Source organism: Paenirhizobium daejeonense (assembly GCF_014280875.1).
Lineage (GTDB): Bacteria > Pseudomonadota > Alphaproteobacteria > Rhizobiales > Rhizobiaceae > Allorhizobium > Allorhizobium daejeonense.
In genome coordinates, this window is the sequence record NZ_JACLAL010000003.1 from 510921 (window position 1) to 568591 (window position 57671).

The window sequence follows — 57671 nt, forward strand, 5'->3', positions numbered from 1 at the left end:
CGGCCGAACCCAATGCATTGGTGACGATCGGCAAGGGTGGCCGCACCGAGCCGAATACGCGGGCGACGGTTGCGGAACTCTATCACGGGCTGGAGGCGGTGAGCCAGAACCGCTGGCCCTCGCTGAACTACGATATCGGTTCGGTCAACAGCCTGCTGTCGCCCTTCCTCGGCGCAGGCTTCTACTACAAGACCTTCATGTGGCCGAAGAGCTTCTGGGAAAAGGTCTACGAGCCGCTGATCCGCAAGGCCGCCGGCCTCGGCAAGGCGGTGATGGAGGTGGATCCGGACCGCTACGAAAAATCTTGGGCGCATTGCGACTTGCTGGTGATCGGTTCTGGTCCCACGGGCCTCACGGCTGCCCTTGCCGCCGGTCGCGCGGGGCTGCGTGTCATTCTCGCCGATGAAGGCTTCCGGTTTGGCGGTTCGCTTCTCTCTGAGAAGTTGTCGGTCGGTGGCGTTTCGTCCGCCGATTATGCCCAGAGCGTGGTGGACGAGCTCAAGAGCCTGCCGAACGTAACGCTGATGCCGCGCACCACCGTGTTCGGCTGGTATGACGATAATGTTTTCGGTGCGGTCGAGAAGGTGCAGAAGCATGTGGCGCAGCCGCTGCCGGAACTGCCGGTCGAGCGGCTCTGGCGCATCGTCGCCCGCAACGCCATCCTTGCGACGGGCGCGGAAGAGCGTCCGCTTGTGTTTGGCGGCAATGACAAGCCGGGTGTGATGACGTCGGGTGCCGTCCGTACCTATCTCAATCGATACGGCGTGGCCCCCGGCCATGAAGTGGCGGTGTTCACCAATGGCGGCGCCGGTTATCGCTCCGCTCAGGACCTGGTTGCCGCGGGTATCGGCGTTTCGGTCGTGATCGACGGTCGTGCAGCGTCTTCCGATCAGGCACCGGCCGGTGTCCGCGTCATTCGCGGCGGTTCCGTGGTCGCGACCAAGGGCGGCAAACGCATTTCCGGCCTGATCGTCGAGCGTTCCGGACATCAGGAAGAGATCGCCTGCGATGCGCTGGCGATGTCCGGCGGCTTCAGCCCGGTCATTCATCTTGCCTGCCAGCGCGGCTCCAAGCCGGTTTGGTCGGATGCGCATCAGGCCTTCCTTGCACCGGATGTTGGGGCTGGTCTCGCAATCGCCGGCTCGGCCGCAGGTCTCGCTTCCCTGTCGGAATGCCTGAAGGACGGTGCCGACAAGGCCCATGCCATCATCGGCGCGCAGGGGCGGCTGGTCGGTTCGGTAGAGCTCCCCGAGGTCGAGGGTGAATACGACGCTTCCTTCGCCCCGCTCTGGTATGTCGCTGGCGCCAAGCAAAAGGCCTTCATCGATTTCCAGAACGACGTGCACATCAAGGATCTGAGCCTTGCCCAGCGCGAGGCGATGGGTCACGTCGAGCACACCAAGCGCTATACGACGGGTGGCATGGCAACTGATCAGGGCAAGCTCGGCAACGTCAATGCGGCCGGCATCATCGCCGGCATGCGCGGTGTCTCCCCGGCCGAGATCGGGACCACGACGTTCCGGCCCTTCTATACGCCGGTATCTTTCGGCGCGATGGCCGGTGCCAGCCGGGCGGAACATTCCCGCCCCGTGCGCCAGTCTCCGCTGCATGGCTGGGCCAAGAAAAACGGTGCGGTCTTCGTCGAGACGGGGCTATGGTATCGTTCTTCATGGTTCCCGAAGGACAGCGAGAAATCGTGGCGCGAAAGCGTCGACCGCGAAGTGTTGAACGTTCGCGCCAATGCCGGCCTTTGCGATGTGTCGACGCTCGGCAAGATCGAAGTGTTTGGCAAGGACGCGGCCGAGTTCCTGAACCGGCTCTATTCCAACGCCTTCGTCAAGCTTCCCGTCGGAAAGGCCCGTTATGGCCTGATGCTAAGGGAAGACGGCATGGTCTATGACGACGGCACGACCAGCCGTCTTTCGGAAGACCATTTCTTCGTGACGACCACGACGGCCTATGCCGGCGAGATCATGACCCACATGGAATTCGCCGCCCAGACCTTCTGGCCGGACCTCGACGTGCGGTTCGTCTCTTCTTCCGACCAGTGGGCGCAGATGTCGCTTGCCGGGCCGAAGGCGCGGCTGATCCTCGAGCAGATTGTGGACGAGGATCTTTCGAACGAGGCGTTCCCGTTCCTCTCTGCCCGTGAAGTCATGCTCAAGGGCGGGCTGAAGGCGCGGCTCTTCCGCATCTCCTTCTCCGGCGAACTGGCCTATGAAATCGCCGTGCCCGCCGGTTTCGGCGAGGCGGTCGCGGATGCGATCATGGAGGCGGGCAAGCCGCATGGCATCTGCGCTTATGGCGTCGAGGCGCTGAACGTGCTGCGCATTGAAAAGGGTCACGTCACGCACAACGAACTCGACGGACGAACGACGCCTGACGATGTCGGCCTCGGCCGCATGTTTTCGACCCAGAAGCAGGATTTCATCGGCAAGCGCATGTCTAGCCGCTTCGGCCTGACTGCCGCGGACCGGCCGCAACTTGTCGGCCTGAAGCCGGTGGAGGCGGACAAGGAAATCAAGGCGGGCGCACATTTGCTGAAGGAAGGTGCGAAACCCTCCATGCTCAACGACCAGGGCCATGTTTCATCGGTCTGCTTCTCGCCGTCGCTCGGCCACTACATCGCGCTCGCCATGCTGAAATCCGGCCGCGAGCGTATCGGCGAAAAGATCGTCGTCTGGGATGGCCTGCGCGGCACGGAAGTGCTGGCGGAAGTCTGCAGCCCGGTCTTCGTCGACCCTGACAACAAGAAGCTTCACCTTTGAGGATCGCCACCGTGCCAACGAATTTCGCCTACCGGCATGCGCTCGAGGACCACATCGCAGGCTTCGAAGGAGATGCCAATCCGCATCATCTGACGGTTCTGACACGGCCGACGGTGTTTTCCGTCATGGCGCGAACGGGTCATGAGGCCGATATTGCCGGCGCGCTCGATGCGATGGAAGAGATTTCCGCTCGCTTCGTTTCTCCGTCCGAATGGCTTGTGGTATCGGAAATCCTTGGAGCTGAAGCACTGGCCCGCGATCTTGCGGCGCTGGGCTCCGAGCGGGCCTCCTTCATCGAGCAAAGCGACGGCCGCGTCGTCATGCGCATCGCAGGGCCGAAGGTTCGCCAGATACTGGCGAAATGTGTTGCCGCCGACCTGCATCCGGATGTCTTCGTGATCGGGCAGGCCGCCAACATGCTGTGCTGCCATGTGACGGCAAATGTCGCCCGCACGGGAGACGACGAATTCGAGCTTGCCGTCATGCGCTCCTATGCGGGCTATGTGTTCGACGAACTCATGGAAATGGGCCGCGAGTTCGCCATGTCGTCAGGGCTCTCCGCCGGCTGACTATGGCTTCGCGAGCGGCTGTCGTCGCTGGACAGCCTTGTGAGAAACTATAGAGCCTGCCGCAGGATGGTCTTGCGGCAGGCTTTATCCGTCTTGGTCCCACCCTCTGCCTTCACCGGGTGTTCCGCAACCGACCCCGCGCTTGGCCGCGAAGACGGGTGGCGCGGACGGGATAAAAATTATGTCCGAAGCGACATTTCGTTTCGCAGTACGGACTATTGGACGAAAAAAATAGCCACTAGGCTGACTCTGGATTTTTGACTTTCAACGCGGAATTTCAGGCCCTTCTCGGCCGTCGCAAAACCGGAGATTTTACATGAAGAGCCATGCCAGGGTCGTCGTCATCGGCGGTGGTGTCGTCGGATGTTCGGTGCTCTATCACCTGACGAAATTCGGCTGGACAGATGTCGTCCTGCTTGAGCGCTCGGAGCTGACTTCGGGCTCCACATGGCATGCCGCCGGTGGCATCCACACCATCAACGGCGATCCGAACGTCGCCAAGCTGCAGAAGTACACGGTCGAACTCTACAAGGAGATCGAGGAGTATTCCGGCCAGGATGTTGGGCTGCACCTGACTTCGGGCCTGATGTTGGCTGCGACCCAGCAGCGTTTCGAATGGCTGAAATCCGTGCTTGCAAAGGGCAAGTATGCCGGCATGGACGCCGAGCTTTTGACCGCGAAGGAAGCAGCGGACATGATGCCGCTGCTCGATCCTAGCCATTTCGTCGGTGCTGTCTATGACCCGAACGAGGGTCATGTCGATCCTTACGGCGTCACTCACGCCTATGCGAAATCGGCGAAGAAGAACGGTGCGGAAATCTACCTGCACACCCGGGTCGAGGACCTCGTCCAGCTGGAAGACGGCACCTGGCGGGTACTGACCGACAAGGGCGAAATCCGTGCCGAGCACATCGTCAATGCCGGTGGCCTGTGGGCGCGCGAGGTCGGCCGCATGGTCGGTCTGGAACTGCCGGTGCTCGCCATGGAGCACATGTACCTCATTACCGAGGATATGCCCGAGGTTATCGAATACAACCAGAAGAGCGGCAAGGAGATCCAGCACTGCGTGGACTTCGACGGCGAGATCTATCTCCGTCAGGAACGCAACGGCATGCTGATGGGGACCTATGAGAAGGCCTGCCGTCCGTGGTCGCCGCTCACCACCCCGTGGGATTTCGGCCATGAATTGCTGGCCGAGGATCTGGAACGTATCGCGCCCGAACTCGAGGTTGGCTTCCGCCACTTCCCGGCATTCAATAAGGCCGGGATCAAGAAGATCATCAATGGTCCCTTCACCTTCTCGCCGGATGGCAATCCGCTTGTCGGGCCGGTTCGCGGCATGACTAACTACTGGTCCGCCTGCGCTGTCATGGCCGGCTTCAGTCAGGGTGGTGGCGTGGGGCTTGCGCTCGCCAACTGGATGATCCACGGCGATCCGGGCTTCGACGTCTTCGCCATGGACGTCTCCCGCTATGGTGACTACGCAACGCTTGCCTATACCAACGCCAAGGTTCGCGAGAACTATACCCGCCGCTTCTCCATCCGCTTCCCGAACGAAGAGCTGCCTGCGGCGCGTCCTCTGCTGACCACGCCGATCTATGACAAGCTGAAGGCTGCCGGTGCCGTCTTCGGTGCGTCCTATGGTCTGGAAACGCCGCTGTGGTTTGCACCAGAGGGCGTGGAGGACAAGTTTTCATGGCGGCGTTCGACCGATTTCGATTCGGTCGGTGCCGAAGCCAAGGCCGTACGGGCCGGGGTGGGCCTGATGGAGACGTCCGGTTTCGCCAAATACTCCGTTTCCGGCGAGGGCGCGCGCGAGTGGCTCGATGCTCTGCTTGCCGGGCGCATTCCGCCGGCGGGTCGCATGGCGCTGTCGCCGATGCTGAACGAGGCGGGCAAGCTCATCGGCGATTTCACCGTTGCCAATCTCGATGAAGAGGAATTCCTTGTCATCGGTTCGGGCATTGCCGAAGAATATCACATGCGCTGGTTCGAGCAGCATTTACCGGATGACGGTTCCGTCGAGGTCAATCCGCTCGGGCTCGGCCTAGTTGGCCTTTCGATCGCTGGCCCCCGGGCTCGTGACGTGCTGGCGAAACTGACCCATCTCGATGTGTCGGACAGTGCGTTTCCGTTCATGGACATTCGCGAGATGGATATCGGCATGGCGCAGGCCGTCGTAGGGCGTGTCAGCTATACCGGCGATCTCGGTTACGAGATCTGGATGCGTCCGGAATACCAGCGTTATCTTTTCGATGCGATCATGGAAGCAGGCGCTGAATTCGGAATCGGCCTCTTCGGCTTGCGTGCACTTAATTCGCTCAGGCTGGAGAAGTCCTTCGGCAGCTGGTCGCGCGAATACAGGCCGCTCTACGGGCCTCTGGAGGCAGGCCTGTCGCGCTTCGTGGCACTCGGCAAGGCGGTCCACTTTATCGGCAAGGAAGCGGCGCTGAAGGAAAAGGCCGAGGGTGGAAGCCTGCGACTCAGGACCTTCGTGGTTTCCGCCAGGGACGCCGACGTCATCGGCGACGAGCCGATCTTCCTCAATGGTGAGGTGAAGGGTTGGGTGACATCCGGCGGTTTTGCGCATTCAAGCGGCGTTTCGGTGGCGATCGGCTACGTTCCGAAAGAGGTTGCAGATGTGGTTGAAGGCTGGTCGATCGAGATTCTAGGGGAGGAATTGCCGGCCAGATTGCAGCCGCAGCCCCTCTTTGACGCAAATGGTTCGCGCATGCGTTCCTGATGGCTGATGTCCATATCCCCAAAGGAATAGGAAAGGGGGCCGCAGCGATGCGGCCCCTGTCTATTTCAAAGGCATTTCATGCCGCTTTTTTGATAGAATTGATTTCGTTTGCGCCAAATTGTGAGCAAATGACAATAAAATGCGCGCTAGCCGGGTTTTAGGCTTCACATTTGCGGACAAAACGCTATGGAATTTCTTCATGTTAAGAACCCAAAAGGGCAACATACAAGAGGCACGGGAATATCGCTACCGTGCCCGGGGGATTGGTAATGGAGTACTTCATCCAGCAGCTCATCAACGGGCTGACTCTTGGATCCATCTATGGCCTCGTCGCAATCGGCTATACGATGGTTTACGGCATCATCGGCATGATCAACTTTGCCCATGGTGATATTTTCATGCTTGGCGGCTTCGCCGCTCTTATCGTCTTCCTCATCCTGACATCGTTTTTCGCAGGCATTCCGGTAGCACTCATGCTTCTGGTCATGTTGGTTGTCGCGATGCTGATGACGGGTATATGGAACTGGACCATCGAGCGTGTGGCCTACCGGCCGCTGCGCGGTTCATTCCGCCTCGCGCCGCTGATCACCGCAATCGGCATGTCGATCGCGCTTTCGAACTTCATCCAGGTCACGCAGGGCCCGCGAAACAAGCCTATCCCGGCGCTTGTCAGTGATGTCTATCACTTCGGTGGCATCACCATTTCGCTGAAGCAGCTCATCATCGTCGCCATCACCTCAGTGCTGCTCTTCGCCTTCTGGTACATCGTGAACAAGACGCCTCTCGGCCGTGCACAGCGCGCCACCGAGCAGGACCGCAAGATGGCGGCACTTCTCGGCGTCGATGTCGACCGGACGATCTCCGTAACCTTCGTTATGGGTGCGGCGCTCGCTGCGGTCGCCGGCACGATGTATCTGATGTATTATGGCGTGGCATCGTTCAACGACGGCTTCGTTCCGGGCGTCAAGGCGTTCACCGCGGCTGTTCTTGGCGGTATCGGCTCGTTGCCGGGTGCTGTTCTCGGCGGTCTCCTGATCGGTCTCATCGAGTCGCTCTGGTCCGCGTACTTCAGCATCGCCTACAAGGATGTCGCAACCTTCGGCATCCTGGCATTCGTGCTGATCTTCAAGCCCACGGGTATCCTGGGCCGACCGGAAGTCGAGAAGGTCTGACCTCATGACAAATTCTGCAAACGTGACCGGTGCACCTCAATCCGGAACCCTTGCGCGCGCGATCAAGGAAGGCATTTTTGCCGGTGTTCTCGCCCTTGGCCTGTTCATTCTCTATGTCGGCATCAAGACCGATCAGGACATCAATAATGCCCTGATCTGGTATCCGCGATGGGGCCTTCTGGCGATCTTCGTGGCGATTGCCGCGATCGGCCGCTTCCTCATCGTCGGCTTTTTCCATCCGTGGGCCCGCGCCCGCAAGGAACTTCGTGCACAGGTGCCGGTACACGAGATCGAAGCCAAGCCTTCCTTCTTCCACCAGCATTTCCTGAAGATCGCCCTTCTGGCGCTGCTTCTCTACCCGCCTGTCATCGTCGCGCTGACCGGTCTGCAAGGCTCGCTGAAATATGTCGACAACTTCGGCATTCAGATCCTGATCTATGTCATGCTGGCGTGGGGCCTGAACATCGTGGTGGGTCTCGCCGGTCTGCTCGACCTCGGCTATGTCGCCTTCTACGCGGTCGGTGCCTATTCTTACGCGCTGTTGTCGCAGCAGTTCGGCCTGTCCTTCTGGGTCCTGCTGCCGCTGTCCGGCATTCTCGCAGCCTTCTGGGGCATCATCCTCGGTTTCCCGGTCTTGCGTCTTCGCGGTGATTACCTTGCCATCGTGACGCTGGCCTTCGGTGAGATCATCCGTCTCGTCCTCATCAACTGGACGGATGTGACCAAGGGCACGTTCGGCATCTCCGGCATTCCGAAGGCAACGCTGTTCGGCATCAAGTTCGATGCGTCGGCAACCGGGTTTGCCAAGACCTTCGGTCTGCCGATGTCTTCGGTCTACTACAAGATCTTCCTCTTCTACATCATTCTCGCGCTTTGCCTGCTGACGGCCTATGTGACGATCCGTCTTCGCCGGATGCCGATCGGCCGTGCATGGGAAGCGCTGCGCGAAGACGAGATCGCCTGCCGCTCGCTCGGCATCAACACCGTGGCGACCAAGCTTACGGCCTTTGCGACCGGAGCGATGTTCGGCGGCTTCGCCGGCTCCTTCTTCGCGGCGCGCCAGGGCTTTGTTTCCCCGGAAAGCTTCGTCTTCCTGGAATCGGCCGTCATTCTCGCCATCGTCGTTCTAGGCGGCATGGGTTCGCTGACGGGTATCGCCATTGCGGCCATAGTGATGGTCGGCGGCACCGAGTTGCTGCGTGAAATGGAATTCCTGAAGGTCGTCTTCGGGCCTGACTTCACGCCGGAACTCTACCGCATGCTGTTGTTCGGTCTGGCCATGATCGTCGTGATGCTGTTCAAGCCGCGTGGCTTCGTCGGCTCGCGTCAACCGACAGCCTTCCTCAAGGAGAGCAAGGCAGTCTCGGGAAGCTTCACCAAGGAAGGTCACGGCTGATGACTTCCGGAACCACTACGATGACGAACGACACGATCCTCAAAGTCGAACATCTCTCGATGAAGTTCGGCGGCCTGATGGCCATCAACGACTTCTCCTTCGAGGCCAAGCGCGGCGATATTACCGCCCTGATCGGCCCGAACGGGGCGGGCAAAACGACGGTGTTCAACTGCATCACCGGCTTCTACAAGCCGACCATGGGCATGATCACGATGACCCAGAAATCCGGCAGGCAATTCCTTTTGGAGCGCTTGCCGGACTTCGAGATCCCCAAGAAGGCGAAGGTGGCGCGTACCTTCCAGAACATCCGTCTGTTCTCGGGCCTGACTGTTCTGGAAAATCTGCTGGTGGCCCAGCACAACGCGTTGATGAAGGCTTCGGGCTTCACCGTGCTCGGCCTTCTCGGGCTGCCGACCTACAAGCGCGCAGCGGCCGAGGCGATCGAGAAGGCCAAGTACTGGCTGGAGAAGGCGGATCTGACCGATCGCGCCGACGATCCGGCCGGCGATCTGCCCTACGGTGCGCAGCGTCGTCTGGAGATCGCGCGCGCCATGTGCACGGGTCCGGAACTGCTCTGCCTCGACGAACCGGCGGCCGGTCTGAACCCGAAGGAGTCTCTGGCGCTCAACACGCTCCTGCGTTCCATTCGTAACGAGGGAACCTCGCTGTTGCTGATCGAGCACGACATGTCTGTGGTCATGGAAATCTCCGACCATGTCGTGGTGCTCGAATACGGCCAGAAGATCTCGGACGGCACGCCGAACGAAGTAAAGAACGACCCGAAGGTGATCGCCGCCTATCTGGGTGTCGAGGATGAAGAGTTGACCGACGCAATTTCCGAGGTCGAAGCCGTTGCCGGGAGTGAAGATTGATGACCGGTGAACCGCTTCTGAAAGTACAGGGTGTCGAAACCTACTACGGCAATATCCGGGCGCTGGCCGGGGTGGATGTCGAAGTGCGCCCGGGGGAAATCGTCAGCCTGATCGGCGCCAACGGCGCCGGCAAGTCGACGCTGATGATGACGATCTGCGGCAGCCCGCAGGCCCGCACCGGCTCGATCATCTTCGACGGCACCGATATCACCAAGATGCCGACGCACATGATCGCCCGCCGGCGTATCGCCCAGTCGCCGGAAGGGCGTCGTATCTTCCCGCGCATGACAGTTCTGGAAAACCTCCAGATGGGTGCAGGTCTCGATAACCTGAAGTATTTCCATGAGGACGTGGAGAAGGTCTTCACCATGTTCCCGCGTCTCAAGGAACGTCAGAGCCAGCGCGGCGGCACGCTCTCCGGCGGCGAGCAGCAGATGCTTTCCATCGGCCGTGCGCTGATGGCGCGTCCGAAGCTGCTTCTGCTGGACGAGCCGTCGCTCGGTCTCGCACCGCTGATCGTCAAGGGCATCTTCGAGGCGATCAAGAAGCTGAACCAGGAAGAGGGCCTTACGGTCTTCCTCGTGGAGCAGAACGCCTTCGCTGCGCTGAAACTCTCCGATCGTGCCTATGTCATGGTCAACGGCAAGGTCACGATGAGTGGCACGGGTAAGGAGCTGCTTGCGGATCCTTCTGTCCGCGCGGCCTATCTCGAAGGCGGCCACCATTGAGCGGGCAGGGAGAATAGATATGCAAGGCTTGTTTTTCGAAAACGATACCGGCGTCCGCTACGTTCTGCGCTTCCTCGTACTGCTGCTCGGTTTCTGGACCGCGTGGCGGACCGGCAAGGCGGTGGCCGAGGGATGGCACGGTTACCCGACGGTCGTCGTCTATACTTTGCTGCTGGGTTTCGCCATGCGCTTCCTGCACTATGCCCTTTTTCAGGGGCCTATGGTCAGCCCGGCTCTCTATGTCATCGATGTTGTTGTTCTTCTTGTGTTTTCCATTGCCGGCTTCCAGAGCCGCCGGACGACGCAGATGGTCGACAACTACTATTGGCTCTATGAACGGACCTCTCCGTTTTCATGGAAGAAGAAAGATTGACAGCCGCGTTTTTCTCGCCTCACATTGGCGAAAATAACGTGAGCTTTCATAAGAGTGGAACAGCTTTTCCGACGCAGTCATGGTGGGTATTGCGCCGGGTTTCTGAAACCAAACCCGCTTTAAAAATTGGGAGTAACAAAATGAAGAAGTCTCTCCTTTCAGCCGTTGCGCTGACGGCTCTCGTGGCCTTCGGCGGCAACGCCTGGGCTGACGTGCTGATCGGCGTCGGCGGTCCGCTGACCGGCCCGAACGCTGCCTTCGGTGCGCAGCTGCAGAAGGGTGCCGAGCAGGCTGCTGCCGACATCAACGCGGCTGGTGGCATCAACGGCGAACAGATCAAGATCGTTCTCGGTGACGACGTGTCCGACCCGAAGCAGGGCATCTCTGTTGCCAACAAGTTCGTTGCTGATGGCGTCAAGTTCGTTGTCGGTCACTTCAACTCCGGCGTTTCCATCCCGGCTTCCGAAGTCTATGCCGAAAACGGCATTCTCGAAGTGACCCCGGCTGCTACCAACCCGGTTTTCACCGAGCGCGGCCTGTGGAACACCTTCCGTACCTGCGGCCGTGACGACCAGCAGGGCGGCATTGCCGGCGCATATCTCGCCGAGCACTTCAAGGACGCCAAGATTGCCGTCGTTCACGACAAGACCCCGTACGGTCAGGGTCTTGCTGACGAAACCAAGAAGGCCATGAACGCAGCTGGCGTGACGGAAGTCATGTATGAAGGCGTCAACACCGGTGACAAGGACTTCTCCGCTCTCATCGCGAAGATGAAGGAAGCCGGCGTTTCCATCATCTATTGGGGTGGTCTCCACACCGAAGCTGGCCTGATTATCCGTCAGGCTGCTGACCAGGGCCTCAAGGCTACGCTCGTTTCGGGTGACGGTATCGTTTCGAACGAACTGGCATCGATCGCTGGCGACGCCGTTGCCGGCACGCTGAACACTTTCGGCCCGGATCCGACGCTGCGTCCGGAAAACAAGGAACTCGTAGAAAAGTTCAAGGCAGCCGGCTTCAACCCGGAAGCTTACACTCTCTACTCCTACGCTGCCGTTCAGGTCATCGCTGAAGCCGCAAAGGCTGCCGGCTCGCTTGAATCCGAAGCTGTTGCCGAAGCCATGAAGAAGGGCAAGTTCCCGACCGCTCTCGGCGAAATCTCCTTCGACGAAAAGGGCGACCCGAAGCTTCCGGGCTACGTTATGTATGAATGGAAGAAGGGCGCCGACGGCAAGTACACCTACATCCAGCAGGGTACGTGATACGCTTCTGAAATTTGATTACGGAAGCCCGGCCTCGTGCCGGGCTTCTGCGTTTTGTGCCAAGCGTTTTGCTGTGCAGGCCACGTTCAATCGGAAATGGTTCTTAGTCCAACGGACTATATTGCGTCCGCGATCAATTGGGTAATACTCCTCCCGTCTATGAGAGTTGGGAGGCTCACGTTATGCATGGAATGACGATTCCGCACGGGGAGGGAATCTACGATCGCGAGCTGGACAAGAACGCCGCGAACTTTTCCCAGATGACTCCGCTGAGCTTTATCGAGCGCACCGCTCAGGTCTATCCTGGGCGTACCGCCGTGGTGTATGGCGATGTGCGCCGCAACTGGCTGCAGACCTATGACCGTGTTCGCCGCCTCGCCAGCGCGTTGGCCAATCGCGGCATTGGCCGGGGCGACACGGTTGCGGTGATTGCCGCCAACATTCCAGAGATGTTTGAATGCCATTTCGCCGTGCCGATGACCGGCGCGGTCCTGAATGCCGTCAATACGCGGCTAGATGCCGAGGCCATCGCGTTCATTCTGAACCATGGCGAAGCGCGCCTGCTGATCGTCGATCCCGAGTTCGCCGATGTTGCCGAGCGCGCCGTTCATATCGCGGGACGGTCGATCGAAATCATCGACATCATCGATCCTAGCTTTTCCGGCGGGCATCGCCTTGGGGAAACGACCTACGACGATCTCCTGGAGGGGGGCAATCCCAATTTCAAATGGGAGCGGCCGGTTGATGAGTGGGACGCTATCAGCCTTAACTATACCTCCGGTACCACGGGCGATCCGAAGGGTGTCGTCTATCATCATCGCGGCGCGTATCTGAACGCTGTCGGCAATATCCTGACCTGGGGCATGGCCAATCATCCGGTCTATCTCTGGACACTGCCGATGTTTCACTGCAACGGCTGGTGCTTCCCCTGGACGATTGCCGCCGCCGCGGGCACGTCGGTTTGCCTGCGATCCGTGCGTGTGGAGCCGATCTACGATCTTATACGCTCGGAAAAGGTCACGCATTTCTGCGGAGCGCCCATCGTACTCAATCTGCTGGCGCATGCACCGGATGAACTGAAAGCGGGGATCGACCACAAGGTTTCCGTCATGACCGCAGGTGCTGCACCTCCGGCTGCAGTGATCGAGGCGATGGAAGAGCTGGGCTTCGACGTCACCCATACCTATGGCCTGACCGAGACCTATGGTCCGGCCGTCGTCTGCGCATGGCACGACGAGTGGAACGATCACGACATCTCCGAAAAGGCGCGGCTGAAGGCCCGCCAGGGTGTGCGTTACTCGGTGCTCGATGGCCTGATGGTCGCCGATCCGGAAACGCTGGAGCCGGTTCCGAGCGACGGGGAAACCATGGGAGAGATCTTCTTCCGCGGCAACAACGTCATGCGCGGCTACCTGAAGAACCCGTCCTCAAGCGACAAGGCGTTCGCCGGCGGCTGGTTCCATTCCGGAGACCTCGCGGTCTGCCATGCGGATGGCTATATCGAGATCAAGGACCGTTCCAAGGACATCATCATTTCCGGCGGCGAGAACATCTCCTCGATCGAGGTCGAGGGCGTGCTTTATCGTCACCCCGCAGTCATGGAGGCCGCCATCGTTGCCCGGCCGGATGAGAAGTGGGGCGAAACCCCCTGCGCCTTCATTGGTCTGAAGCCGGGAGCGACGGCGACAGAAAGGGAACTGATCGAATTCTGCCGAGCCAACATGGCGCATTACAAGGCGCCGAAGACGGTGGTGTTCGGGCCTCTGCCGAAGACATCGACGGGCAAGATCCAGAAGTTCGTTCTGCGTGAAAAGGCGCGGGCGCTTTGAGAGTGAGATCCGCCATCGAACGGCGAGCATGATATCAAGACAAAAGCCCTTCATCCCCCTGCCGGGACCTTCTCCCCGCGGGCGGGGAGAAGGTGAAGGGCGCGCCGTTGGCACTCCCTCGCCCCGCTTGCGGGGAGAGGGGTGGGGTGAGGGCAAAGCCGATAGGCCTGTTCTCAATCCACATGCAGGACATTCGCCGCCTTGACCGCCGCGGAGGCCCGGTTTTCGACGCCGAGTTTTACGTAGATCTGCTCAAGGTGCTTGTTCACCGTGCGGGCCGAAAGACCGAGGATGTCGCCGATGTCGCGGTTGGATTTGCCTTTGGCAATCCAGAGCAGCACCTCGGATTCCCGCTGGGTGAGGGCGAAATGGCGGCGTAGCGTCTCATCGTCGCTGGTGCGATTGGAGACGGTCAGGCGAAACAGGTATTCGTCGGAACCGATGGCGCCAAGATAGCCGAGTTGCAGGGCCGCGCCGCCGCCGTGGGTAAATGTGAAGCTGCTTTCGGCCTGCGCGCCGGCACTCTCGCGCTTCGACATCCAGTCCGCGATCGCACGTGCCACGAGATCCAGACCATCGGAGCGACTGGTGGCGGTTTCGGCAAGCCGGGTCGCCTGCGGTGTCGACCAGTGGATGCTGCCGTCGCCTTTCACCGCAAGCAGGTGGCGGCCGGCGGCGTCGAGCGCCACGCGCGCGCTCTGGGCCGAGCGGGCGTTGGTGAGGTGCACCCGGATGCGGGCGCGAAGTTCATCGATATTGATCGGCTTGGTGAGATAGTCGACGCCGCCCGATTCCAGCGCATGCACGATATGCTCAGTCTCCGAGAGACCGGTCATGAAGATCACCGGTACCTGGGCGACGGCGGCGTCTTCCTTCAATCTGCGGCAGGTCTCGAAGCCGTCCATGCCGGGCATTACGGCATCGAGCAGGATGATGTCAGGACTGATGCGGGCGACGATGGAAAGCGCGACCTGTCCGGAGGTAGCGATCAGCACGGAAAAGCCCGCCTGTTCCAGCGCGTCGGTCAGAAAGCCGAGCGCTTCCGGGCTGTCGTCGACCAACAGAACGATGTCGCGGGGCCGGGCGGCATCAACCACGGGGTTCCTCCTTGCCTGGCTGGAACGTCTTAAGGAAGGCGATGTAGCCCGTCATGTCGAAACCCTGCACGAAGCTTTTCGATGTCTCGACGAAGGCCGCATTGCCATCCAGTCTGGCGAGATCCGCCAGTTTCGCCTCGATGCCGCGCACATAGCCGATTTCCCCGAGTCGCAGCAACTCTTCCAGATGGGCCGGTCCCGGCGAACGGGGTTTTGTCGGGGCGGGCATGGCGGGCGCGGGAGGCATCTCGTCGGCATAGATCCAGTCGAGCCCGAGATAAAGCGCCAGCTTGTCGCGTAGACGCTTGACGTCGACCGGCTTGGCGATGGCGTCGTTGTGGCCGTCACCGCCCGGCGCGGGGGCGTCGCCGATATTGGCCGAGAGCATGAGGACGGGGGCGGTCTGGCCGGTTTCCCGCAGCTTCTCGACGAGCTGCCAGCCGTTCATGCCGGGCATGGAAATATCGACGAGAAAGAGGTCGGGCTTGATCCCCTCGATCAGTGTCAGGCAATCGGGGCCGCTGGTCGCGGTCAGGACGACGAAGTCGAGGGGAGCCAGAACCTCGCGCATCAGGTCTCGATGGTCCTCGTTATCGTCGACCACGACGATGGTACGGCGTGGGCCGGTATAGGAGACGATCTTTCTTTCCGGGGCAGGGGCCGTGCTCGGCCGTTCGATTGCCGAGAGCATCAGCCGGACCTTGAAGGACGAGCCCTTGCCGGGCTCGCTCGTCACAGCGATTTCGCCGCCGAGCGTGTTGGTGAGCAGCTTGGTGATGGTCAGCCCCAGTCCGAGACCGGGTTGCGGTTTGACGATTTCGGCCTCGCCACGCTGGAAGGGCTCGTAGATGCGGTTGAGATCGCGTTCGGAAATGCCGCGGCCGGTATCGGAGATGGTGAAGGTTGCAACCTGGCTGCGATAACCGACGTCGAAACGCACAGTTCCTTCTTCGGTGAACTTGATCGCGTTGGAGAGCAGGTTGACGAGGATCTGGCGAAGCCGCTTCTCGTCGGTGCGGACATATTGCGGCAGTGCGCGCGAGCGATCGTGCTCGAAGATCAGGTCCTTGACGGCGGCCTGCGGCGCGAACATGTCGATGAGCTGGTCGAGAAAATCCTGAATGTTCAGTTCGTTCGAAAACACCTGCAGGCGGCCGGCCTCGATCTTGGAGATGTCCAGCAGTCCGTCGATCAGGCCGGAGAGGTGGTCGGCGGACCGCCTGATGACCTTGATCGCTGATTGCCGCGGTGCGGGGATCGTCTCGTCGTGTTCGAGGATCTGGGCATAGCCCATGACGGCGTTGAGCGGCGTGCGCAGTTCGTGGGAGAGACCGACGACGTAGCGGCTCTTAGCCCGGTTCGCGGCTTCGGCCGTCTCCTTGGCGGTCTGTAGCGCGGCATCGGTCTTGCGGTGGGCGGCGATTTCCTTCAGCAGCAGGGTGTTCTGGCGGGAGGATTCCTCCTCGGCGACGACGCGGCTGTCATGGGCGAGAACGTAGAACCAGCTGGCGATGCCGGAGATCACCGAGAATACGAAGAAGACGATCAGAACCGTACGGTTGACGACTTCGGCGGTATCGGGTGAGCGAGAGGCGACTTGATGGGCGATAAGCGCGAGGATCGCGCCGATCACGGAAATGGCGATGACGGAGGTGATGGCATATCTGCCGAGGCGCGTGGATAGCCACGCAATCATGTCCTGCGGCAGCAGGCGCGCGGCGACCGCCGCCGTCTGGGCGTTGAGCTTTGCCTGCGGCTTGCACATGTCGTGGCAGCGGCTGTCGAGCGAACAGCAGAGCGAGCAGATCGGCGCCGCATAGGCGGGACACCATGCCATATCCTCCGGCTCGAAGGGGTGTTCGCAGATCGAGCAGGTGATCGAACCCAGCGTCTTCCAGCTCTGGCGCGGCTTGCGGGCGAGATAGAATTTGCCACGCGTGCCCCATGCGATCAGCGGCGAGATCACGAAGGAAAGAAGCGTGATGTACGTGGCAAGCGATGCCATCAGCGGACCGAACAGGCCGAAATGGGCGGCGAGCGCCACGCCGGAGGAAAGAAGCAATGTACCGCAGCCGACGGGATTGATGTCGTAGAGGTGGGCGCGCTTGAATTCGATGCCGGGAGGCGCGAGACCCATAGGCTTGTTGACGAAGAGATCGGCGGAAATCGTGCAGAGCCACGCCATGGCAATGATGGAGAAGATGCCGAGCGTCTCCTCCAGCAGCCGGTATATGCCGAGTTCCATCAGCAGCAGTGCGATCGCCACGTTGAAGACCAGCCATACGACGCGGCCGGGATGGCTGTGGGTCAGCCGCGAGAAGAAGTTCGACCACGCCAGTGAGCCGGCATAGGCGTTCATGACATTGATCTTGAGCTGCGAGATCACCACGAAACAGGCCATCAGCAGCATGGCTGCGGTGTTGTTGGGGATCATGTAGCCGAAGGCGGCAAGATACATGTGCGCCGGGTCGGCCGCTTCGCGGGCGGGAACGCCGGTCGAAAGCGTCAGCACCGCGAGGAAGGAGCCTGCGAGCAGCTTCGGAACGCCGAGCACCACCCAGCCCGAACCAGCAAGGAAGACGGCGAAGCGATGGCGGAACTTTCGCCCGCCTTCGGGCGGCAGGAAGCGCAGGAAGTCCACCTGCTCGCCGATCTGCGGCATCAGCGCCAGAATGACGGCGGAGGCCGCACCGAACTCCAGGAGATCGAAGGGGGCTATGCCGCCGGTCTGGGCATTGGAATGGCCGATACCGGCGAATGCGCGCCAGAGATCGAATTTTTCCCAGTCGGCAAAGGCGATGAAGATAAAGGGCAGGATGTTGAGGACGATCCAGAAGGGCTGGGTCAGTAGCTGAAAGCGGGAGATGAGCTGCACGCCGTAGGTGACGAGGGGGATGACCACCATGGCCGAGACGATGTAGCCGATCCACAGCGGTATGCCGAAGGCAAGCTCCAGCGCGCCGGTCATGATCGATGCCTCGATCGCAAACAGCATGAAGGTGAAGCTCGCATAGATCAGCGAGGTAATGGTGGAGCCGATATAGCCGAAGCCCGCACCACGGGTCAGGAGATCGATATCGACACCGTGGCGGATAGCGTATCGGCTGATGGGCAAGCCCACGACCAGCATGGCGATGGCCGCCGCGAGAATGGCGAAGACCGCATTGGTGGTGCCGTAGGACAGCGTGATCGTGCCACCGATCGCTTCCAGGGCCAGAAAGGATATGGCGCCGATGGCTGTCTGCGAAATCCGGCTGGAGGAAAACTTGCGGGCACTCTTGGCCGTGAAACGCAACGCATAGTCTTCCAGCGTCTGATTGGCCACCCAGCGATTATATTCGCGGCGTACGGGGATGATGCGTTGGCGTGCGGCCATGCCTAAAAACTGGTGTCCGATTGAGAGTGATTGCGGATTAGGCAGTCTTTCCGGGAATGACCGGAATTGCAAGGGGCGGGGAAGGAAGGGTACTGCCTGCAACAATGTATGGAAGGGGTGGAAACAGGGCGGCAGAACGGTTTCATGACGGAAAGTGTCACAATTTATCCGCTATTCCGACAAAGATGGTCGAGATTTCGGTTCTGGCCAAGGTAAGCGTGGGGAGAGGGGCTTGCGTTGCGCCGGTTGCCGTCTGTAAACCGATAAGCATGTTTTCCAGTTTCAATCCTGAACGCCATGGAGCCTGATGTGGCTGCACCCTTTTCCGCCGATTCCAATACTCCCGAGCCGAAGCAGACCTTTGCAACCGATGGCATCGCGCCAATGGATCGGCCGAGCGCCATCACGCGTGCCTTCATGGGCATCGTCGCATGGGCGGAAGGCCTGAACCTAAAATACGCGAAGCTCGGCAATCCCCCTGTCTATGACAATGCGACCTTCCCCTGGGCGAAGGAAATCGAAAAGGCCGCGCCGGCGATCCGCGCCGAACTAGACCGCATTCTCCTGCGCAAGAACGAGCTGCCGACATTTCAGGACATTTCCACCGACGTAAAAACGATCTCGACCGACAATGGCTGGAAGACTTTCTTTCTGCTCGGCTTCGGTGTGAAGTCGGAACAGAACATCAAGGCCTGCCCGGAAACGTGGAAGGCGATGCAGAAGATCCCAGGCCTGACGACGGTGATGTTCTCGATCTTCGAGCCGGGCAAGCACCTGCCGCCGCATCGCGGTCCCTATAACGGCGTGCTGCGCCTTCATCTCGGCATGATCGTTCCGGAAAACACCGGCGACAACCTTGCCATTCGCGTCAAGGATCAGATTTGCCACTGGGAAGAGGGCAAGGTCCTGATTTTCGACGATGCCTATGAGCATGAGGCGTGGAACCACACCGACAAGACGCGCGTCGTTCTGTTTGTCGATTTCGTCAAGCCGCTCAAATTCCCGGCACGACTGGTCAACTGGCTGCTGATGAACATGGCGATCTTTACGCCCTTCATCCGCGAAGGCCTCGACAACCACAAGGAATGGGAAAAGAAGTTCTACGCCGAAGCCGAGGCGCTGCGGAACCGCCCGAACTGAGGGGTGCGGAGCGAGGCTTTCATCTGCGAGGGGGGCATTCAAGCCCCCTTCTTGCTGCCTGCTTCATGACGCACGCGCCCACGGCGGTATCCTGTCGATTCGATGACGCTCGAGTGAGGGCCGTGTTTTTGGAAAACGCAAAAAATAGTGCGGCAAATCCCATATTTTCCGGTCATTCGCCTTGTCATGCCGCGCTTGGGGTCTATAGCGGGACGCACAAACACTCTCTGAAATCCACGGTTCCAAAATCATGATGGAAATCTTCACTGCCGCAGGCTTTGCGGCACTTCTTCAGGTCATTGCTGTCGATCTTGTTCTTGCCGGCGACAATGCCATCGTCATCGGTCTCGCTGCTGCCGGTCTTCCCGATCACCAACGCCAGAAGGCCATTCTCGTCGGCATCGGCGCTGCAACCATTCTGCGCATCACGTTTGCGACGATCACCGCCTATCTCCTTGGCGTCGTCGGCCTGCAATTGATTGGCGGCCTGCTGCTCGCCTGGGTCTGCTGGAAGATGTGGAGCGAACTGCGCGAAGCGGCCCATGAGCCTCACAAGCAGGGTGAGACCGACGATACCGAATATAACGTCAAGCAGAAGACCTTCATGCAAGCCGCGATGCAGATCGTCGTCGCCGACGTTTCCATGTCGCTCGACAACGTTCTGGCCGTTGCCGGCGCTGCCGCCGAGCACACCAGCGTCCTCATCATCGGCCTCATCCTGTCGATCGGTCTGATGGGGCTTGCCGCGAGCCTCGTTGCGCGCCTGCTGCACCGTCACCGTTGGATTGCCTATGTCGGCCTCGGCGTTATCGCCTATGTGACGGTGAATATGATCTACCATGGTGCGATCGAGGTCTGGCCGATCGTTACGAACTGGCTTGCCTGAAAAACAACCCATCTTCGCAGATATTCTGACCGCGCCGGCTTTCCTCAACGGGAGGCCGGCGTTGTCGTTTCGGAGCCTAGCGCAACGGCACCCGTTAACTTCCCCCTTTGGTACGTCAAACGACGTATACGGTTTTGCGCTGCAGCGTCGGATAGTGCCTCTCAGCAACGGTTAAAGCTTTTTAACCTTTCGTTGCAGAACAAGGAGAGGGGCTCAATCCATGAAACTCAAGGCGAAATTCACCGGCGCGCTGCTCGGCGCCATGCTGTCCACGACGGCTTTCCATGGCGCGCTTGCTGCCGACGACACGATCAAGATCGGCGTTCTGCATTCGCTGTCCGGCACGATGGCGATTTCCGAGACCACGCTGAAGGACGCCATGTTGATGCTTGTTGAAGAGCAGAACAAGAAGGGTGGCGTTCTCGGCAAGAAGCTCGAAGCCGTGGTCGTCGACCCGGCCTCCGACTGGCCGCTTTTCGCTGAAAAGGCCCGCCAGCTGATCTCCCAGGACAAGGTCGCAGCCGTCTTCGGTTGCTGGACATCTTCTTCCCGCAAGTCCGTTCTTCCGGTCTTCGAAGAGCTGAACTCGATCCTTTTCTATCCCGTCCAGTACGAAGGTGAAGAATCCTCCCGCAATATCTTCTACACCGGTGCCGCTCCGAACCAGCAGGCTATCCCGGCCGTTGATTATCTCGCCAACACCGAAGGCGTCGAGCGCTGGGTTCTGGCCGGCACGGACTATGTCTATCCGCAGACCACCAACAAGATCCTGAAGGCCTACCTGATGTCGAAGGGCGTCAAGGAAGAGGATATCATGATCAACTACACGCCGTTCGGTCATTCCGACTGGCAGACGATCGTGTCCGACATCAAGAAGTTCGGCTCGGCCGGCAAGAAGACCGCCGTCGTTTCCACCATCAATGGCGACGCCAACGTTCCCTTCTACAAGGAACTCGCCAACCAGGGCATCAAGGCAGAAGACATTCCGGTCGTCGCCTTCTCGGTCGGTGAAGAAGAGCTCGCCGGTCTCGACACCGCTCCGCTGGTCGGCCACCTTGCGGCCTGGAACTACTTCCAGTCGGTCGATTCCGAGGTCAATGCCGAGTTCATCAAGGAATGGCACGCCTTCACCAAGAACGACAAGCGCGTGACCAACGACCCGATGGAAGCCGCCTATATCGGCTTTAACGCATGGGTCAAGGCCGTCGAGGCCGCCGGCACGACCGATACCGATGCCGTGCTCGACTCGATCATCGGCGTTTCTGTTCCGAACCTCTCGGGCGGCTATTCCACCGTCATGCCGAACCATCACATCACCAAGCCGGTGCTGATCGGCGAAATCCAGGCCGACGGCCAGTTCGACATCGTTCAGCAAACCCCGCAGGTGGTTGGCGACGAATGGTCCGACTATCTGCCCGACTCGAAGGACCTGATCTCCGATTGGCGCAAGCCGATGTCGTGCGGCAACTTCAACGTTGCCACCGGCAAGTGCGGCGGCAAGGGCAGCTGATCCGCGTGAAGCACTAGGGGAGGCGTATCTCTCCCCAACCCCTCCCCGTCAGGGGAGGGGCTTTTTCGATACCCGTCCATGCTTGAACCGGCAGGAGGCGGCGCCGCGGTTCTTCTCCCTTTCCGTGGGGAGCTGACCAGCAGGTTAGAAGGGGTGTTCAAACCACCTCACCTCCCGCTGGATGTGTGAAACGGTCACGAGATGCCGGAATTGCGGGCGCGATCGCAGGACGGCCGGGCGGCGGATGAGGGGCGACATGATGACATTATCCAATTTACTCAAACTACTGTTTCTCTGGCTGGTTCTGGCCTTCGGCACCCTGCCTGCCCATGCTGCGGATGATGCTGCGACGCTCATCAACGCGCTCGGCAATGCCTCGTTTCCCGAGGCCGAGAAGATCATCGGCGATCTCGGAAAGACCGGTGATCCCAAGGTTGTGCCGGCGCTCGAGGCGCTGGGTGAAGGGGATCTCTACGCGAGAAAGTCGGACGGCAACGTGTTCATCACGAAAGCCGCAGGATCCAAGCTCTCTCTCATCGATCCGATGTCCGGCGAAGTCGTCGGCGAGGAGAGCAAGGGCGCTCTCACCAAGATCAAGGTCAACAACAATCTCCGCCGCGCGATCCGTTCCGCGCAGGGCGGGCTGACGCTGATGAGCCCCGACCGCGCCGTCAGGCTGCAGGCGGCGGCTTCCGTTCTCAAATCCCCCAGCGCCGACAATCTCGAGCTTCTGGAGAGCGCGCTTGCCGAGGAAAAGGACGGCGAGGTGCGTTCGCTACTCGAACAGGCGCGCGCCGTCTCGATCATGGGGTCCGACCGTCCGCTTGCAGACAAGCAGGCGGCAATCGCCGTGATCGAAGGGATCGGCGGACGCGATGCGATCGGCATCCTGATGGCTGCCTCGGCCAATGCCGACGACGCGTTGAAGGCTGACATCGATACCGCGATCCGTACCATCGAGGACAAGCTGGCGTTATGGGACGGCGTGCAGAATGTCATTTACGGCGTTTCGCTCGGTTCCGTCCTGCTGCTCGCCGCAATCGGCCTCGCCATCACTTTCGGCGTCATGGGCATCATCAACATGGCGCATGGCGAGATGGTCATGCTCGGCGCTTACTCCACCTTCGTGGTGCAGGAGGTGATCCGCAACAATTACCCTGGCCTGTTCGACTGGTCGCTCGCCATCGCGCTACCGGTCGCCTTCATCGTGACGGGGGCCGTCGGCCTCGTGATCGAGCGCGGCGTCATCCGCTTTCTTTACGGCCGGCCGCTTGAAACCATGCTTGCCACCTGGGGCATTTCGCTGATCCTGCAACAGGCGATCCGCTCGATCTTCGGACCGACCAACCAGGAAGTCGGCAGCCCGTCGTGGATGTCCGGTTCCTTCGCGCTCGGCGACCTTACCGTCACCTGGAACCGGCTGTGGATCACCGTCTTCTCGCTGACGATCTTCCTCGGTCTGCTGGTGCTGATGAAGCGGTCTGCCTTCGGCCTGCAGATGCGGGCGGTTACCCAGAACCGTCGCATGGCGTCCTCGATGGGTATCCGCACCCCCTGGGTCGATGCCTTCACCTTTGCGCTCGGGTCCGGCATCGCTGGCATTGCCGGCGTCGCGCTCAGCCAGATCGACAACGTTTCCCCGAACCTCGGCCAGTCCTACATCATCGACAGCTTCATGGTCGTGGTGTTTGGCGGCGTTGGCAATCTCTGGGGCACGCTGGTCGGCGCCCTGTCGCTCGGCATCCTGAACAAGCTGCTTGAACCGTCGGTCGGTGCCGTGCTCGGCAAGATCCTCGTTCTCGTCCTGATCATCCTGTTCATCCAGAAAAGACCGCGCGGCCTCTTCGCGCTCAAGGGGAGGGCTATCGAAGCATGATGACCGGTTTTATCTTCCGCGCCCTCGAACGCAGGATCGTCATCGCTATCTCGATCCTGATGGCCGTCGCGATGCTTGTCCCGGCGCTCAACCTTCTGGTTCCGCCGGACAGCTTCCTGCACATCCCGACCTATGCCGTCTCGCTGATGGGCAAGTATCTCTGCTATGCGCTGCTGGCGCTGGCACTCGATCTGGTCTGGGGCTATTGCGGCATTCTCTCGCTCGGCCACGGCGCGTTCTTCGCGCTCGGCGGTTATGCCATGGGCATGTATCTGATGCGCCAGATCGGTTCGCGCGGTGTTTACGGCAATCCGATCCTGCCTGACTTCATGGTGTTCCTGAACTGGAAAGAGCTGCCGTGGTTCTGGCACGGCTTCGACATGTTCCCCTTCGCCATGGTGATGGTGCTTTTCGTGCCGGGCCTGCTCGCCTTCGTCTTCGGCTGGTTCGCCTTCCGCTCCCGCGTCAACGGCGTCTATCTGTCGATCATCACCCAGGCGATGACCTACGCCCTGTTGCTGGCCTTCTTCCGCAACGACATGGGTTTCGGCGGCAATAACGGCCTCACCGACTTCAAGGAAATCGTCGGTTTCAACGTACAGGCCGATGGCACCCGCGCCGTGCTGTTTGCAAGTTCCGCCCTGATGCTGGCGCTCTGCCTGCTGATTTCCTCCGGCATCGTGCGCTCCAAGTTTGGCAAAGTGCTTGTAGGCGTGCGGGACGCGGAAAGCCGCACGCGCTTCCTCGGCTACCGGGTCGAGAACATCAAGCTCTTCACCTTCGTCGTCTCGGCGATGATGGCGGGCATCGCCGGCGCGCTGTTCGTGCCGCAGGTCGGCATCATCAACCCCGGCGAATTCGCGCCCGCCAACTCCATCGAGGTGGTGGTGTGGACCGCGGTCGGCGGCCGCGGAACGCTGATCGGGCCGATCATCGGTGCGCTCATGGTCAATGCCGGCAAGAGCTATTTCACCGGCGCGTTCCCCGAGCTCTGGCTCTTCGCGCTCGGCGGTCTCTTTATCGGCGTAACGCTGTTCCTGCCCAAGGGCATTGTCGGGACGATCCAGCAGAAGACCATGGCGCGGCGCGACATCAAGACGGTAACCAGGGCGGAAGAGGGTGGCGTTGCGGCCACCGTCGGCCAGGCAGCGGAGTAAGGACGATGGAGGAGAAAAAACCGACGAGCCTTCTTTATCTCAATGGCGTGTCCGTTTCCTTCGACGGGTTCAAGGCGCTGAACTCGCTTTCGCTGGTTATCGAGCCGGGTGAACTGAGAGCGATCATCGGCCCGAACGGCGCCGGCAAGACCACGATGATGGATATCATCACTGGCAAGACGCGGCCCGACGAGGGCGAGGTCTTCTTCAACGGCGAGATCGACCTGACCAAGAAGGACGAGGCTGACATTGCCCAGCTCGGCATCGGGCGCAAGTTCCAGAAGCCGACCGTGTTCGAAAGCCATACCGTCTGGGACAATCTGGAGCTGGCGCTTAACCGCGACCGCGGCGTGTTCGCCACGCTGTTCTACCGGCTGACGGCGGATGACAAGGCGCGTATCGAAGAGATCCTGGAGATCGTCCGGCTGACGGCGCGCAAGGACGATCTCGCCGCAAACCTTTCCCACGGCCAGAAGCAATGGCTGGAGATCGGCATGCTGCTGGCGCAGGAGCCCAAACTTCTTCTGGTCGACGAGCCGGTCGCCGGCATGACGGACGCCGAGACTGCTGAAACCGCGCTTCTTCTCAAGCAGATCGCCAAGACGCGTTCGGTCGTGGTGGTCGAGCACGACATGGGTTTCATTCGCGATCTCGGAGTGAAGGTCACCTGCCTCGCGGAAGGCTCGGTCCTTGCCGAGGGATCGATCGATTTCGTCTCGAACGACCCGAAGGTCATAGAGAACTATCTGGGGCGCTAACCTGTTCACGCTCCGGAGACCCCGCCTTTCTCCCCACCCCGGGAGAGGGGCGGGGTGCCAGGGACGGCGGCGTCTTTGCAGGTCAAGAATTCAGAGGAACGACGATGCTGACAGTCGACAACATCAACCTTCATTACGGAGCCGCGCAGGCGCTGCGTGGCGTATCGATCAAGGCCGAGATGGGCAAGATCACCTGCGTGCTGGGGCGCAACGGGGTGGGCAAGAGTTCGTTGCTGCGTGCCGTTACGGGCCAGCATCCCATCTCGGCCGGAACGATTTCCTTCGAAGGTGAGGCGCTCAACGGTCTTGCCCCATTCAACCGGGCGCGGGCCGGTGTCGGTTATGTACCGCAGGGGCGCGAGATCTTTCCGCTGCTGACGGTGAAGGAAAACCTCGAGACTGGCTATGCTCCACTCACGCGCAAGGACCGTTATATTCCGAACGAGATCTTCAGCCTCTTTCCGATCCTGCAGACAATGCTGGGCCGGCGCGGCGGCGATCTTTCGGGCGGGCAGCAGCAGCAGCTCGCAATCGGTCGCGCCATGGTGACGCGGCCGAAGATCCTCGTGCTCGACGAACCGACGGAAGGCATCCAGCCGTCGATCATCAAGGATATCGGCCGGGCAATCCGCTACCTCAGGGATTCCACCGGGATGGCGATCCTGCTGGTCGAGCAATATCTGGATTTCTGCCGGGAGCTCGCCGATCACGTCTACATCATGGATCGCGGCGAGATCGTGCATACGGGGCCGGCCGAAACACTGGATACGCCGGAAGCCCGGCGACACCTGACGGTCTGATAGTGCATGCTGGATTGACGATTTATTAGGTTTTACTGCTTGATGCTGTGGCATGACGTGGTATTTTCCCGCATCTGCGAACAGAAGGCGTATCCATGACATCCAGCACGGTTTTCAACCGCGTGCGGTCGACTGGCATTGTCCGGTTGGTCGTTTCGGGGCTTCTCTTTCTTGCTGCCGGCGTTGGCAGTGCCCTTGCCGCCGGTTGCGGCGCTTCCTTCCCGGCAGGTCGCCACGATCTGTCGCTCGATATCAACGGCCAGACGCGTTCTGCCGTCTATTTCATTCCGTCGAACTATAGCGGGAAACGCAAGGTTCCCGTGGTTTTCGATTTTCACGGCAGCAACAGCAATCCCGATGGTCAGATGAATCGCAGCCAGTGGGACAAGGTAGCCGAGCGCGAGGGCTTCATCGTCATGGCGCTTCAGGGCAGTCTGCCCGGTGAGTTCAAGGGTACGAATGCCTGGAATGTTCCCGGCGTCACCAAGGCCGCGGGGCTGGATGAAGGTGCCTTCATCCGCACAGCGGTCCATTACGCGACCGAGACCTTCTGCGTGGATGCTTCCCGCATCTATGCTTCCGGCTATTCGGGCGGTGGCCGCATGCTGTCGCAATATGTCTGCGACGGCTACGGCGATTTCGCCGCTGCCGGCTTCGTCATGGGGCTTCGCGCCGGTTATCCCGAACAGGAAGATGGCGTATGGCGTCCGCGCAAGGCAAGCTGCCATCCGGCGAAACCTGTCTCCATCATCGCCTTTTCCGGCCTCAAGGACGACGTCAATCCCTTTGGCGGCGGCGGCAAGGCCTACTGGCAATATGGCGGGGAAGTGGCTTTGAAACGCTGGGCCGAACTCAACGGATGCGATCCGCATCCGCGTGGGGAGAAGGGAGAGTCGGCGACGTTTTCCGCCTATTACGGCTGCAAGGCCGGAACGAGCGTGATTTCCTACGTGATCAAGGATGCCGATCACTCCTGGCCGGGCGACCGGGTTCGCTTCCGGCTGGCCGGTGCACAGGGAGAAAAGATCCGGGAGGTTGATGCGACGGGAAGAATGTGGGACTTCTTCCGTAATTCGGGTGGCGAACTCCTCGCGGGGACGCCTCAAAAAACGGCGTGCCCGGCCGAGAGGACAACCGTCGGAAAAGAGGCGGGCATACAGGGGAAAACGTGCAGCCAGCAGGTCAAGTCAGACAACAGCGAGCCCGTGGTGACGGACGGCTTGTAAGCAAGGCGCTCGACGGTCGTACGCGCATTGCCGAGCTTTATCAGGAGGGGGCGGCGAAGATCCGCCTCCCGCATACCTTTTCCTCCGAGATGGAGGCGGTCATCATCAATACCGCCGGCGGCCTGACCGGTGGCGACCGGCTGGACTGGTCGTTTTCCGCCGGTGCCGGCACCTTCGTCACCGCCACCACGCAGGCCTGCGAAAAGATCTACAAGGCATCCGTCGGCACGGCCGAGGTCGTTACCCGCATCGATGTGGCGCAGGGCGCTCGCTTCCACTGGCTGCCGCAGGAATCCATCCTGTTCGACCGCGCGTCGCTCACGCGTCGGCTGGAGGTCGATCTCGATGAAAGCGCCGAATTCCTGGCCGTAGAAGCCATTCTTCTCGGACGTAAGGCCATGGGCGAGGCCATGGAAAGCGGCATGGTGCGGGATCGCTGGCGCATTCGCCGTGGCGGCCGGCTCATCCATGCGGAAGACCTGCTCATGGAAGGGGACATGCGGCGCGTGACGGCCGCCGCGCCCGTGCTCTCCGGAGATGTGGCTTTCTCGACATTGCTCTACACAGGGCCTCATGCGGAGGCCTATCTTTCCCCGGTTCGCGATCTTCTGGGCAATGCCGCGGGCGGCGCCAGCCATTGGAACGGAAAACTCGTCGTGCGGCTTGCGGCCGAAGACGGGTTCACCTTGAGAAAAATCCTGATCCCGGTGATTTCGGTCTTGCGCGGCGGCGCGTCTGTGCCGAAAGTCTGGAATCTCTGACGCAGCGCAACAAGAGTGGAACAGCCATGAATCTCACGCCGAGAGAAAAAGACAAATTGCTCATCGCCATGGCGGCTATCGTGGCCCGCCGCAGGCTGGAGCGCGGCGTCAAGCTCAACTATCCCGAAGCCATTGCGCTGATTACCGATTTCGTCGTCGAAGGAGCGCGAGACGGTCGACCCGTTGCCGAACTGATGGAAGCCGGCGCCCATGTCATCACCCGTGCCCAGGTGATGGAGGGCATTGCCGAGATGATCCACGACGTGCAGGTCGAAGCGACGTTCCCCGATGGAACGAAGCTCGTTACCGTGCACGAACCTATCCGTTGAGGCCGCCATGCTTGAGCTTAGACCCAGTTGTGAATGCTGCGACCGCGATCTTCCTCCGGAAAGCCGGGATGCGCTGATCTGCAGTTTCGAATGCACCTTCTGCAGCGATTGTGCCTCTGATGTATTGGGTGGCTTCTGCCCCAATTGCGGTGGGGAACTGGTGCGCTGGCCGGTGCGTCCGGCCGAGAAGCTTGCGGCCAATCCGGCCTCGACAAAACGTGTTTTCAAGGCCGAGGGCTGCAAGTCCTCCGCGGCCGCCTGAGCAGGAGAGGGAACAAGCGATGATCCCGGGTGAAATCATTGCCGCGAGCGGCGAAATCGAACTCAATGCCGGCCTTCCGACCGTGACGATCGAAGTTGCGAACACCGGGGATCGTCCGGTGCAGGTGGGCAGCCACTACCATTTCTATGAGACCAATGCCGGTCTCTCCTTCGATCGCGAACAGGCTCGCGGCATGCGTCTCGATATTCCCGCAGGCACGGCCGTCCGTTTCGAGCCCGGCCAGATGCGGCGGGTTACGCTGATCCCGCTTTCCGGTAAGCGTGAGGTCTATGGCTTCCGCCAGCAGGTCATGGGTAAGCTGTGAAGCCGGCTTATCCCGCCCGGAGGAGCGAGCGATGAAATCGGCACTGATGGCGATGCTCTGCGGTTGCGTGCTTTTGATCGACGGTCCTGCCCAGAGCGAAGACGAGCCGGAAGTCGATTGTGCCAACGCCACGACCCAGTTTGCGATGAATGTCTGCGCCGACCGGGACTACAAGGCGGCCGACAAGGAACTGAACCTGCAATGGGTCAAGACCCGCAAGGTCGTGGCCGAGTGGGATGCAGATCTGGACGAGCAGGCAAAAGGTGCGGTTGCGTCGCTCTTGAAGGGGCAGCGGGCCTGGATCGAGTATCGCGACGGGCAGTGCAATGCGGCGGGCTACGCTGTCTGGGGCGGAAGCATGTATCCGACCGTCGTTTCCTCGTGCCTCACTGACCTGACACGCAAGCGGACCGAGGAACTCAAGGACCTCGCCAACGGCGTCGAATAATAACCAGGAGCGAAATGGGAAGACGGATCATGATCGTGGGGAACGGATCGGTACCGGAGGGCGCAGCGGAGGTGATCGACGCTGCCGATCTGGTCGTTCGTTTCAACATGACCCCGAGCTTTCCCGCCTCGGGCCACAAGACCGACGTGCTGGCGGTTTGCAATACGGGGCGGCCGGCAAAGGCCATGCTGTCCTCCGACGGATGGCTGGACAGCGAGCCGGTGCGGGATTGCGCCGAGATCTGGTCTGTGCGGGACCCCGAAAAATTCCGGGCGCTCAGGCCGCATCTCGCAGTCAGCCATCCCGAACTCGACGATTTCTGCGACGACTACACGGAAGGCTTCGAACGTCTGGCCGAACGCCGTGGCAAGGTTCACCGCATCATTTCGCGCCGTGTGCACGAGGCCGTCGATGCCGAGCTTTCCGTGCAGGAGCCCGGCGATTACGTCGTGCCGAGTAGCGGAATGGTTGTTGTCGCCCACGTGCTTTCCGAGCCGGCTTTTGCCGGGGATACCATCTGCCTTGCAGGTTTCAGCCACGAAGGCTGGGAAGGCCATCCCTTTTCCGCCGAGCGGCGGCTTATTGATTCCCGTATTGTTTCCGGAAGGCTGACGCGCCTTTCCTCACCTACCGCTTCCTCCCTCTCCCAAGGAGCCTGATCCATGCCTTACAAGATGTCCCGCGCGGCCTATGCCTCCATGTTCGGACCGACCACCGGCGACAAGGTGCGCCTTGCCGATACCGAACTCTTCATCGAGGTGGAGAAGGATTTCACGAGCTACGGCAACGAGGTGAAGTTCGGCGGCGGCAAGGTCATCCGCGACGGCATGGGCCAGAGCCAGGTGACGCGCGCCCGTGGCGCGGTCGATACCGTCATCACCAATGCGCTGATCGTCGATCACTGGGGGATTGTGAAGGCCGATATCGGCCTGAAGGACGGCCGCATCGTGGCGATCGGCAAGGCCGGCAATCCGGATACCCAGCCCGATGTCGACATCATCGTCGGCCCGGGCACGGAAGCGATCGCGGGTGAGGGCAAGATCGTCACCGCCGGCGGTATGGACAGCCATATTCACTTCATCTGCCCGCAGCAGATCGAGGAGGCGCTGATGAGCGGTCTCACCACCATGCTCGGCGGCGGCACCGGTCCGGCGCACGGCACGCTCGCAACCACCTGCACGCCCGGTCCGTGGCATATCGCCCGGATGATCGAAGCTGCCGATGCCTTCCCGATGAACCTTGCATTTGCCGGCAAGGGTAATGCCTCGCTGCCCGGCGCGCTGGAGGAAATGGTGCTGGCCGGCGCTTCCTCGCTGAAGCTGCATGAGGACTGGGGCACGACGCCCGCTGCTATCGACTGCTGCCTTTCGGTCGCGGACCAATACGATGTGCAGGTGATGATCCACACCGACACGCTGAACGAAAGCGGCTTCGTCGAGGATTCCATCGGCGCGATCAAGGGCCGCACCATCCATGCCTTCCACACGGAAGGTGCGGGCGGCGGCCATGCGCCCGATATCATCAAGATCTGCGGCCAGCTCAACGTCATTCCGTCGTCTACCAACCCGACCCGGCCCTATACCGTCAACACCATTGCCGAGCACCTCGACATGCTGATGGTCTGCCATCACCTGTCGTCCTCGATCCCGGAAGACATCGCTTTTGCCGAAAGCCGTATCCGCAAGGAGACGATTGCGGCGGAAGATATCCTCCACGACATCGGCGCCTTCTCGATCATTTCCTCCGACAGTCAGGCCATGGGCCGCGTCGGCGAAGTGGCGATCCGCACCTGGCAGACGGCGGACAAGATGAAGCGTCAGCGCGGCCGGTTGGCACAGGAGACCGGCGATAACGACAACTTCCGCGTCAAGCGCTACATCGCCAAGTATACGATCAACCCGGCGATCGCCCACGGCCTTTCCCACGAGATCGGCTCGGTCGAAATCGGCAAACGCGCCGACCTCGTGCTGTGGAACCCGGCCTTTTTCGGCGTCAAGCCTGATATGGTGCTGCTCGGCGGCTCGATTGCGGCGGCGCCGATGGGCGATCCGAACGCTTCCATCCCAACGCCGCAGCCGGTTCACTACCGCTACATGTTCGGCGCTTACGGCAAGGCGCGGACCAATTCCTCCGTCACCTTCGTCTCGCAGGCTTCACTGGATGCCGGTCTTGCCAACAAACTCGGCGTTGCAAAGCAGTTGCTCGGCGTAAAGAATACCCGCGGCGGCATTTCCAAGAAGTCGATGACCCACAATGACCTGACGCCGCATGTGGAAGTCGATCCTGAAACCTACGAAGTGCGCGCCGACGGCGAGCTGCTGACCTGCGAACCGGCGACCGAACTGCCGATGACGCAGCGCTACTTCCTGTTCTGAGCAGGTCATGGCGCGCATCCTGCGAAAAATTGCGGGCGGCGTTGTCCTGATCGGCTTGGCTGTGGTCGCGGGCATGGTGGTTCCGCGGCCGCTTTCCGGCAAGCCCGCCATCGCCGCGACGGGCAGCCGGGAAATATTGGGGCTCTCCAACCCGATCCATACCGATATCGTCCTGCCGTTCGACGACGATGTCGTTGGGGCCTTTGGCGATCTGATCGCCGCCGGTTCTCCGCTGGATCATCCCGATGCGCGATATGTCGTGTTCGGCTGGGGCGGGCGCTCCTTCTATATCGAAACGCCGACATGGGGCGACCTGAAGCCGATGCCGGTGCTGAAGGCGCTGACGCTCGACAGCTCCGTCCTGCATGTGGATGTGGCAGCGCAGATCGATCTGGACGCTCCCGGTGTTCAGCGGTTTTCAACGGATGAAGAGGGGATGGATCGCCTCATAGACTTCGTTCGGACGACGCTCGTTTCTTCCGATGGTGCAGTGCAGCCTATAGAAGGAGCCGCTTATGGCGCGACCGATATGTTCTATGAGGCTAACGGGAGCTTCAACGTTCTGGCCGGCTGCAACACCTGGACTGCGGCTGCTTTGCGAACCGCAGGTGTCAGAACCGGATGGTGGACGCCGCTGCCTGTGACGCTCCGCTGGTCGCTCGACATGCTCAATTGATGTGTTGTTGTATTTTTGCATAGCAGCCATGCGCTTGATGTTGGCGCTCAAGTTTTTATGATGCAGCGCATCAAGATTCAGGGTAGTTTAGAACTATTCCAGAAATGGCATCCCCAAGTGCCGCCGTCCATCCAAAGGAGATTACCATGCTGATCGGCAGAAAAGTGCCCAACGTCACCTTCCGTACCCGCGTTCGCGACGAGTCCGTCGGTGGCCCGAACCCCTTCCGTTGGCAGGACATGACCTCCGACGATTACTTCAAGGGCAAGCGCGTTATCCTGTTCTCGCTGCCGGGCGCCTTCACGCCGACCTGCTCGACCTTCCAGCTTCCCGACTTCGAAAAGATGTACGAAGAATTCAAGGCTGAAGGTATCGACGAAATCTACTGCATGTCGGTCAACGACGCCTTCGTCATGAACGCCTGGGCAAAGGGCCAGAACCTGCAGAACGTCAAGGTCATCCCAGACGGTTCCGGCGAATTCACCCGCAAGATGGGCATGCTGGTCAACAAGGATAACCTCGGTTTCGGTATGCGTTCCTGGCGTTATGCCGCCATCATCAATGATGGCATTGTCGAGCAGTGGTTCGAGGAAGAAGGTTATTCGGACAATTGCGAAAGTGATCCGTATGGCGTTTCCTCGCCGCAGAACATCATGGAAAAGCTGAAGGAAAAGAAAGCCGCCTGACTTCTTTCCTTCAACGCATGAATTTTGCGAAGGCCCGGCTTTTTGCCGGGCTTTTTTCGTTAACGGATGACGGCCTTTCGAAAGCTCTAACCTTAGGCATCGTTAATAAAATGGTCGCTTGAAAAAGCATTCCAGTGTGATCTCGGACGCAGATCGTATGCAACCGCGGATCAACTGATCTATCCCGCGCGGCTAGGAGGCGCTTGGCCGGTTCCTGGCTTGTTTCCTGCTTCAGTTCAAGAAATAGGGGTTGGAAAATCAGGGTGCGATATGGACGAAATACAATCCTTGGTTATAGAGTCGCTTCATGGGGATTTATACGAATCTATTTTTAGAACCGATTGCATTTTAGCGAATGGATTAGGGCGAAGCGAAGAGAACCTGTCTTATTCGAAGAGTGCTGCATGAATGGGGAGCGGCGCGATGGAATTTCTCAAACAATGGGTTTCGCTGCAGGTTGATCTCGGTCAGTTCAACGGTCGAAAGGCCGTCTATGGCTTTGCCCTTAAGATGACCTTTCGGGCCGTGCTTCTGGCATTTTTCCTCAGCATCGCCGCACTTCCGCTCTGTTATCAGCTCGGCTTCATGCCCCTTTCGGTGCCGGAGGCGATCAAGCTTTCCGTGGCGTTTTCCTGGCTGTTCGGCGGCGCGGTTTCAGGGGCGCTTGCTATCGTTACCGGTCAGGTGATTCATGATCTTTCCGTCTCGCGTACTGAGTTCGAGCGCCTGAGTCGTACGGACATGTTATCCGGTCTTCTCAACCGTCGCGCCTTCAACGAAGAGCTTGTCCGGACGAACGGTCAGGCATCGCTTGCGATTCTGGATCTCGACCGTTTCAAATCGATCAACGACCGTTACGGCCATAGCGCGGGTGATGCCGTGATCGTGGCTGTTGCGGAGGTTTTGCGCGAGGTGTTCAAGGAACCGCATGTCGTGGCTCGTCTTGGCGGTGAGGAATTTGGTGTCATCATCCACGGCGGCGGTATTGCCCAGCGCATAGCACTGGTGGAGCGGGCGCGTAACCTGATCGCATGGCGGGCGGTGTCCTGCGATGGGCAGATGATATCTACAACGGTTTCAGGAGGCGTTGCGGAATTCGGGCCGGGCTTAAGGGCAGAAGCGGTTTATTCAGCGGCGGATCGCGCGCTTTATCTCGCCAAGGCGAACGGGCGCAACAAGGTGCTGCACGATGAAGGCGTAGAGGCATTTCCTGCATGGCCGAAGAGCGAGCTTGACGATTCGCTGGCAATCGACGGTGGGCTTCCGGCTTCCGGCTGAAGTTCATTCTTGCCGCCTGCCTGTCATTTGTGCATGGTTGAAAAATCGCCAATCTGGACTGACCATGCGACGCGTTATTTCCATTCTTCCCGCCGGCTCCGGCGACGTTACGATTTCCGGCAAGGTTAGCCTTGCTCATGACGAGCGCCATCTGAGGCGCAAGCTCCTGCACCTCGAAGACGGCGACATGGTCATGCTCGACCTCAAGGAGCCGGTTCTTCTGGCCCATGGCGACCTGTTGATGCTGGACGATGACACTGCAGTCGAGGTGGTTGCGGTCGAGGAAAAGCTGTTCGAGATCACGGCCCGTGATCCCCGCCATCTGATCGAGCTTGCCTGGCATCTCGGCAATCGTCATCTGTCGGCGCAGATCGAGGAGGAACGCATCCTCATTCTGCGCGACCATGTGATCCGCGATATGCTCATTGGACTGGGCGCAACCGTTAACGACATCACCGAGCGTTTCCAACCGGCGAGGGGAGCCTATCACTCCCACGGCGGACACGGGCACGGCTCGCATTCAGGTCATCACCATGACTGATATTGCTGCGCATGCTGAGGGGCGAGGGGCCTTGTTGCGGCTGCTTGCCTGGCTTTCGCCTGCCTTTCCGGTTGGCGGTTTCGTCTACTCAGGCGGGCTTGAGGCGGTCATTCACGATGGCGGCATTGGATCGGCCGAGGAGCTGTCGGCCTGGCTCTCCGTCGTGTTGTCAGACGGCAGCCTGCGTAACGACGCCATACTGCTTGCAGAGGCCTACCGTTCGATCGATGATGCCAAGCGGTTGCGAGATGTAGTCGAGCTTGCAGCGGCGCTTGCCGGATCGATGGAGCGCCATGCGGAGATCCTCAGGCAGGGTGACGCGTTCCTTGCTGCCGCGTCGGCATGGCCGCATCCGGTGCTCGATGTATTTTCCGGCGGTACGGCCTACAGCGTGGCCGTGGGAGCTGTGGCTGCTGCCCATCATGTGCCGCTCGACGATGCCCTTGCCGCCTTCCTGCAGGCGCAGTGCGCCCAACTGATCTCTGTTTCGGTGAGGCTTGGGGTTATCGGGCAGAAACAGGGTGTCGCCATTCTCGCCGGGCTGGAGCGGCCGGTTCTGGCCCAGGCCGAGCGTACGGGGCGGCTTGGGCTTGATGAACTCGGTAGCGCCACCGTTCTTGCCGATATCGCGAGCCTCAGACACGAGGTGCAGTATTCTAGGTTGTTCCAGTCGTGATCGCGGCGGTGCAAGTCCTTCGGCCGGATGAAGCCTGCCAGAGAGACGAATTGATTGCCGGCGGTTTCGCCGTCGCTTGCCAACAGGATAGATAAGATGAAGTCACAGAATGGTCCCCTGCGCGTTGGTATCGGCGGCCCGGTTGGGTCGGGCAAGACAGCGCTGACGGAAAAGCTCTGCAAAGCAATGCGCGACCAGTACTCCGTCGCGGTCGTCACCAATGATATCTATACCCGCGAGGATGCCGATGCGCTGATCCGGATGCAGGCGCTTTCCTCCGACCGGGTGATCGGTGTGGAAACCGGTGGCTGTCCGCATACCGCAATCCGCGAAGACGCCTCTATCAACCTGCAGGCCATCGCCGATCTGACGGCCCGCATCCCCGATCTCGACGTGGTGTTCATCGAATCGGGCGGCGATAATCTGGCGGCAACCTTCTCTCCGGATCTCGCCGACTTGACGATCTACGTCATTTCCGTCTGCCAGGGCGAGGAAATCCCGCGCAAGGGCGGCCCGGGCATCACCCGTTCCGACCTGCTGGTGATCAACAAAAAGGATCTGGCGCCTTATGTCGGCGTCGATATCGAGGTGATGGATCGGGATGCGGAACGCATGCGCTCGTCCCGCCCCTATGTGTTTTCGGACATGAAACGTGGGGCGGGCGTCGAGGATATCGTGGCGTTCCTGAAAGAAAGCGGGGGACTCTGAGCCCCCCGAAATGTGAATTGCGTTTCTTTTCTTGAACGTCAGATCTGTTTGAGAGCGCTGACGTCGTTGATCTGAATGATGCGTCCCCGCACGGTGACGCCAGCGCGGCGGAGCGATGAGAAGGCGCGCGACAGGGCCTCCGGAGCGAGGCCCAGCTTGCCTGCCAGAAGGCTTTTCTGGAAGGGTAGGCGGATCGAAGCGGATGCGCTGTCCTGCGGGCAGTTGTCCAGCAGATAGTGGGCGACCCGTTGCGGAGCGGTCTGCAAGCGGTCGTTGGCGATGCACTCCATTGTGGTGCGCAGGTGAGCGGAAAGATTGCGGATGATCGCCTGCGCGATATCCCGCTCCTGTTCCGCCAGCGCCCGAACCTTCTGCAGTTCAAACCGGGCAACGGTGATGTTCTCGGCCGCCTGGGCGTTGTAGAGGTAGTTGTCGCCGAGCGCGAGTAGGCATTCGGCAAAGGTTTCGCCTGGGCCGCAGATGCGGATATCGGCTTCGCGCCCGTCCTTGTTCAGCCGGTAGAGGCGCACATAGCCGGTAAGAACGCAGTAGAAGTATTCCGCGTTTTCCGCTTCCCGAAACAGGATGTCGCGCGCTTCGTAATTGGTCACGGTGCAGATTTCGAGCATGCGCGCCAGCGCGCTCGCACCGAGAGATGCCATGAACGGCGTCTTCAGCAGGGTGTTTTTGTCGCGTGTGTTCAACTTCAAAATCTTGTTCACGGTTTCACGGCTCCAGATTGCGGTCCTTGCGGAGCGCGGTGGCCAATCCCCAGTAACGAGAAGACGCTTCCCCACAGCTTCGAAAAGGCAGGCCGCTCCGCTTCCTCCAGCTGGCGGCAACCACTCTCCGATGCCGGAAAATCGCAGACCGCCGGAAACCCGGCGATAACGGCGACCTCCCACGAAAATGTGTTCAGCAACATCATTTCCATCTGGGAAGCAACCTTCAGTCGTTACTCATTCCTCAGCAGAAAAAAGGATAGGGAAGGTCGAACAAGGTTGATTTGATTTCGATCAACCGATCTGGCTGGGTGTGTCAGATTTTCTTCATAACCACCATAAAACACGAAAAAACCGGGCTCAGAGGCCCGGTTTGATGCGTATACTTGCTGGTTTTACTCGGCGGCGAGCGGTGGAAGATTGATGATCTTGCCGCCGCTCTCTTCCTTGCGGGACGCGCCGGGAGCCTGCTTTTCGACGGCTGCAAGGCGCTTCTTGAGGCTTTCGAGCGTCTCGTTGTTCTCTCTGGCCATTTCGGTCAGCTCCTCGGCCGAGAGCGGGATGGTCTCCTCTTCCTTCTTTCCGACGAGTCTGCCGAACATCCAGCCGAGCAGGTGCGAGAGATCGTCGAGAATCAGGAAGAATGCCGGAACGACCAGCAGGCTGAGTGCCGTCGACACGATAATGCCGCCGATCACGGCGATTGCCATAGGTGCACGGAATGAACCGCCTTCGCCAACGCCCATGGCGGACGGCAGCATGCCGGCGGACATGGCGATGGAGGTCATGATGATCGGGCGGGCGCGCTTGCGACCGGCCTCTACCATGGCTTCCACCCGCTGCATGCCCTTGTGGCGCATCTCGATAGCGAAATCGACCAGCAGGATGGCGTTCTTGGTGACGATACCCATCAGCATGAGGATACCGATCAGGACCGGCATCGATAGCGGGTTGTTGGTAATGATCAGCGCCACCGCCACGCCGCCGATGGCCAGCGGCAGCGACAGCAGGATCGTGAACGGCTGGATGACATCCTTGAACAGCAGGATCAGCACGGTCAGCACCAGAAGCAGGCCGAGCAGCATCGCGTTGACGAAGCTCTGCTGCATTTCCCGCTGGACCTTGGTATCGCCGCTTTCAGCAAGCTTCACCGAGGCCGGGATCCGGGTCGAATCGACAGCGGCGCGGAAGGCTGCCGACGCCGTGTCGAGGGCGACGCCCTGTGGCAGGTCGGCACCAATGGAAACCACGCGGTTGCGGTTGTTGCGCTCGATGGCGCTGACGCCTTCCGAATAGTCGATATCGGCGACGCTCGACAGCGGAACAGTCGCACCGCCTGCGGTCTGCACCTTGAGGGCGCGGATGGCGGCGAGATCGGTTCTAAGGTCGAGAGAGGCCTGGACCCGGATCGGGATGAGGCGGTCGTCGAGCGAGATCTTGGTGAGGGCCGAGTCGACATCGCCGATGGTGGCCACGCGGACGGTCTCCGAGATCTGCTGCGCAGTTACTCCGAGCCGTGCTGCTTCATCTGCGCGCGGACGGATCTGGAGTTCCGGACGGGGCAGGGCGCCGTCGGAGCTGACATTGGCAAGTTCCGGCACCGTGCGAAGCTTGGCTTCGAGGATCGCGGCGGCCTCGTTCAGTTCGTCCGCATTCTTGGAGAGGAAGTTGAACGAAAGGTCGCGTTCACCACGGTCGTTCAGCTTGGACACGCGGATATCGGGGATTGGTCGGAGCTTTTCGAATGCCTCCTTCTCGATATCCCATTGCGGCCGTGTGCGACCTTCAATGGTCATCTTGGGCAGATAGGGGCCGATGACGGGAATGCCGCCCAGTCCCTTGTTGACCAATGTCTTCAGCAGCGAATGCTCGATGCGGACGAGGTTGAGCGTCACGCTGGCGCGACGAAGCTCCATATCGCCCTTGGGCGAGGCGCCGCCAAGGATGAAGACGCTTTCCACGCCCTCGAGATCCTTGGTCGCTGCATAGATCGCTTCGGTCTTGCTTTCGGTTTCATCGAGCGTCGCATTCGGTGGCAGTTCGATGGACAGCACTATACGACCGGCGTCTTCCGGCGGAAGGAAGGAGCCGGGAACCTGCGCCAGCAGCGCAATCGAGGCGACGAGGAAGGCAAAGGCGCCGATAAGCGTCAGGTAGCGCGCATACCAGTGGCTCGTGGTGGCGCGTACCAGCCGCGTATAGCCCTTCATGAAGGCGCTGTCGTTGTCGTGATGGTCGTCCATCGCGTCTTCGGCGCGCATCAGGTAGGCGGCCATCAGCGGCGTGATGAGACGCGCGACCATCAGCGAGAAAAAGACAGAGAAGGCGACGGTCAGGCCGAACTGGATGAAGTACTGGCCCGGAATACCCGGCATGAAGGATACCGGCACGAACACTGCGATGATGGTGAACGTGGTGGCGATAACGGCAAGGCCGATTTCGTCGGCCGCCTCGATGGCCGCTCGATACGGCGTCTTGCCCATTTTGATGTGGCGGGCGATGTTCTCGATCTCGACGATTGCATCGTCAACGAGAATACCGGTCGCCAGCGTCAGCGCCAGGAAGCTGACGAGGTTCAGAGAGAACCCCATCATGTCCATGATCCAGAAGGTCGGAATGGCGGAGAGCGGCAGGGCGATTGCCGAAATCAGGGTTGCGCGCCAGTTGCGCAGGAAGAGGAAGACCACAATAACCGCCAGAACAGCACCCTCGATCAGGGTATGCATGGCCGCTTCGTAATTGCCGTAGGTGAAGTAGACGGAATCGTCCATCAGCTTGATATCGACGCCCGGGTTCTCCGCACGGACCTGATCAAGGATGGTGGAGACCGTTTCCGCGACGCTTACTTCGCTGGCGCCCTTGGAACGGAAGACGGCGAAGGTGACGACTGGCTCACCGTTGAAGCGCGAGAAGGATTTCGGTTCTTCGTAGGTGTCCTTGATGGTGCCGAGGTCGGCAAGTTTGACGAAACGACCGTTGCTCAGCGCGATGGTGGTGTTGGCCAGCGTACCGACATTGCGGGTGTCGCCCAATGTGCGGATTGCTTGTTCGGCACCGGCCACCTGACCGCGGCCTGAGCCGAGATCGACGTTGGTGCCACGCAACTGACGGTTCACGTCGGCGGCGGTGATGCCGAAAGCGTCGAGACGGTCCGGGTTCAGTTCGACGCGGATTTCGCGCTCGGCGCCGCCGTAACGGTCGATACGGCCAATGCCGCTCTGGCCCTGCAGTGCCCGCTTCACTGTGTCATCGACGAACCACGAGAGTTCCTCGATGCTCATGTTGGGCGCGGAAACCGCGAATGTCTGGATAGCCGCTCCCTCGACGTCGATCTTTGCGACGATCGGCTCGTCGACGGATGCCGGGAGGTCGCCGCGAATGCGGTCGATGGCGTCCTTGACGTCCTGCACCGCCTGTTCGGTCGGCACCTCCATGCGGAACATGATGATGGTCTGCGACTGCCCGTCGGTGACGGTCGAAGTCAGTTCGTCGACCCCGGTGATGCTCGCAACCGCGTCCTCGATCTCCTTCGTCACCTGCGTCTCGAGTTCAGCCGGGGACGCGCCGCTCTGGGTCACGGTGATCGCCACCAGCGGAACGTCGATATTCGGAAAGCGGGTGATCGGCAGTGCGAAAAACGACTGGAGACCGACCACCATCAGCAGGAAGAAGGCCAGGATCGGCGCTACGGGATTTCGAATGGCCCAGGCGGAGAAGTTCATGGCGCTCTGTCTCTCAGTTCGAGGCGGCAGTTTCGTCGTTGATCGGGTTGATGTGGTCGCCATCGCGAACGAAGGCGCCGGCCTTGGCGACCACCACATCGCCTGCCTTCAGGCCGCTGACGACCTGGATATAGGCGCCATCCTGGATGCCGGTCGCGATGTCGACCTGCTTGATGACGCCATCCCTGACCAGGCGGGTCGTAGTCGCATGCTTGCTGGTGGTGATGGCCGACAGCGGCAGGGCTACGGCATTCGCTTCGGCCACGATGATCTCGGCGTTGCCATACATGCCGGCGCGGGCGCCGTTGTCATCGTCGATGGCGATGTGCACCGCGCCGAGGCGCGTCTGCGGATCGACGATGGGGGAAATCAGGCGGACCGAGCCGTTCAGGCTCGAGGCTCCGCCGGCGACGGTAATCTTCGCCTTCTGGCCGACGCGCATCTTCAGGATATCGGTTTCGGATACGTCTGCGACGAGTTCGATCTGGCCGTCCCTGATAATAGTGAACATCGGCTGCCCGCTGCCGGAGGCGATGGCGCCGGTCTTGGCGTTCCGCACCGAAACGACGCCGGCATAGGGGCTCTTCACATCCGTACGAGCAAGATTGAGGTCTATATCCGCGATCTGAGCGTCGACGACCTTGATATCGGCTTCGGCAATCGCAATCGCCTGTTCGGCGCTCGTCACCTTGGCGCGGGCGCTGGTGGCGGCTGATTCAGCCTGCTCCACGGAAGAAGTCGAGAAGGTGCCGGATTTGCCGAGTGCTTTCGCGCGCTTGAACTGGCGGTCCGCTTCGTCGGCATTGGTCTTGGCGTCGGTGAGCTGCGCATGATACTGAGCAAGTGCTGCCTCTGCCTTGGCGCGCGAGGCCTGAAGCTGGCCCTTCTGCAGGCGTAGCGCATCGTCGTTGAGGCGGGCGACCACGCCATCGGCTTCCACCTTGTCACCGACATCGGCCTCAAGCGTCTTGATCGAAAGCCCCTCGACGAGCGGCTGCACATAGATCTCTTCCACCGGCTTGATGGTGCCTGTCGCAACGATCCTGTCCACCAGCGGCCGGGCCTCGGCCTTCGTCACGACGATCGAGGGGATCTTGGGCTGCGGCGCCGATGCGGCCGCTTCCTCCGCCTGCGCGGCATAAGGTACAAACAGGGCGGACAAGACGAGCAGTCCTGCGATGGCATCCTTGTTGCGAACCATGGGCTCCTTCCAGCATTCAAACGAATGCGCCAATAGTTATTCAATAAAACTTGTTTTCCCGTGGGCAATCGTCAAGATGCCAATAGAACAGCTTCCGGTTTCCACTCCCTCGGGAGGAAAATCCTTCTATTACACAACCGGTTCATAGTTGGTATCGCTCGTTCGACTTACAAGAGCGACAAGCACCTTCTTCGCGGCGAAAATTTACGCGTGTGTTTCCTGCAAATCAATGTGGTCGCGATGCCACAGGTTGAGCCCCGCTGCCGGCTACGCGGGAAAACAAAAAAAGGCGCAGGGGCCGGGGCCGTGCGCCTTTCCTTTTGTCGATCCTCGCGTCTGCTTATTTCAGCGCGGCGTCAGTGATTTCATGCGTCCAGGCGCCGGTCGGCTCCTTGGTGATGACCGGGTCGGAACCGCCGCCGAGCAGGGTGGCGACGGTGCGCTTGTAGTCAGCTTCGTCGAGCGCGCCGTTGGAACCGGCTGTCAGCTTGGCGACTTCGCCCATCATGCGCTTCTGGTGCTTCTCGGTCTGGGCGCCGGAGGCGTCGTTTTCGAGAACAATGTCTGCGGCTTCGTCCGAATGCTCCTCGGCCCACTTCCAGCCCTTCATCGAAGCGCGGACGAACTTGACCATCTTTTCCTTGAAGGCCGGGTCCTTCAGCTTGTCTTCCAGAACATAGAGGCCGTCCTCAAGGGTAGCGACGCCTTCATCCTCGTACTTGAAGGTAATGAGGTCTTCCGGCTTGATGCCGGCGTCGATGACCTGCCAGTATTCGTTATAGGTCATGGTCGAGATACAGGCAGCCTGCTTCTGCAGCAGCGGATCAACGTTGAAGCCCTGCTTCAGGACGGTAACACCATCAGCGCCGCCGGTGGTCGGGATCTTCAGGTGCGCCATCCACGACAGGAACGGATATTCGTTACCGAAGAACCAGACGCCCAGCGTCTTGCCCTTGAAGTCGTCCGGCTTGGTGATGCCGGTTTCCTTGAGGCAGGTTAGCATCATGCCCGACTTCTTGAACGGCTGGGCGATGTTGACGAGCGGGGTGCCCTTTTCGCGCACGGCCAGAGCCGAAGGCATCCAGTCGATGACGACGTCGGCGCCGCCGCCGGCGATAACCTGTGCCGGGGCAATGTCCGGGCCGCCGGGCTTGATGTCGACGTCGAGGCCTTCTTCTTCATAGAAGCCCTTGTCCTTGGCAACGTAGTAGCCGGCGAACTGGGCTTGCGTCACCCACTTGAGCTGCAGCGTCACCTTGTCGGCGGCCGCCGCCTGCATCGCCGTCAGCGAGACGGCGCCTGCCAACAGCAGGGATGCGATCTTGAATTTCATTGTTGTTCCCTCTTCTTTTTTACGCCTGTCCACCGCGGACAGACGGATGCCAGAAGGTGACGGCGCGTTCTGCCAGCGCCACCACCCCATAAAAGATCGAGCCTGCGAGCGCGGCGACCGCGATCTCGGCCCAGACCATGTCGACATTGCTGCGCCCCACTTCCGTGGAGATCCGGAACCCCATGCCGACAATCGGGGTGCCGAAAAACTCTGCCACGATGGCGCCGATCAGCGCCAGCGTCGAATTGATCTTGAGAGCGTTGAAGATGAACGGCCATGCGGCTGGCAGGCGAAGCTTGGTCAGCGTCTGCCACCAGCTTGCCGCATAGGTGCGCATCAGGTCGCGTTCCATGTGGCTTGCGGCACCCAGCCCCTGCACGGTGTTCACCAGCATGGGGAAGAAGGTCATGATGACGACGACGGCGACCTTGGACTGCCAGTCGAAGCCGAACCACATGACCATGATCGGCGCGACGCCGACGACCGGTAGCGCGGAGACGAAATTGCCGATGGGCAGCAGGCCTTTCTGCAGAAAGGGGGAGCGATCGACCAGGATCGCCACGATGAAGCCGAGGCCGCAGCCGAGCACATAACCGGTCAAAACGGACTTGAGGAAGGTCTGCCGGAAGTCTGCCCAGAGCGTCGGGATGGAGTTGATGAGCCGCGTCCAGATCATCGACGGTGCCGGAAGCAGGATCGATGGAATGGAGAAGCCGCGGACCACGCATTCCCATATGACCAGCAGGGTGACGCCGAAGATCACGGGCACGGCCGTATTGGTAATGCGGCGAAGCGCTGGATTGGCGAAGCGCTGCCGCACTAGCCATTCATTGAGCCCCCAGGTCGCAAGCCAGAAGACGACCGCGAAAAGCAGATAACCGTTCATGGCTTGACCCCCATGCGTTTCAGGACGCGGCCATGGGCGAAGCCGACGATGCCGACGAGAACTGCGGCAAGGCCCGCCGCCATGAACAGCGCCGCCCATATCTGGATGGTCTGCCCGTAATAGGAGCCGGAGAGCAGGCGTGCGCCGAGGCCTGCGACAGCACCGGTCGGCAGCTCGCCGACGATGGCGCCCACCAGCGAGATGGCGATGGCCACCTTGAGCGAGGTGAAGAGGTAGGGCATCGAGGCCGGCCAGCGGAGCTTCCAGAAGGTCTGGTTCTGGCTGGCGTTATAAGTGTGCATCAAGTCGAGCAGCAGCGTATCAGGGCTTCTCAACCCCTTCACCATGCCGACGACGATGGGGAAGAAGGAGAGGTAGGTCGAGATCAGCGCCTTGGGCAGCACGCCGGAAACACCGATCGCATTGAGCACGACGATGATCATCGGCGCGACCGCAAGGATCGGGATCGTCTGGCTGGCGATGACCCAGGGCATCAGTGAGCGATCCATCGCCCGGTTATGCACGATGCCGACGGCCAGCAGTATGCCTAGCACGGTGCCGATGGCGAAGCCGAGAAGGGTGGCCGAAAGCGTGATCCACGCATGATAGACGAGGCTGCGCTTCGAGGTGATCGCCTTGTTGACGGTGGTATCCCACAGCTCGACGGCAATCTGGTGCGGCGCCGGCAGCACCGGACGCTCCTGAACGAAGGTGCGTTCCACCACCTGCCCGAAGCTCAGCGTCTCGTTGTCACGCGCCGCCTGATCACGCACGAAGGGCGCGTTGAGATAGACGACGAAGACATGCCAGATGACGAGGATCGCGAAGATGACGGTAAGGACCGGAAGGATGCGATCTCTGAAGAGGGAGGGGGAGGTCATACGGGACCTCCCGCCGAACAGAGAGAAAGAGAACGGCGCTCCTTATTCCTCATAGCTGTGCCCCGCTTTAAGGCCTTCGCGGACGCGGTGGGCGATTTCGAGGAATTCGGGGGTTTCACGAATTTCCAGCGGGCGTTCGCGCGGCAGGGTGGATTCGATCACGTCGGTCACGCGGCCGGGGCGGGGGCTCATCACCACGATCTTGGTGGAGAGATAGACGGCCTCCGGAATGGAGTGGGTGACGAAACAGATCGTCTTGTCGGTCGCGGCCCAGAGCTTCAGAAGCTGTTCGTTGAGATGGTCTCGGACGATCTCGTCCAGCGCGCCGAAGGGTTCGTCCATCAGGAGCAAATCGGCGTCGAAGGCAAGCGCGCGTGCGATCGAGGCGCGCTGCTGCATGCCGCCGGAAAGCTGCCAGGGGAACTTCTTGCCGAAGCCGGTGAGGTTGACGAGTTCCAGCGTCTGTTCGATCCGTTTCTTCTTTTCCTCGGCGGAGAAGCCCATGATTTCCAGCGGAAGCGCGATGTTCTTCTCGATGGTACGCCATGGATACAGCGCCGCCGCCTGGAAGACATAGCCGTAGGAGCGATCCAGCCTCGCGTTTTCCGGTGTCATGCCGTTGACGGTGATCTCGCCGCTGGTGTGCTTCTCCAGATCGGCGATGACGCGGAGAAAGGTGGTCTTGCCACACCCCGAAGGGCCGATGAAGGAGACGAAGTCGCCCTTCTTCACCTCGAGATCGACATTGGAGAGCGCGTGCACCGGCCCGTCTCCCGTCTGGAAGGTGAGACAGAGGTTTTTGGCGGACACGACGGAAAATGGAGCGTTCATCGAATGGAACTCATCAGCTTGGTTGCAAAGGCAAAAGGCCTCTTGCATGCTATCATGACACGGCCGGATGGCGCCGGCCTATGAGACTTTGCGTGGATACCCAACGCCTTGGAGGAGCGGGACCATGGATACGTCATCGAAACCCACCTGCCGGATCGTCCGGCCGAGCAATACCTATGACGGCAAGCAGGGATTGACCTATTTCGAAGGCATTGCGGCCGAGACCGTCGGCTCCAAAGGTATCTGCATGCACGTGCTGACCCTGCCGCCCGGCGCGCGGGCCAAGGCCCATCTGCACGAAAGCCACGAGACGGCGATCTACTGCCTCTCCGGCTCTGCCCACACCTGGTATGGCGACCGGCTGGAAAATCATGTGATCCTGCATGCTGGCGAACTGATGTACATTCCCGCCGGCGTGCCGCATCTTCCGGCCAACCTTTCCAACGCGCCCTGCACGGCGATTATCGCCCGGACAGATCCGAACGAGCAGGAAAGCGTGGTGCTTCTGCCCGAACTGGACGCGCTGGTAGAGGTTTGAGGCTATCTGCATAGGGCCAGCGGTCCCCAGGTCGAGCCATCGTCGATTTTCAGCACGTAACTGTCGGGGCCGGCGCGGTCGATATCGATCTCGAACGGCGCCTGTTCCTCGTTTCCGCCTTCCTCCTCGCAGGAGGCAGTGACGGTGAAGCCATCGTCCGCATCCTCGTGCACCGACTTGAAGGTGCAGTAGGCCGAAGCGGTGGTCACGGCTTCGGACGTCAGCAGGAAGAAATTGTCGGAACCGGTAGATTCACCCGTCATCGCGTAGTCGCAGCCGTCCTTGTTGCCATAGCTGCCCTTGATCGGCAGCTCGGCAGCGATGGCCGCGCCCAAAGGCGCGGTCCAGACAAGTAAAGCCAGCAGTAAGAGGAGGCCGGCACAGCGCATCAATCAGACGCCAGACGCCGGGATGCCGGTGCGCTCGACCTTGCGGGGAGCGACCAGTTCTTTCCAGGTGGAAAGAGCCTTGTTGACCGCCTGGAAGGGCTCGCGCGATACGAACTGGCCGTGGCCTTCCCGCGTCTTGACGGTCGTTTCCTCGATGGCAACGTAGCCGCGGGTGAGGGTGTAGCGCGGCAGGCCGGTCACTTCCTTGCCCTCGAAGACGTTGTATTCGACCGGTGACTGCTGGGTCTTTGCCGAAATGGTCTTGGTGCGCTTCGGATCCCAGACGACGATATCCGCATCGGCGCCGACCACGATCGCACCCTTCTTCGGATAGATGTTGAGGATCTTGGCGATGTTGGTGGAGGTGACGGCCACGAATTCGTTCATGGTCAGGCGGCCGGTGTTGACGCCGTAGCTCCAGAGCAGCGGCATGCGGTCTTCGAGGCCGCCGGTGCCGTTCGGGATCTTGCGGAAATCGCCGACGCCGTAGCGTTTCTGCTGAACGGTGAACGAGCAGTGGTCGGTGGCGACGCAGGAGAGCGATCCCGCCTGCAGGCCGGCCCAGAGGCTGTCCTGATGCAGCTTGTTGCGGAAGGGCGGGGACATCACACGGGCGGCGGCATGATCCCAGTCGGGGTTCGAATATTCGCTGTCATCGAGCAGCAGATGCTGGATCAGCGGTTCGCCATAGACGCGCATGCCCTTCTGGCGGGCGCGGCGGATGGCTTCGTGAGCCTGTTCGCAGGAGGTGTGAACGATATAGACCGGGCAACCGGCCATGTCGGCGATGGTGATGGCGCGGTTGGTCGCCTCGCCCTCGACTTCCGGCGGACGGGAATAGGCGTGGGCTTCCGGGCCGTTATTGCCTGCAGCCATCAGCTTTTCCTGCATCGAGGCGACGATGTCGCCGTTTTCGGCATGGACCAGCGGCAGGGCGCCGAGTTCGGCGCAGCGCGAGAAGGAGGCGAACATCTCGTCGTCGTTCACCATCAGCGCGCCCTTGTAGGCCATGAAGTGCTTGAAGGTGTTGATGCCCTTTTCGCGGACGACGGTTTCCATCTCCTCGAAGACCTGCTTGTCCCACCACGTCACCGCCATGTGGAAGGAATAGTCGGCATTGGCCCTGGTGGACTTGTTGTCCCAGCGCTTCAAGGCGTCGAGGAGCGACTGGCCCGGATCGGGCAGACAGAAATCGACCACCATGGTGGTGCCGCCGGCGAGACCGGCGCGGGTGCCGCTTTCGAAATCGTCAGCGGAGTAGGTGCCCATGAACGGCATTTCGAGGTGGACGTGCGGATCGATGCCGCCCGGCATGACATAGCAGCCGGCCGCATCCAGAACCTCGTCGCCAGCAAGGTTCGGGCCGATCTCGACGATCACGCCGCCTTCGATCCTGACGTCAGCCTTGTAGGTGAGATCGGCGGTAACGACCGTGCCGCCCTTGATGACTGTGCTCATTGGTCCCTGTTCCCTGTTTTATATTCTGGAATGGACCGTCGACCTGCTTTCTGCCGACGGCCGGAAGCTTGAGGCTGCGCGAGATGCGGCGCAGCCTAGGCCACAATCTCGGCGGTCTCGATGACGGCATGGAACAGCACGTCGCAGCCGGCGGCGGCCCAGTCCTTCGAGATTTCCTCGGCCTCGTTATGGGAAAGGCCGTCGACGCAGGGGCACATGATCATTGTGGTCGGCGCAACCTTGGCCGTCCAGCAGGCGTCATGGCCGGCGCCGGAGATGATGTTCATGTGGCTGTAGCCCAGCCGCTCGGCGGCGTTGCGTACGCGATCGACCAGCACCGGATCGAAGGTGACGGGGTCGAAATGACCGACCGCCTCGACCGAGCAGCCCACGCCGATTGCTTCGCAGATCTTGGCCGCCTCGGCCTCGATCTTTGCCCGCATGGCGTTGAGCTTGGCGAGGTCAGGCGTGCGGATGTCGACCGTAAATACGACCTTGCCCGGTAGCACGTTGCGGGAGTTCGGCGAGAAGAACACCTGGCCGACGCCGCCCACGGCGCCCGGCTGGTTTTCCATGGCAACTGCCTGCACCATCTCGACGATACGGCTCATGGCGAGGCCGGCATTGACGCGCATGTTCATCGGGGTGGAGCCCGTGTGGGCTTCCTTGCCGGTCAGCGTGAATTCCAGCCACCACAAGCCCTGACAGTGGGTGACGACGCCGATCTGCTTTTCTTCCGCCTCGAGGATCGGGCCCTGTTCGATGTGATATTCGAAATAGGCGTGCATCTTGCGGGCGCCGACTTCCTCGTCGCCGAGCCAGCCGATGCGCTTCAGCTCGTCGCCATAGGTCTTGCCCTCGGGATCCCTGCGGCCATAAGCGTAATCGAGCGAAAGGGCACCGGCGAAGACGCCTGAGGCGAGCATGGCCGGGGCAAAGCGCGCGCCTTCCTCGTTTGCCCAGTTGGTAACGACGATCGGATGTTTCGTTCTGATTCCGAGGTCGTTCATCGAGCGGACCACTTCGAGCGCCGCGAGAACGCCAAGCACGCCGTCATACTTGCCGCCGGTCGGCTGGGTATCGAGGTGCGAGCCGACATAAACGGGAAGAGCATCCGGATCGGTGCCTGGCCGGGTGGCGAACATGGTGCCCATCTTGTCGACGCCCATGGTCATACCGGCGGCGTCGCACCACTTCTTGAAGAGGGAGCGTCCCTCGGCATCTGCGTCGGTCAGGGTCTGACGATTGTTGCCGCCGGCAATACCGGGGCCGATCTTCGCCATGTCCATGAGTGAATCCCACAGGCGATCGCCGTTCACGCGCAAGTTCTCGCCGGGTGCTGCCGTCATTTCAAAATCCTCACCAGTTTTTCGTATGAGCATGCAAATCGCATGCCCCAATATTCCCCCGATCACCGCATGCCGATATTTTATGATTCTTTCGACATTCGGATTGGTGATTGCCTTTATTCGGCACCTGACCAATAATTTGACCGACTGGTAAACATTACAACTTCCATCGCCGCACTCAAGACGGAAAACACGAAAAATACGAGACAAAATAGCAGGCAGTTGCTCGAAAAATGAGCAGGATCAATCCTGATAAAGATCAATGTCTTAGTGACGATCCGGGGGAATGGGACAAGACGACAGATGGCAATACCGAGGGCGGCGAAGACACAGCGGCGGACGCGCATCCAGGAGGAAAAGGAAGAACAGATTCTTGAGGCTGCGCTGAATGTTTTTTCGCGAAGCGGCTTCCGCGGCTCGACCATCGACCAGATTGCCGAGGTCGCCGGCATGTCGAAGCCGAACCTGCTCTATTATTTTCGCACCAAGGAAGCGATGCACCGGGCGCTGATCGACCGGGTGCTTGAAAACTGGCTGGAGCCGCTCAAGGTCTTTGATGCCGAGGGCGATCCCGAACAGGAGATCCGTTCCTATATCCGCCGCAAGCTGGAAATGGCCCGGGACTTCCCGCGCGAGAGCCGCCTGTTTGCAAACGAGGTGCTGGCCGGCGCGCCGCATATCGAGGACGTCCTGAGAGGTCCTCTCAAGGAACTGGTGGACGAGAAGGCCGGGGTGATCCGTTCGTGGATCGGGGCTGGCAAGGTGCGGGAATGCGATCCTTACCATCTGATTTTCTCGATCTGGTCGACCACGCAGCACTATGCGGATTTCGATGTGCAGGTTAGGGCGGTGCTCGGCAGCGGCCGCAAGACGATGAACCGCTTCGATGAGGCGGCGGCCTTCCTCGAAATGCTGTTCATTCGGGGTCTTATTCCCGAACCTTCCGCAGGCGGCTGATCAATCCGGCAGCAATGCCATCACCAGCAGGCCGCAGGCGGTGACCAAAGCACCTAGAAAGACGGGTGCCGAGGCCCAGCCATGGCCGATCAATCCCTCGATGACGATGATGAAAGTCGGTGTGAGATAGCCATAGGCCAGCACTTTGGGGGCGGGCAGGCGCATCGACGCATATTGGAGCAGGAAGAAGGTGAGCGCCGTCGTGATGACGGAGAGGTAGACGATCGCCAGCCAGACGATGGACGGCAGGTGCAGCAGATCGACTTGGGGGAGGCGGGGTGTAGCTGGGATCGTGATGAAGAGGAAGGTTGCGGCGGCGGCCCAGAAGACGAAGGTCAGCGGCGGCTCCTTACGATTGAACAGCCGCAGCAGAGGAACATAGGCCGCGTGACATAGAACTCCGATGAAAAAGATCATCTCGCCGCGGCCGACATCGAAGGCCATCAGCGCATTGATGTCGCCGCGAAAGATCACCCAGATCGCTCCGGTTGCCGCGATCAGCAGGCTCAGAAAGACACCTGGCCGCGTTCGTTGACGCATCAGCAGCCAGCCGAAACCGGCGCTCAGCAGCGGCATAAGCGTAAAGATCGCTCCCGTCGCGACAGGTTTGGTGAACTGCAAGGCGATGAACATCGTAACCATGTAGACCGCCATCAGCGCGCCGAGAATGGCGAAGCGCCATGGCTCCTTCGGCCATTGCAAGGACAAGCCCATCTTGAAGCAGAGTAGCCCGATGAGCAGGACTGTCAGGGCGTAGCGCAGGGCCTGCAGAGCAATCGGATCGATGAGTTGCGTTGCTATTCCGCCGAAGGAGAAGGAGCCAGCGATCAGTATCGAGAAGAGCAGGACTGCGAGGTGCGCCTTGAGCTTCTCCCGTCCCGTAGCATGGATGTTGTGGCGGCTCGGTGTGGTGCTGCTTTCAGTCACGATATATTCTGCTTGCTCGGCGGGCGGGAACTGGCGCGGGGGTAGCACGAGAGGGGCGGGGAAGAGAAGGGCTTACTTAAGAACGCGAACACAAGTTCCCCTCAGCGCTCCGGCACCGCGTTCCCTGTCATATGGCTTCGGCAGCCTTATCGGCAAGCCAGTGCCTGCCGCGGGCGAAATCGAGGAAGCTTGTGGCATCCATCGGGCGGGCCAGTGCATAGCCTTGCAGAGTCTGGCAGCCGAGATCACGCAGAATGGCCGCATGCTGCATGGTCTCAACGCCTTCCGCGACGATTTCGATGCCGAGCGAGCGGCCGATATCGACGATGGAGCTGATGAGGCGTCGCTGCGCTGCGGAAGAAATAATGGGAGCGGTCAGTTGCCGGTCGATCTTCAGCCGGCGGGGCGACAGCTTGAGGAGGCTCAGGATCGAGGCATAGCCGGTGCCGAAATCGTCTATCTCGATATCGATTCCGTGGGCCTTGATCCGCTCGATGCTCTCGGTGACGCTCGCGCCCTTGTCGTCGAAGGAGATGGATTCGAGGAGTTCGAACGACAGGCTGCCGGGGGCGAGGTCGAGCGTGTCGAGCCGCTGTATCAAAGCTTCATCGAACAGTCTCTGGGCGGAAATGTTTACCGACACCTTGCGGATGTTGAGATCCGCCGCGCGCCAGCGTGTCAGTTGCAGCAGCGCCTGATCGAGGATGGCAGCGTCGATTTGCGATACCACGTTGAGGTTTTCGGCGATCTTGAGGAATGCAGCGGGGCCGAGAATACCCTGTTGCGGATGATCCCATCTGGCCAACGCTTCAACGCCGGTGATTTCCAACGTATGAGCGTCGAACTGAGGCTGGAAGTACGGGATGAAGCCGTTCTGTTCGAGGGACCTCAGGATCGCATCGGCGGTCATCTTGGTGTTGATCGTCAGAGACTTCAGAGTGTCCGTATAACGTTCGACCCGGTTGCGGCCAAGACGCTTGGCTTCGTAAAGCGCGATGTCGGCATTGATCAGCAGTTGCTCGGCAGGAATGCTGGGGTCAAGTCTGGTTGCGACCCCGATAGATGCGCCGACCCGGCATTCGTGGCCATCGTAGGTGATCGGGGTGTTGAGGGCGTCGATCAGTCGGCGGGCGAGGTCCGTGTAGTCCTTGTCGTTCATCGAATCGGGGCATACGACGACGAACTCGTCGCCTCCGATACGCGCCACGAAATCGAGGGAGCGGATGTTCTCGTGCAGCTTGGACGCGACGTGGCGAAGAATGGCATCACCGGCGCCATGACCCAACGTGTCGTTGATATCCTTGAAACGGTCCAGGTCGATATGCAGGACAACAGGGTTCGCTTGTCCCTCAGCGCTATCGATTTCGGCGAGAAACTGGTCGAGATAACGTCGGTTCGGAAGGTTGGTGAGGGCATCGTGCAGCGAGGCGTGCTCCATGCGTTTGCGTGCCTGCTCAAGCTGCTGGTTCTGCAGCTCAGCCTGCAGCTTGGCGGCGCGCAGAGCATGCTGCAGCCTCACGTCGGCCGTCACGTTCCAGTTCACGCCGACGATCTTCTTTCGGAATCGAGAGTCGCGGTAGGTCGTGCCATAGCATCGAACGTGACGTTCTTCACCGCTCGGTGTGAGGATTCGAAACTCGTTTACGAAATCCTTGCCCGTCTCCAGCGCGGTCGTGAAGGCCCGCTCGGCTGCCTCGCGATCGTCCGGATGGAGTGCGTTGCACCATGTGTGATAAGTGGCTGACCTGCCCGGGTCACAGCCATAGAGCTGTTTCATGCGGGCGTCCCAATGGAGCTCGCCACTGCTGACGTCCAGCTCCCACACGCCGATTCTCGATGCCTCCAATGCAATCTCGAGGCGATGAGAAAGTGCCCGCAATTCTTCCTCGCGCTGGCGCAGGGCGGCGATGTTGGCCTGGCGTTCGCGCAGCAATCGCGCGACCCACAGTACTGGGGAGATGATCATCACGCCCACGAACATCATGATCGCCCGGAAGAACCAGAGTTCGGCCGATGACTGATTCCAGCCGCCTTTGGGGACCGCAGCGATCTGCCAGCTTTCGGTGCCGAAGCCGATGGTCATCATCACTGGCGCATCGTTGAAGACCGCCGGATCGCCGAAAAAGGGGCTGTCAGTTGTGGTGCTTTCCTCGTTTCTTGCGGCAATCGCGACATTGATATCGAGACCTGGTTTCTCGAGACCGGCAGCGGTGTAGAGCTTATCGATGTCGATCACCGCCGAAAGCAGGCCCCAGAAGGTATAGCCGCCCTGGCCGTTGCCATAGCTAATCGGATAACGCACGATCAGACCCTTGCCGCCCTGTACAAGATCGACCGGTCCCGTGACCACATAGCGGCCCGTATCACGGGCCTGATAGGCAGCTTTGCGCTGCGCGTCGTTTCGGCGATAATCGAGCCCGATTACCTTCTCGTTGCCTGAGATCGGATATATCAGCCTGGCCACAAGGTCAGGAGCCGCAACCACGTTCCTGAGTTGGTGGGGTGTTGCAAAAATGCGGTAAGCGAGCGAGGAGAAACGGTTCTGGTCGATCTCCGGCTCCGTTTCCATGACCGCTGCAAGCCCTTGCATGAGCTGGATGTTGGCGTTGATATCGCCTTCGAGTTTTGCCCTTATGACGCCGAGTTGCTCGGCAACGCTGGTGCGCAGGTTTTCCTGGTTCAACCGCCGCTTCTGGTTGTCGGCGTAGATTATGGAGATGGCAACGGCAATGACGACGATGAGCGCAGGAAAATAGTATTGCGGTGCCACTCGCGGCGACACCCAGGACGTTTTCCTGATTTTGCCCGTCATATTCGACGCCCCCGGCAAATGGACTTGCCCGATTGGAAGGAGCTTTTTGAACTCCCGTAAATCAGTTAATTCGCATGCAAGCCCTGAAGAATTTCTGAATCCCTTCCATCAAAAGTGGCAATGCCATGATTAAGGTGTGACGCCAGAGAGTCCAATCTTGGGTTATGTGGGCGCCAAATTTTGTATTTGGGGAATGAAAAGCCCCGTTTCCGGGGCTTCCATATCGCGGATGCAGCAAAGGGCTTATTCGGCAGCCTGCACAGACATCGGGTTGTTCGGATGGGTGGTCCAATTGGCGTAGTTCGGGTCGACCGGCTTGCCGGTGCGCTGGTCCAGCGTGCCCGGCTCCAGCCCCACCATGGTGATGCAGTTTTCGACAGGGCAGACATTGACGCAAAGGTTGCAGCCGACGCACTCGTCTTCCATGACTTCGAAATGTCTGACACCATCCACCATTGACGTAATTGCCTGGTGCGAGGTGTCTTCACAGGCGATGTGACAGCGGCCGCACTTGATGCAGGCATCCTGGTCAATACGGGCCTTGGCGATGTAGTTGAGGTTGAGATACTGCCAGTCCGTGACGTTCGGTACGGCGCGGCCGGTGATGTCGTCGAGATTGCGGTGCCCCTTGGCATCCATCCAGTCGGAGAGGCCCGAGATCATTTCCTGGACGATCTTGAAGCCGTAGGTCATGGCCGCTGTGCATACCTGCACGTTGCCGGCGCCGAGCGCGAGGAATTCGGCGGCATCGCGCCAGGTGGTGACGCCTCCAATGCCGGAGATCGGAAGACCGTAGGTTTCCGGATCACGGGCGATTTCGGCGACCATGTTGAGCGCGATCGGCTTCACCGCCGGACCGCAATAGCCGCCATGGGTTCCCTTGCCGCCGACCGTTGGGTTCGGGGCGAAGCTGTCGAGGTCCACCGAAACGATGGAGTTGATTGTGTTGATCAGCGAGACGGCGTCCGTGCCGCCGGCTTTCGCAGCGCGGGCCGGTTTGCGGATGTCGGTGATATTGGGCGTCAGCTTGGTGATGACGGGCATGCGGGAGTACTGCTTGCACCAGCGCACGACCATTTCGATATATTCCGGCACCTGTCCGACGGCAGCACCCATGCCGCGCTCGGACATGCCGTGAGGACAGCCGAAGTTGAGCTCGATGCCGTCGGCGCCGGTTTCCTCGACGAGCGGCAGGATTGCCTTCCACTCTTCTTCGACGCAGGGGACCATGATCGAGGCGATGAGCGCCCGGTCCGGCCAGTTCTTCTTCACCATCTTCATTTCCTGCAGGTTGATCTGCAGGGGACGGTCGGTGATGAGCTCGATGTTGTTCAGGCCGAGCAGGCGGCGGTCGGCGCCCCAGATCGCGCCATAGCGCGGGCCATTGACGTTGACGACCGGTGGTCCTTCAGAGCCGAGGGTCTTCCAGACCACGCCGCCCCATCCGGCCTTGAAGGCGCGTTCGACGTTGTAGGCCTTGTCGGTCGGCGGTGCGGAGGCGAGCCAGAAGGGGTTCGGCGATTTGATGCCGACGAAATTATTGCGGAGATCAGCCATTGTTCGTTCCTCTCAATGTCCTTCGGATCAAGCGACAGCACTTGCCCCCGCCGAAAGAGCGGCGAGAGAACGATTGATGGATTCGGCCGCATCGCGACCCATGGCGACGGCGGAAACCGTCAGGTCCTGACCGCCGAAGGCGCAGTCACCACCGGCCCAGACGCCGGGGATCGAAGTGCGGCCTTCCGCGTCGACGGCGATCTTGCCGCCTTCGGTCTTGAAGTCGGTCAGCCCGAGGGTGTCGAGTTTCTGGCCGATGGCGACGAGGATCTGGTCGGTGGCGATCTCGGTGGTGTGGCCGGTTCCCTTCATCAGGCCGTTTTCGAGATGGGTGTATTCCAGCGTGATGGCGCTGACATGGCCGCCCTTATGGTCGATGTCCTTCGGCTGCAGCCAGTGGCGGATGGTGACGCCCTTTGATGCCGCGAGATCCTGCTCGAATTCCGACGCGTTCATATGTTCCTTGCCGCGACGATAGCAGATGGTGACCGTTTCGGCGCCGAGAAGCTTGGCCTGGATGGCGGCGTCGATGGCGGTCATGCCGCCGCCGATGACGACGACGTTCCGGCCGACCGGCACGTCGGCCTTGTCGTCGGCTTCGCGCAGGTTGGCGATGAACTCGACGGCATCGAGAACGCCGTTGATCTGGTCGCCCGGCGTGTGCAGCATGTTGACGTTGCCGAGACCGATGCCAAGGAACACGGCGTCATACTGCGATTGCAGTTCAGCCAGCGTGAAATCGCGGCCGAGCATCTGGCCGTTCAGGACATCGATATTGCCGATCGACAGGACGTAATCCACTTCCGTCTGGGCAAAATCGTTCGTGGTCTTGTAGGCGGCGATGCCGTATTCGTTCAGGCCGCCGGCCTTTTCCCTGTGGTCATAGATGGTGACGAAATGGCCGTTCAGCGCCAGACGGTGGGCGCAGGCGAGACCGGCCGGGCCAGCGCCGACAACGGCGATCTTCCTGAAGGTCTCAGCCGCCGGCGTATAGAACTGGCGTCCCTCGGCAATGGCGATATCCGTGGCATATCGCTGCAGACGACCGATCTCGACCGGGCGTTCTTCAGCTGTGTTACGCACACAGGCTTCTTCGCACAGCGTTTCGGTGGGACAGACGCGCGCGCACATGCCGCCTAGAATGTTCTGGTCGAAGATCGTCTTTGCCGAACCGATCGGATTGCCGGTGGCGATCTGCCGGATGAACATCGGAATGTCGATGGATGTAGGACAAGCCGTCATGCATGGCGCGTCATGACAGAAATAACAGCGGTCGGAGGCAACCAGCGCTTCGTGATCGCCGAGGCGGGGGTGGAGGTCGGAGAAGTTCTTCACATAATCGGCAGCATCAAGCCGCCCGGCCTTCAGGCCAGGTTCCAGTCGTCGCATCGAAGTTCCCTCTTTTTTATGGTGCGATTACGAATACGGTAACTCAGGAAAAAAAATTTATCAAACGGTAAAATTTCGGAGAAATTGCAACGCAAAACGCCTGAGATACGGGGGATTCA

Annotated in this window: 50 protein-coding genes (2 of these 50 cut by a window edge); 33 read left to right on the forward strand and 17 right to left on the reverse strand. The window is 60.5% G+C overall.

Annotated features, from left to right (window positions below; genetic code table 11):
• The 10 genes from H4I99_RS09270 to H4I99_RS09315 form a co-directional block, all read left to right on the forward strand.
• Nucleotides 1-2768, forward strand: partial view of a sarcosine oxidase subunit alpha family protein gene (locus H4I99_RS09270; RefSeq protein WP_163900537.1) — the 3' portion only. Its footprint begins 190 nt before the window's first position; only the last 2768 of its 2958 coding nucleotides appear in the window; the start codon falls outside the window, past its left edge; it ends in the stop codon at nt 2766-2768.
• An 11-nt stretch (nt 2769-2779) separates the two neighbouring features.
• Nucleotides 2780-3337, forward strand: coding sequence for a sarcosine oxidase subunit gamma (locus H4I99_RS09275; RefSeq protein WP_163900535.1), 558 nt, complete (start codon nt 2780-2782; stop codon nt 3335-3337).
• 316 nt (nt 3338-3653) lie between these two features.
• A complete protein-coding gene (locus H4I99_RS09280; protein ID WP_163900533.1) occupies nt 3654-6080 on the forward strand; it encodes a GcvT family protein in 2427 nt (808 codons plus the stop codon).
• Nucleotides 6081-6349: 269 nt separating this feature from the next.
• A complete protein-coding gene (locus H4I99_RS09285) occupies nt 6350-7252 on the forward strand; it encodes a branched-chain amino acid ABC transporter permease (RefSeq protein ID WP_163900532.1) in 903 nt (300 codons plus the stop codon).
• A 4-nt stretch (nt 7253-7256) separates the two neighbouring features.
• Nucleotides 7257-8648: a high-affinity branched-chain amino acid ABC transporter permease LivM gene (gene livM, locus H4I99_RS09290; RefSeq protein WP_163900530.1), complete on the forward strand. Its 1392-nt coding sequence runs from the start codon at nt 7257-7259 to the stop codon at nt 8646-8648.
• On the forward strand, nt 8648-9520 hold the full coding sequence (locus H4I99_RS09295) for an ABC transporter ATP-binding protein (RefSeq protein ID WP_163900528.1): 873 nt from the start codon (nt 8648-8650) through the stop codon (nt 9518-9520). The genes livM and H4I99_RS09295 overlap by 1 nt, the downstream gene beginning before the upstream one ends.
• Nucleotides 9520-10248, forward strand: coding sequence for an ABC transporter ATP-binding protein (locus tag H4I99_RS09300; RefSeq protein WP_163900526.1), 729 nt, complete (start codon nt 9520-9522; stop codon nt 10246-10248). Before H4I99_RS09295 ends, H4I99_RS09300 begins: the two co-directional genes overlap by 1 nt.
• 19 nt (nt 10249-10267) lie before the next feature.
• Entirely contained in the window at nt 10268-10621 is a 354-nt protein-coding gene (locus H4I99_RS09305; RefSeq protein WP_163900524.1) for a DUF6867 family protein, read from the forward strand.
• Nucleotides 10622-10761: 140 nt separating this feature from the next.
• Nucleotides 10762-11880 carry a branched-chain amino acid ABC transporter substrate-binding protein gene (locus H4I99_RS09310; protein ID WP_163900522.1) on the forward strand — a complete coding sequence of 373 codons (1119 nt, stop codon included), beginning with the start codon at nt 10762-10764 and terminating at the stop codon, nt 11878-11880.
• 182 nt (nt 11881-12062) lie between these two features.
• Nucleotides 12063-13709 carry an acyl-CoA synthetase gene (locus tag H4I99_RS09315; protein WP_425314370.1) on the forward strand — a complete coding sequence of 549 codons (1647 nt, stop codon included), beginning with the start codon at nt 12063-12065 and terminating at the stop codon, nt 13707-13709.
• 173 nt (nt 13710-13882) lie between these two features.
• Here H4I99_RS09315 and H4I99_RS09320 read toward each other — a convergent pair whose 3' ends face one another.
• Nucleotides 13883-14806, reverse strand: a complete 924-nt coding sequence (locus tag H4I99_RS09320; protein ID WP_163900520.1) for a response regulator — start codon at nt 14804-14806, stop codon at nt 13883-13885.
• The gene (locus H4I99_RS09325) at nt 14799-18182 is read right to left on the reverse strand and encodes a hybrid sensor histidine kinase/response regulator (protein ID WP_163900517.1); all 3384 of its coding nucleotides are present in this window, start codon (nt 18180-18182) and stop codon (nt 14799-14801) included. Before H4I99_RS09325 ends, H4I99_RS09320 begins: the two co-directional genes overlap by 8 nt.
• A gap of 297 nt (nt 18183-18479) precedes the next feature.
• Here H4I99_RS09325 and olsC point away from each other — a divergent pair, with 297 nt between their 5' ends.
• From olsC to ureG, 21 genes are all read left to right on the forward strand, one after another.
• Nucleotides 18480-19322 (forward strand): ornithine lipid ester-linked acyl 2-hydroxylase OlsC, encoded by an 843-nt coding sequence (gene olsC / locus H4I99_RS09330; RefSeq protein ID WP_163900516.1) that lies wholly within the window; start codon nt 18480-18482, stop codon nt 19320-19322.
• Between the two features lie 253 nt (nt 19323-19575).
• The gene (locus H4I99_RS09335; RefSeq protein WP_163905797.1) at nt 19576-20208 is read left to right on the forward strand and encodes a TerC family protein; all 633 of its coding nucleotides are present in this window, start codon (nt 19576-19578) and stop codon (nt 20206-20208) included.
• Between the two features lie 220 nt (nt 20209-20428).
• Nucleotides 20429-21718 carry an urea ABC transporter substrate-binding protein gene (gene urtA, locus H4I99_RS09340; RefSeq protein ID WP_163900514.1) on the forward strand — a complete coding sequence of 430 codons (1290 nt, stop codon included), beginning with the start codon at nt 20429-20431 and terminating at the stop codon, nt 21716-21718.
• 259 nt (nt 21719-21977) lie between these two features.
• Nucleotides 21978-23594, forward strand: a complete 1617-nt coding sequence (gene urtB, locus H4I99_RS09345; protein WP_163905795.1) for an urea ABC transporter permease subunit UrtB — start codon at nt 21978-21980, stop codon at nt 23592-23594.
• Nucleotides 23591-24751 (forward strand): urea ABC transporter permease subunit UrtC, encoded by a 1161-nt coding sequence (gene urtC / locus H4I99_RS09350; RefSeq protein ID WP_163900512.1) that lies wholly within the window; start codon nt 23591-23593, stop codon nt 24749-24751. The genes urtB and urtC overlap by 4 nt, the downstream gene beginning before the upstream one ends.
• Nucleotides 24752-24756: 5 nt before the next feature.
• A complete protein-coding gene (gene urtD, locus H4I99_RS09355; protein ID WP_163900510.1) occupies nt 24757-25509 on the forward strand; it encodes an urea ABC transporter ATP-binding protein UrtD in 753 nt (250 codons plus the stop codon).
• Between the two features lie 104 nt (nt 25510-25613).
• Nucleotides 25614-26309 carry an urea ABC transporter ATP-binding subunit UrtE gene (gene urtE / locus H4I99_RS09360; protein ID WP_163900508.1) on the forward strand — a complete coding sequence of 232 codons (696 nt, stop codon included), beginning with the start codon at nt 25614-25616 and terminating at the stop codon, nt 26307-26309.
• A 95-nt stretch (nt 26310-26404) separates the two neighbouring features.
• Nucleotides 26405-27535, forward strand: coding sequence for a CE1 family esterase (locus H4I99_RS09365; protein ID WP_163900506.1), 1131 nt, complete (start codon nt 26405-26407; stop codon nt 27533-27535).
• Entirely contained in the window at nt 27478-28296 is an 819-nt protein-coding gene (locus H4I99_RS09370; protein ID WP_163900505.1) for an urease accessory protein UreD, read from the forward strand. Before H4I99_RS09365 ends, H4I99_RS09370 begins: the two co-directional genes overlap by 58 nt.
• Before the next feature lie 26 nt (nt 28297-28322).
• Complete coding sequence (locus H4I99_RS09375; protein ID WP_099058644.1) at nt 28323-28625, forward strand: urease subunit gamma; 303 nt, start codon at nt 28323-28325, stop codon at nt 28623-28625.
• A gap of 7 nt (nt 28626-28632) precedes the next feature.
• Nucleotides 28633-28887: a DUF1272 domain-containing protein gene (locus tag H4I99_RS09380; RefSeq protein WP_163900503.1), complete on the forward strand. Its 255-nt coding sequence runs from the start codon at nt 28633-28635 to the stop codon at nt 28885-28887.
• A gap of 19 nt (nt 28888-28906) precedes the next feature.
• On the forward strand, nt 28907-29212 hold the full coding sequence (locus H4I99_RS09385) for an urease subunit beta (RefSeq protein WP_099058642.1): 306 nt from the start codon (nt 28907-28909) through the stop codon (nt 29210-29212).
• A gap of 31 nt (nt 29213-29243) precedes the next feature.
• Entirely contained in the window at nt 29244-29660 is a 417-nt protein-coding gene (locus H4I99_RS09390; RefSeq protein ID WP_163900501.1) for a lysozyme inhibitor LprI family protein, read from the forward strand.
• A gap of 29 nt (nt 29661-29689) precedes the next feature.
• Nucleotides 29690-30319: a Urease operon accessory protein gene (locus tag H4I99_RS09395; protein ID WP_244624987.1), complete on the forward strand. Its 630-nt coding sequence runs from the start codon at nt 29690-29692 to the stop codon at nt 30317-30319.
• Between the two features lie 3 nt (nt 30320-30322).
• Nucleotides 30323-32035, forward strand: coding sequence for an urease subunit alpha (gene ureC, locus H4I99_RS09400; protein WP_163900497.1), 1713 nt, complete (start codon nt 30323-30325; stop codon nt 32033-32035).
• A gap of 7 nt (nt 32036-32042) precedes the next feature.
• A complete protein-coding gene (locus H4I99_RS09405) occupies nt 32043-32711 on the forward strand; it encodes a TIGR02117 family protein (RefSeq protein ID WP_163900495.1) in 669 nt (222 codons plus the stop codon).
• A gap of 149 nt (nt 32712-32860) precedes the next feature.
• Nucleotides 32861-33397, forward strand: a complete 537-nt coding sequence (locus tag H4I99_RS09410) for a peroxiredoxin (RefSeq protein ID WP_163905793.1) — start codon at nt 32861-32863, stop codon at nt 33395-33397.
• A 423-nt stretch (nt 33398-33820) separates the two neighbouring features.
• On the forward strand, nt 33821-34675 hold the full coding sequence (locus H4I99_RS09415) for a GGDEF domain-containing protein (RefSeq protein ID WP_163900493.1): 855 nt from the start codon (nt 33821-33823) through the stop codon (nt 34673-34675).
• 64 nt (nt 34676-34739) lie between these two features.
• A complete protein-coding gene (gene ureE / locus H4I99_RS09420) occupies nt 34740-35216 on the forward strand; it encodes an urease accessory protein UreE (RefSeq protein ID WP_163900491.1) in 477 nt (158 codons plus the stop codon).
• Nucleotides 35209-35892, forward strand: a complete 684-nt coding sequence (locus H4I99_RS09425; protein ID WP_163900489.1) for an urease accessory protein UreF — start codon at nt 35209-35211, stop codon at nt 35890-35892. Before ureE ends, H4I99_RS09425 begins: the two co-directional genes overlap by 8 nt.
• A 96-nt stretch (nt 35893-35988) precedes the next feature.
• A complete protein-coding gene (ureG, locus tag H4I99_RS09430; RefSeq protein ID WP_099058635.1) occupies nt 35989-36600 on the forward strand; it encodes an urease accessory protein UreG in 612 nt (203 codons plus the stop codon).
• 38 nt (nt 36601-36638) lie between these two features.
• Here ureG and H4I99_RS09435 read toward each other — a convergent pair whose 3' ends face one another.
• From H4I99_RS09435 to H4I99_RS09465, 7 genes are all read right to left on the reverse strand, one after another.
• Nucleotides 36639-37322 (reverse strand): Crp/Fnr family transcriptional regulator, encoded by a 684-nt coding sequence (locus H4I99_RS09435; RefSeq protein WP_425314371.1) that lies wholly within the window; start codon nt 37320-37322, stop codon nt 36639-36641.
• A gap of 395 nt (nt 37323-37717) precedes the next feature.
• Entirely contained in the window at nt 37718-41044 is a 3327-nt protein-coding gene (locus H4I99_RS09440; RefSeq protein WP_163900487.1) for an efflux RND transporter permease subunit, read from the reverse strand.
• 13 nt (nt 41045-41057) lie between these two features.
• Nucleotides 41058-42245, reverse strand: coding sequence for an efflux RND transporter periplasmic adaptor subunit (locus H4I99_RS09445; protein ID WP_163900486.1), 1188 nt, complete (start codon nt 42243-42245; stop codon nt 41058-41060).
• 340 nt (nt 42246-42585) lie between these two features.
• A complete protein-coding gene (locus H4I99_RS09450) occupies nt 42586-43578 on the reverse strand; it encodes an ABC transporter substrate-binding protein (protein ID WP_163900484.1) in 993 nt (330 codons plus the stop codon).
• A 19-nt stretch (nt 43579-43597) separates the two neighbouring features.
• Complete coding sequence (locus H4I99_RS09455) at nt 43598-44464, reverse strand: ABC transporter permease (protein ID WP_163900482.1); 867 nt, start codon at nt 44462-44464, stop codon at nt 43598-43600.
• Complete coding sequence (locus H4I99_RS09460; RefSeq protein WP_163900480.1) at nt 44461-45345, reverse strand: ABC transporter permease; 885 nt, start codon at nt 45343-45345, stop codon at nt 44461-44463. The genes H4I99_RS09455 and H4I99_RS09460 overlap by 4 nt, the downstream gene beginning before the upstream one ends.
• A 42-nt stretch (nt 45346-45387) precedes the next feature.
• Nucleotides 45388-46176, reverse strand: a complete 789-nt coding sequence (locus tag H4I99_RS09465; protein WP_163900478.1) for an ABC transporter ATP-binding protein — start codon at nt 46174-46176, stop codon at nt 45388-45390.
• Between the two features lie 124 nt (nt 46177-46300).
• Here H4I99_RS09465 and H4I99_RS09470 point away from each other — a divergent pair, with 124 nt between their 5' ends.
• Nucleotides 46301-46714: a cupin domain-containing protein gene (locus tag H4I99_RS09470; RefSeq protein ID WP_163900476.1), complete on the forward strand. Its 414-nt coding sequence runs from the start codon at nt 46301-46303 to the stop codon at nt 46712-46714.
• A 2-nt stretch (nt 46715-46716) separates the two neighbouring features.
• On the opposite strand, the gene H4I99_RS09475 is transcribed toward H4I99_RS09470, so the two are convergent.
• The 3 genes from H4I99_RS09475 to H4I99_RS09485 all read right to left on the reverse strand — a co-directional run bounded on the left by H4I99_RS09475 (nt 46717) and on the right by H4I99_RS09485 (nt 49910).
• Complete coding sequence (locus tag H4I99_RS09475; RefSeq protein WP_186663271.1) at nt 46717-47049, reverse strand: hypothetical protein; 333 nt, start codon at nt 47047-47049, stop codon at nt 46717-46719.
• A 57-nt stretch (nt 47050-47106) separates the two neighbouring features.
• Nucleotides 47107-48561, reverse strand: a complete 1455-nt coding sequence (hydA, locus tag H4I99_RS09480; RefSeq protein WP_163900474.1) for a dihydropyrimidinase — start codon at nt 48559-48561, stop codon at nt 47107-47109.
• 95 nt (nt 48562-48656) lie between these two features.
• The gene (locus H4I99_RS09485) at nt 48657-49910 is read right to left on the reverse strand and encodes a Zn-dependent hydrolase (RefSeq protein ID WP_163900472.1); all 1254 of its coding nucleotides are present in this window, start codon (nt 49908-49910) and stop codon (nt 48657-48659) included.
• Nucleotides 49911-50213: 303 nt separating this feature from the next.
• Here H4I99_RS09485 and H4I99_RS09490 point away from each other — a divergent pair, with 303 nt between their 5' ends.
• Nucleotides 50214-50867, forward strand: a complete 654-nt coding sequence (locus H4I99_RS09490) for a TetR family transcriptional regulator C-terminal domain-containing protein (protein ID WP_163900470.1) — start codon at nt 50214-50216, stop codon at nt 50865-50867.
• On the opposite strand, the gene H4I99_RS24755 is transcribed toward H4I99_RS09490, so the two are convergent.
• From H4I99_RS24755 to H4I99_RS09515, 5 genes are all read right to left on the reverse strand, one after another.
• On the reverse strand, nt 50868-51794 hold the full coding sequence (locus tag H4I99_RS24755; protein WP_246225616.1) for a DMT family transporter: 927 nt from the start codon (nt 51792-51794) through the stop codon (nt 50868-50870).
• Nucleotides 51795-51921: 127 nt separating this feature from the next.
• On the reverse strand, nt 51922-54606 hold the full coding sequence (locus tag H4I99_RS09500; RefSeq protein ID WP_163900468.1) for a bifunctional diguanylate cyclase/phosphodiesterase: 2685 nt from the start codon (nt 54604-54606) through the stop codon (nt 51922-51924).
• A 243-nt stretch (nt 54607-54849) separates the two neighbouring features.
• Entirely contained in the window at nt 54850-56163 is a 1314-nt protein-coding gene (preA, locus tag H4I99_RS09505; RefSeq protein WP_163900467.1) for an NAD-dependent dihydropyrimidine dehydrogenase subunit PreA, read from the reverse strand.
• Between the two features lie 27 nt (nt 56164-56190).
• A complete protein-coding gene (locus H4I99_RS09510; RefSeq protein WP_163900465.1) occupies nt 56191-57552 on the reverse strand; it encodes an NAD(P)-dependent oxidoreductase in 1362 nt (453 codons plus the stop codon).
• Nucleotides 57553-57668: 116 nt separating this feature from the next.
• On the reverse strand, nt 57669-57671 hold the 3' portion of the coding sequence (locus tag H4I99_RS09515) for a helix-turn-helix domain-containing protein (protein WP_163900462.1). 882 nt of this gene lie beyond the right edge of the window; only the last 3 of its 885 coding nucleotides appear in the window; its start codon lies off the right edge, out of view — the gene reads right to left on this strand; its stop codon occupies nt 57669-57671.

Coding starts and splice junctions, on each gene's coding strand:
- H4I99_RS09280 (WP_163900533.1), top strand. CDS start 3,654: ATGAAGAGCCATGCCAGGGTCGTCGTCATCGGCGGTGGTGTCGTCGGA.
- H4I99_RS09285 (WP_163900532.1), top strand. CDS start 6,350: ATGGAGTACTTCATCCAGCAGCTCATCAACGGGCTGACTCTTGGATCC.
- livM (WP_163900530.1), top strand. CDS start 7,257: ATGACAAATTCTGCAAACGTGACCGGTGCACCTCAATCCGGAACCCTT.
- H4I99_RS09295 (WP_163900528.1), top strand. CDS start 8,648: ATGACTTCCGGAACCACTACGATGACGAACGACACGATCCTCAAAGTC.
- H4I99_RS09300 (WP_163900526.1), top strand. CDS start 9,520: ATGACCGGTGAACCGCTTCTGAAAGTACAGGGTGTCGAAACCTACTAC.
- H4I99_RS09305 (WP_163900524.1), top strand. CDS start 10,268: ATGCAAGGCTTGTTTTTCGAAAACGATACCGGCGTCCGCTACGTTCTG.
- H4I99_RS09310 (WP_163900522.1), top strand. CDS start 10,762: ATGAAGAAGTCTCTCCTTTCAGCCGTTGCGCTGACGGCTCTCGTGGCC.
- H4I99_RS09315 (WP_425314370.1), top strand. CDS start 12,063: ATGCATGGAATGACGATTCCGCACGGGGAGGGAATCTACGATCGCGAG.
- H4I99_RS09325 (WP_163900517.1), bottom strand. CDS start 18,182: ATGGCCGCACGCCAACGCATCATCCCCGTACGCCGCGAATATAATCGC.
- olsC (WP_163900516.1), top strand. CDS start 18,480: ATGGAGCCTGATGTGGCTGCACCCTTTTCCGCCGATTCCAATACTCCC.
- H4I99_RS09335 (WP_163905797.1), top strand. CDS start 19,576: ATGGAAATCTTCACTGCCGCAGGCTTTGCGGCACTTCTTCAGGTCATT.
- urtA (WP_163900514.1), top strand. CDS start 20,429: ATGAAACTCAAGGCGAAATTCACCGGCGCGCTGCTCGGCGCCATGCTG.
- urtB (WP_163905795.1), top strand. CDS start 21,978: ATGACATTATCCAATTTACTCAAACTACTGTTTCTCTGGCTGGTTCTG.
- urtC (WP_163900512.1), top strand. CDS start 23,591: ATGATGACCGGTTTTATCTTCCGCGCCCTCGAACGCAGGATCGTCATC.
- urtD (WP_163900510.1), top strand. CDS start 24,757: ATGGAGGAGAAAAAACCGACGAGCCTTCTTTATCTCAATGGCGTGTCC.
- urtE (WP_163900508.1), top strand. CDS start 25,614: ATGCTGACAGTCGACAACATCAACCTTCATTACGGAGCCGCGCAGGCG.
- H4I99_RS09365 (WP_163900506.1), top strand. CDS start 26,405: ATGACATCCAGCACGGTTTTCAACCGCGTGCGGTCGACTGGCATTGTC.
- H4I99_RS09375 (WP_099058644.1), top strand. CDS start 28,323: ATGAATCTCACGCCGAGAGAAAAAGACAAATTGCTCATCGCCATGGCG.
- H4I99_RS09380 (WP_163900503.1), top strand. CDS start 28,633: ATGCTTGAGCTTAGACCCAGTTGTGAATGCTGCGACCGCGATCTTCCT.
- H4I99_RS09385 (WP_099058642.1), top strand. CDS start 28,907: ATGATCCCGGGTGAAATCATTGCCGCGAGCGGCGAAATCGAACTCAAT.
- H4I99_RS09390 (WP_163900501.1), top strand. CDS start 29,244: ATGAAATCGGCACTGATGGCGATGCTCTGCGGTTGCGTGCTTTTGATC.
- H4I99_RS09395 (WP_244624987.1), top strand. CDS start 29,690: ATGATCGTGGGGAACGGATCGGTACCGGAGGGCGCAGCGGAGGTGATC.
- ureC (WP_163900497.1), top strand. CDS start 30,323: ATGCCTTACAAGATGTCCCGCGCGGCCTATGCCTCCATGTTCGGACCG.
- H4I99_RS09405 (WP_163900495.1), top strand. CDS start 32,043: ATGGCGCGCATCCTGCGAAAAATTGCGGGCGGCGTTGTCCTGATCGGC.
- H4I99_RS09415 (WP_163900493.1), top strand. CDS start 33,821: ATGGAATTTCTCAAACAATGGGTTTCGCTGCAGGTTGATCTCGGTCAG.
- ureE (WP_163900491.1), top strand. CDS start 34,740: ATGCGACGCGTTATTTCCATTCTTCCCGCCGGCTCCGGCGACGTTACG.
- H4I99_RS09425 (WP_163900489.1), top strand. CDS start 35,209: ATGACTGATATTGCTGCGCATGCTGAGGGGCGAGGGGCCTTGTTGCGG.
- ureG (WP_099058635.1), top strand. CDS start 35,989: ATGAAGTCACAGAATGGTCCCCTGCGCGTTGGTATCGGCGGCCCGGTT.
- H4I99_RS09440 (WP_163900487.1), bottom strand. CDS start 41,044: ATGAACTTCTCCGCCTGGGCCATTCGAAATCCCGTAGCGCCGATCCTG.
- H4I99_RS09445 (WP_163900486.1), bottom strand. CDS start 42,245: ATGGTTCGCAACAAGGATGCCATCGCAGGACTGCTCGTCTTGTCCGCC.
- H4I99_RS09450 (WP_163900484.1), bottom strand. CDS start 43,578: ATGAAATTCAAGATCGCATCCCTGCTGTTGGCAGGCGCCGTCTCGCTG.
- H4I99_RS09455 (WP_163900482.1), bottom strand. CDS start 44,464: ATGAACGGTTATCTGCTTTTCGCGGTCGTCTTCTGGCTTGCGACCTGG.
- H4I99_RS09460 (WP_163900480.1), bottom strand. CDS start 45,345: ATGACCTCCCCCTCCCTCTTCAGAGATCGCATCCTTCCGGTCCTTACC.
- H4I99_RS09465 (WP_163900478.1), bottom strand. CDS start 46,176: ATGAACGCTCCATTTTCCGTCGTGTCCGCCAAAAACCTCTGTCTCACC.
- H4I99_RS09470 (WP_163900476.1), top strand. CDS start 46,301: ATGGATACGTCATCGAAACCCACCTGCCGGATCGTCCGGCCGAGCAAT.
- hydA (WP_163900474.1), bottom strand. CDS start 48,561: ATGAGCACAGTCATCAAGGGCGGCACGGTCGTTACCGCCGATCTCACC.
- H4I99_RS09485 (WP_163900472.1), bottom strand. CDS start 49,910: ATGACGGCAGCACCCGGCGAGAACTTGCGCGTGAACGGCGATCGCCTG.
- H4I99_RS09490 (WP_163900470.1), top strand. CDS start 50,214: ATGGCAATACCGAGGGCGGCGAAGACACAGCGGCGGACGCGCATCCAG.
- H4I99_RS09500 (WP_163900468.1), bottom strand. CDS start 54,606: ATGACGGGCAAAATCAGGAAAACGTCCTGGGTGTCGCCGCGAGTGGCA.
- preA (WP_163900467.1), bottom strand. CDS start 56,163: ATGGCTGATCTCCGCAATAATTTCGTCGGCATCAAATCGCCGAACCCC.
- H4I99_RS09510 (WP_163900465.1), bottom strand. CDS start 57,552: ATGCGACGACTGGAACCTGGCCTGAAGGCCGGGCGGCTTGATGCTGCC.